The following is a 55,526-nucleotide window of genomic DNA, read 5'->3' on the forward strand; positions in this document are numbered from 1 at the left end:
TTTGTGTTTGCCAGCTTTTGAAACGTTAACGGCCGCCTGACGGCGGCCGCTGACGCGGACAGGGTTGGCCGCAAGCCTGCGGCCAACCTTGTGGGCAATGCTTAGCTGCGGTAGTCGGCGTTGATCTTCACGTACTCGTAGGAGAAGTCGCAGCTCCACACCGTGGCGTTGGCGAGGCCACGCCCCAGCACCACGCGCACGGTGATCTCGTCCTGCTTCATCACGCGCTGACCGTCTTCCTCTTTGTAGTCCGGATTGCGGCCGCCGTCCTTGGCCACCAGCACGTCGTCCAGGTACAGCTCCAGGCGATCGACATCCAGGTCGCCGATGCCGGCGTAGCCGATGGCGGCGAGCAGGCGGCCGAGATTGGGATCGGAGGCGAAGAAGGCGGTCTTCACCAGCGGCGAGCGGCCGATGGCGTAGCCGACGGCCTTGCACTCGGCGACGCTGCGGCCGCCTTCCACCTGGATGGTGATGAACTTGGTGGCGCCCTCGCCGTCGCGCACGATGGCCTGCGCCAGCTCGACGGAGACGTCCAGCAAGGCAGCCTTCAGCTGCTCGTAGGCCGGGTGGGTGACGGAGTCGATGCGCGGGGCGCCGCTCTGGCCGGTGGAGATCAGCATGAAGCTGTCGTTGGTGGAGGTGTCGCCGTCGATGGTGATGCTGTTGAAGCTGAGGTCGGCGACCTCCTTCACCAGCTGGTTCAGCACCGGACGGGTGATGGCGGCGTCGGTGGCGATGAAGCCGAGCATGGTGGCCATGTTCGGGTGGATCATGCCGGCGCCCTTGGCGATGCCGGTGATGTTCACCTGCTGGCCGTCGATGTCGAGTGTGCGGCTGGTCGCCTTCGGCGCGATGTCGGTGGTCATGATCGCCTCGGCGGCGTCGGCCCAGGTCGCGGTCTGCCGTGTCGGCAGGGCGGCGACGATCTTGTCGACCGGCAGCGGCTCGAGGATCACACCGGTGGAGAACGGCAGGATCTGTTCCGGCAGGCAGTCCAGTTCCTTGGCCAGCGCCTCGCACACCGCGCGCGCGTTCTGGCGGCCGGATTCGCCGGTACCGGCATTGGCGTTGCCGGTATTGATCACCAGCGCGCGGATCTGCACGCCGGCGTCGAGATTCTGTTTGCAGATCTGTACCGGGGCGGCACAGAAGCGGTTTTGCGTGAACACGCCAGCGACGGTATTGCCCTTGTCGATGCGGATGACCAGTACGTCCTTGCGGCCCGGCTTCTTGATACCGGCGCAGGCGTAGGACAGGTCCACACCGGCGATGGGCGCGAGCTGCGCGTTATCGATGGGCTTGAGATTCACTGGCATGACGTTTCTCCGTAATTTGGTGTCGCGTCATTGTAACTGAATCCGCGATCCCGGATCACGCCTCGCCGTCGCGCACCAGCGCCAGCAGCGCCGCGCCGTAACGGGCGACCTTCAGCTCGCCGAGACCGTAAATTTTCTTGAGTGCGGCCAACGTTTGCGGCCGCTGCAGCACCAGCTCCTGCAGGCTCTTGTCGGAGAACACCGCGTAGGCCGGCACGTTGTGCTCGTCGGCGGTGGCCTTGCGCCAGCGGCGCAGCGCCTGCCACAAGCGCTCCTCGCGCTCGGTGCGCAGCCAGCGCTCGGCGTGCACGCTCTGCCGCTTCTTGTCGTCGGCCAGCGGCCGCAGCGCGATGCTTTCCTGCCCTTTCAGCAAGGGCCGGCAGGCGTCGGTGAGCAAGAGCGACTGGCCGCGCGCGATGTCGACCACCAGCAGTTTGCGCGCCACCAGCTGGCGGATGATGGAGCGCCAGCCCTTCTGGTTCAGCTCGCGGCCGATGCCGAAGGTGGACAGCTTGTCGTGGCCGAAGTGGGTGACGCTCTGGTTGGCGCGCCCCAGCAGCACGTCGATGACATGGCTGGCCGCGAAGCGCTGCTGCACTCTATAGATGCAGGACAGCAGTTTCTGCACCGGCACGGTGGCATCGAAGGTGGCCGGCGGGCGCTGGCAGTTGTCGCACTGGCCACAAGGCGGCGACGACTCGCCGAAGTAGGCGAGGATCTGCTGGCGGCGGCAGCTGGCGGTCTCGCAATAGCCGAGCATGGCGTCGAGCTTGGTCAGTTCCACCTGCTTCTGCTGCTCCGCGCTGTCGCCGGCTTCGATCATCTGCGTCAGCTGCACCATGTCGTTGAGGCCGTAACACAGCCAGCTGGTGGCCGGCAAGCCGTCGCGCCCGGCGCGGCCCGATTCCTGATAGAAGTTTTCCGGGCTTTTCGGCAGGTCGATGTGGGCGACGAAGCGCACGTCCGGCTTGTCGATGCCCATGCCGAAGGCGATGGTCGCCACCATCACGATGCCGTCCTCGCGCAAAAAGGCGCGCTGGTTGGCGTCGCGCTCGGCGTGGCTCATGCCGGCGTGGTAGGGCAGCGCGCGGATGCCGTTCTCGCACAGCCAGGCCGCGGTGTCGTCCACCCGCTTGCGCGACAGGCAGTAGACGATGCCGGAGGCGCCGGGGTAGTCGTGTTCGATGAAGGCCAGCAGCTGCTTCTTGGCGCTGTCCTTTTCCACCACCTGGTAGAACAGGTTCGGGCGGTCGAAGCTGGTGACGAACTGGCGCGCGTCCTGCAATTGCAGGAAGTGCAGCATGTCGGCGCGGGTCTCGGCGTCGGCGGTGGCGGTCAGCGCGATGCGCGGCACCTGCGGCCAACGTTGGAACAGCACCGACAGCTGCTGGTACTCGGGGCGGAAGTCGTGCCCCCACTGGCTGACGCAGTGCGCCTCGTCGATGGCGAACAGCGCGATCCGCGGCAGGCTGGCCAGGAAATCGAGGAAGCGCGGGCTGAGCAGGCGCTCCGGCGCCACGTACAGCAGGTCCAGCTCGCCGCTGCGCGCCATGCGCGCGATGTCGCGGGCGTCGTCCGGCGCGGTGGCGGAGTTGAGGCAGGCGGCGGCGACGCCGGCCTCCTGCAGCGCGGCCACCTGGTCCTGCATCAGCGCGATCAGCGGCGACACCACCAGCGCCACGCCGTCGCGCAGCAGGGCCGGGATCTGGTAGCACAGGCTTTTGCCGCCACCGGTGGGCATCAGCACCAGCGCGTGGCCGCCGTCGGCGACATGCCCGATGATGTCGCCCTGCATGCCGCGGAACGCCGGGTAGCCGAAAGTGTTCTGAAGTATCGAGAGCGCGTGCTGCATCGGTGATTTCCATTGGGGGCGTCCATTGTACGCCAAAGCGGCGCGCCGCCCGCGACTCGCCACTTTGGCTTTGGCGCAGAGTGTGCGAGACTTTCCCCTGTCCTCCGAAAGTAGCCCGTCATCATGCGATTGATATTCCTTGCCGCCGCCAGCCTGCTGCTGGCCGCCTGCGCCACCCAGCCGCGTCCGGGCACCAAGCCGGTACGGCCCGGCCCCGCCAAACCGCTACCGGCACCGGTCACCGTGCCCAACGCCGAGTGGCAGATCATCGGCGTGTCGCCCAACGGCAATATCCTGCACGAGGTCGACGTGCTGAGCATCCGCCGCGAAGGCGCGCTGACGGTGTTCCGCGACCGCAAGACCATCTTCAATCCGCGCAAGGAAAACTTCCTCAACACGCCGCAGCACAAGTATTCGCTGAACCAGTGGGAGGTGAACTGCACCGCCAAGACCTTCCGCCTGCGCAGCATGGCGCTGCTCGACGACGGCGGCCGCCAGCTGCTCAGCCGCAGCTTCAGCGAGGCGGAGATCAAGCCGATGCCGGTGGTGAAGCAGTCCGCCGCCTTCCAGCAGGTGGAGTTCGTCTGCCAGCGCAGCCGCTGAGCGGCCTAACGATTTCGTGATCTGATCCAGGGAGCCAGCATGCGTCGTGTCGTATTCAATCAGAAGGGTGGCGTCGGCAAGTCGACCATCACCGTCAACCTCGCCGCCGCGGCCGCCGCCGCCGGGCGCCGCGTGCTGGTGGTCGATCTCGACCCGCAGGGCAACAGCAGCCACTACCTGAGCGGCAGCACCACGCCGCCCGAGGTGTCGGTGGCCGGGCTGTTCAACCAGATGCTCAACATCAGCATGTTCGAGAAGCCGGTGACCGACTTCGTCACCGCCACCGTCCACCCCAACCTCAGCCTGCTGGCCTCGCACCCGGAGCTGGCCGAGCTGATGGTGAAGCTGGAAGCGCGCTACAAGATGTTCAAGCTGCGCGACGCGCTGGAGCAGCTGGACGGCCACTTCGACGAGATCTGGATCGACACCCCGCCGGCGCTGAACTTCTACACCCGCTCGGCGCTGATTGCGGCCAACCGCTGCCTGATCCCGTTCGACTGCGACAGCTTCTCGCGCCACGCGCTGCTGGGCCTGATCGATAGCGTCGGCGAGATCCGCGCCGACCACAACAGCGGCCTCAGCGTGGAAGGCATCGTCGTCAACCAGTTCCAGCCGCGCGCCAGCCTGCCGCAACGGCTGGTGCAGGAATTGCGCGACGCCGGCCTGCCGGTGCTGGACCCGCCGCTGTCGGCGTCGGTGAAGATCCGCGAATCGCACGAGCGCAGCCTGCCGATGGTGTACCTCGACGCGCGCCACAAGCTGTCGCAGGAGTTCGCCGCGCTGTACCAGACCCTGCGCCAGTCGTAAGCCGGACAGGGCCGCCCGGTGCTGACCACCCGTTCGCCGCGCATCCTGTGGCTGCTGGGCACCAGCTGCGGCGTACTGCTGTGGCTGGGCGCCAGCTGGCTGCAGCAGGACAGCGAGCAGCAGCAGTTGCGCAACCAGCAGCTGCGCGAGGCGGAGCTGCTGGTCGACAACGCCGCCAACCAGCTCAACTACGCGCTGCTGGCCGGCCAGGCCGCCACCGAGCTGCTGCTGTCCGACGGCGGCCTCAACGGCCAGAGCGCGTTCCAGCGCTACGCGCCGTTCATCCTCTCCGACAACACGCTGTTCGACTTCGTCGCCACCGCGCGCCGCATCACTCCGCCGCAGCGGCTGCTGTACGAGCAGCAGCAGACGGTGATCCTGCGCGAATACCGCGACGGCCAGCTGGCCAACGCGCAGCCGCGGCCGCTGCACTTCCCGGTGGAGCAGCAATACCCGGAAAACAGCAAGGCGCTGCCGGCGCAGCTCGACCTCGCCTCGCAGGGCAATGTCGACGCCGCGCTGCAGCGGGTGAGCAAGACCGGGCGCCCGGCGATCGCGCTGATCCAGGCCGGCAACGCCAGCCGCCTGTCCGCCTTCTTCAGCGCCCGCGGCCGCCCCGGCGACCAGCTGCTGGTGATGGGCATCAATCCCGGCGGCCTGCTCAGCACGGTGCCGATGGCGGGCGACGTGTTCCGCCCGGCGCTGCCCTACCGCCTGCGCGTGCTGCTGAAGGACCGCGCGCAGACGGTGATCCTCGACAGTGATGGACTGGGTCACCCGCCGCCGCCGGCGCTGCCGGCGCTGTCCTCCACCCGCACCATCGGCGGCCAGCCGCTGATCTTCGAGCTGTACCCGACCGCCGAGCGCGACGACGGCCACCACTACGGCCAGGATGCGGCCATGCTGCTGGCGCTGGCGATCATGGCCACGCTGTCCGGCCTGATCGTGCGCCACAGCCGCCACAGCCAGCAGGCACAGCGCCAGCGGCTGCAGGCGCAGGGCACGCAGAACGCGCTGCTGCAACAGCAACTGCAGCAGCAGCGGCAACAGGAGGACGGCTACAAGCAGACCATCCTGCGCCTGCGCGCCATCGTCGAGGGCAGCGGCGACGCCATCCTGGTGATCGGCCGCGACGGCCTGATCCGCGACCTCAACCGCGCCGCCGAGGCGATGCTGGGCCAGACGCGCGAGGTGCTGCTGGCGCTGCCGGCCGGCGCGCTGCTCAGCGAGCTGCACCCGGCGGAGCCGGCGCTGGGCTTCGAGCACCACGTCGCGCCGCGCATCGGCCGCCCGTTCGAGGCGCTGATGATCTGCAGCGCGTCGCAGATGCTGCAGGTGGAGGTGTCGCTGACCCACGTGGTGATCGAGCAGGACGCGGTCTACATCGCGGTGTGCCGCGACATCTCGGCGCGCAAGGCGAGCGAGGCGGCGCTGATCCAGCTGAAGGACTCGCTGGCGGAACAGGTGGAAACGCAGAGCCGGCAGCTGTCGGCGCTGCTGGACGCCAGCCCGATGGCGATGGCCTACATCGTCGAGCTGGAGTTCAAGCAGGTCAACCACGCCTTCCTCGACCTGTTCCACCGCCGCGAGGACGAGATCATCGGCCAGTCGACGCGCATCCTGTACGACAGCGACGAGCACTTCGCCCGCACCGGGCGCCAGGTGTACCCGGTGCTGCACAGCGGCCAGGTGTCGCAGGGCGAGATCTGCCTGCAGCGCGGCGACGGCGCACCGCAGTGGGTGTACATGTACGGCAAGGCGGTCAGCGCCGACAAGCCGGCACTGGGCTCGATCTGGCTGTACCAGGACATCTCGGCGCAGCGCGCGGCGGAAGACAACCTGCGCCACGCCAAGGAGCTGGCCGAGGAAAACAGCCGCGCCAAGACCGAATTCCTCGCCAACATGTCGCACGAGCTGCGCACGCCGATGCACGCCATCCTCGGCTTTGCCGAGATGGGGCAGAGCCGCGTCGAGCGCGCCGCCGCCGACAGGCTGCGCCACTACTTCGAGCGCATCCACAGCAGCGGCACCCGCCTGCTGACCCTGCTCAACGACCTGCTCGACCTGTCGAAGATGGAAGTCGGCAAGATGATCTACACCATGGCGCCGTGCGACGTCGGCCAGGTGGCGCGCGAGGCGGTGGACGAGCTGCGCGGCATGGCGCAGCGCCACGACGTGCACCTGCAGCTGGTGGTGCACGGCAACGCGCCGCTGTACGCCGAGGTCGACGCCTTCCGCATCGGCCAACTGCTGCGCAACCTGCTCGGCAACGCCATCAAGTTCAGCCCCGCCGGCGCGCCGGTGCAGATCGACCTCGCCTGCGACCCTGCGGCCAACCTTTGCCTCAGCGTGCGCGACTTCGGCCCCGGCGTGCCGGCGGACGAGCAGGAGCGCATCTTCAACACCTTCATACAAAGTTCGCTGACCAAGACCGGCGCCGGCGGCACCGGCCTGGGGCTGGCGATCTGCCGCGAGATCGTGCACGCCCACCGCGGCCGCATCGAGATCGTGCCGGTTGCCGGCCGCGGCGCCCATTTCCGCGTCATCCTGCCGCGAGGCAGCGTTGGCGCCAGCGAGGAATCAGCCTGATGAATAAACGCCTGTTACTGGTCGACGACGAACCGTTCAACCTGGAACTGATGACCGACCTGCTGGAGGACGCCGGCTACGACACGCAGCAGGCGCTGAACGGCGAGGACGCGTGGCAGATCCTCCAGCGCGAGGGCGAACAGTTCTCCGCCATCCTGCTGGACAAGATGATGCCCGGCATCAGCGGCGTCGACCTGCTCAAGCGCATCAAGGCCACCGAACGGCTGGCCTTCCTGCCGGTGATCATGCAGACCGCGGTCGGCGCCGCCGCCAGCGTGCAGGAAAGCCTGGCCGGCGGCGCCTTCTACTACCTGACCAAGCCGTTCTCGCGCGACATGCTGCTGGCGGTGGTCGGCGCCGCCACCGAGCACTGGGACCGCCACCAGTACTTCGTCGAGCTGGCCAACCAGCAGCTGGACGCGCTGCAGCACCTGGAGCAGGCCAGCTTCCGCTTCCGCCAGCTGCACGAGGCGCGCAGCGTCACCGCACTGCTGGCGCGCACCAGCCACAGCCCGGAGAAGACCGCCACCGGCCTGTTCGAGCTGATCGTCAACGCCATCGAGCACGGCAACCTGGAGCTGGACTACCAGGAAAAAACCCAGCTGCAGCGCGAGGACCGCTGGCAGGAGACGCTGCAGCAGCGGCTGGCCGACCCGGTGCTGGGCGCGCGCGAGGTCCGCGTCGACATGCAGCGCCACGGCCGCGACCTGCACTTCACCATCAGCGACCAGGGTAACGGCTTCGACTGGGCGCGCTACCTGGTCGACGACCCGACGCAGCTGATCAGCAGCCACGGCCGCGGCATCCTGATCGCGCGCAAGCTGTCCTTCGACCAGCTGCACTACCAGGGCAACGGCAGCGAGGTGCTGGCCATCGTTCACGGCTGAGAACCGGTTCACGATCTGCCGTGACGGATATCCACGGGGCGATACGGCGTTAAAAACGGCTTCGGCATGCGGGTTTATCTCCCGCTAAACGCCACCTCCTCAGCCGTTTTTGCCTTGTCTCGCGTGAGCGTGCGAGATCGTGAGCACGTTTTAAGGCGGCGGCCGCCAGTAGCGCGCCGCCTGCGCCCGCCGCGCCTGCAGTTCGCCCTGCCCGGGCCCCAGCCGCAGCGCCAGCGCGCCGTCGTGATCACTGCGCCACAGCGTGACGCCGGCCGCGTCCAGCCGCGCCAGCACCTGCGGGTGCGGATGGCGGTAACGGTTGCGGTAGCCGGCGCTGAGCAGCGCCATCTGCGGCTGCACCTGCCGCAGCCAGTCGTCGCCGCTGGAGGTACGGCTGCCGTGATGGCCGAGCACCAGCCACTGGCTGCGCAGCGCGGCACCGTAACGCGCCACCAGCGCCTGCTCCACCGCCAGCGGCGCGTCGCCGGACAGCAGCAGCGCCTGGCCGGCGGTGGCGACCCGCAGCACGCAGCTGTGCGCGTTGTCCTCGCCCTGCCACGCCGGCGGCGGCCACAGCACGTCGAAACGCACGCCGTCCCACGCCCAGCTCTGCCCGCCGCGGCACGGCTGGGCGCCGGGATAGAACTGCGGCTGGCCGGCAAGGATGCGGCCAACCTCGATGCCCTCGCGCAGGCTGGCGGCGGCGCCGTCGTGGTCGCCGTCGTGGTGCGACAGCAGCAGCGTGTCCAGCCGCCGCACGTCCAGCGCGCGCAGCGCCGGCAGCAGCACCCGCGTCGCCTCGCCGGCGCCGGTGTCGTACAGCAGCGCATGCTGCCGCGTGCGCAGCAGCACCGCCAGCCCCTGGCCGACGTCGAGCAGCTCCACCGCCAGCGTGCCGCTGGCCGGCGGCGGCACCCGGTACAGCAACAGCGGCAGCAACAGGCAGGCACCCAGCGCGCGACCGCTCCCCGACCACGGCAACAGCGCCAGCAAGGTGCCGGCCAGTGCTGCCAGCAACAGCGGCCACGGCAGCTGCGGCACCGCGTACAGCGGTGCGCCGGCCAGTAGATCCACCCACCACCAGAACAGCTGCGCCACCCAGCCCGCTGCTTCAAACAGCCACGGCCACGGCAGCAGCGCCGCCAGCAGGGCCAGCGGCGTCAGCAGCAAGGACACCAGCGGCGTGCCCAGCGCATTGGCCAGCGGCGACAGCCCGCGCTGGCTGGCCAGCGCCACGGCCGCCACCACCAGCATCCACAGGCTGCGCTGCGTCGGCACCGAGAAACCGGTCAGCGCGGCATAGGCGCCGGCCGCCAGCACCGCGCCGCCCAGCCCCCACCACAACGGCCGCCGCAACGGCGGCCGGTAGCGCAGCGCGCGCCGCAACAGCCCCGCCACCAGCAACGCGATCATCGTGATGTGCAACCCGGAGACGCTGACCACGTGGGTCAGACCTGTGGCGGCCAGGCGCTGCCAGTCGTCGCGCGTCAGCGTCTGCTGCGCGCCCACCGCCAGCGCCGCCACCAGCCCCGCCGCGCGCGCCTCGTCACTGCCGGCCAGCAGCCGCTGCGCCACCCGCTCGCGCAGGCGGTCGATGCGCGCCGGCCAGTCCGTCGCCCTGCCCAGCGCCTGCCGTCCCTTGAGCACGCTGCCGGTGGCCAGCACGCCTTCCGACCAGTACCACGCCTCGGCGTCGAAGCCGGCAACGTTGGCCGCACCGCGCGGCGGGCGCAGGCGCGCGCTGAGGCGCCAGCGGCTGCCGGCCGGCCACGCCTGCTGCCGGTAGTCGCTCAATTCCAGCAACGGCGGCAGGCGGATGGCCGGGTTATCCACCGCCTCCACCTCGAAACGCAGGCGCACGCCGAATTCGCCGGGCTTGGCCAGGCCGCGCACCACGCCGCTGAACTGCACCACCTCGCCGGCCAGCGCCGCGTCCAGCCGCTGCGCCAGGCGCAGCTCCGCCCGCCACGCGGCGTAGCCCAGCCCCAGCGTGGCCGCCACCAGCGCCAGCAACCAGAGACGGCGCGTGCGCCACCACAGCGGCCACGACAACAGCAGCACGGTCAGCAACAAGGGCCAGCTCGGCAGCACCGGCAAAAACGCGCACAGCACCACCCCGGCACAGAAACAGGCAAGCGGCAACATGGCACCATTTATTCACATTGCATCAAGAAAGGCAAAGCGCTTGCTGCCGCCACAGCGATCCCGTATCTTCGCCGCGTCAACGAAGGAAGCCGCATGCACCCCACCCCCCTGTACTGCGCCGAGAGCGCGCGCCGCGACACCGCCGGGCAACTGGCCAGCCGCTTTGCCCTGCCGCTGGTCGCGCAGCGGCCGACGGACGGCTACTGGCTGGAGCTGGGGCCAGAGCGGCTGGAGCTGGTCACCAGCGGCAAGCACGGCGCGGTGTACGCGGAGTTCGTCGAGGGCGCCGCCCGCCACCGCCGCGAACAGGGCGGCGGCCGCGGCCAGCCGGTGGCCAAGGCGGTGGGGCTGAAAGGCGCCAAGGACCTGCCGCGGGTGGTGGACGCCACCGCCGGCCTCGGCGGCGACAGCTTCGTGCTGGCGACGCTGGGCTGCCACGTCACCATGCTGGAGCGCTCGCCGGTGGCCGCCGCGCTGCTGGCCGACGCGCTGGAACGCGCCGCGCGCGACCCGTCCACCACCGACATCGCCGCGCGCATGACGCTGGTGCACGCCAACGCCATCGACTGGCTGGCGCAACAGGCCGCGCTGCCGCGCGCACAGCGCCCGGACGTGGTGTTCGTCGATCCGATGTTCCCCGACACCGACAAGAAATCCGCCGCCGCCAAGAAAGGCATGCAGGCGTTCCAGCACGTGATCGGCGACGACCTCGACAGCGCCGAACTGCTGGCAGCCGCCATCGCCGCCGCCACCGGCCGCGTGGTGGTGAAACGGCCGCAACGCGGCGTGCCGATCGCGGGCGTGAAGCCGTCGGTGGTGCTGGACGGCAAATCCACCCGCTTCGACCTCTACATCATCAAGGCGCTGCGGCCGCAGGACTTCGCGGACGCGGACTGAGCGTGCGGCCAACGTTGGCCGCGCCGGCCCGCTGGCCATTCCGCGCGCGCCGCCCCTTGCGTTACACTGCCCGCCCCGGCGCGTGTGCGCCGTCCCCGTCCCCCTATCCGGAGCCATAGCGATGTCCGAGTTTGCCGTTGAATTCAAGGTGCGAGATTACGAGTGCGATATGCAGGGCATCGTCAATAACGGCGTGTACTTCAACTACCTGGAGCACGCGCGCCACGAGTTCCTGCTGCACAAGGGCATCGACTTTGCCGAGCTGGCGCGGCAGAAGGTGAACCTGGTGGTGGTGCGCTCGGAGCTGGACTACAAGGCGTCGCTGACCAGCGGCGACCAGTTCGTGGTCACCGTGGCGTTCGAGGCGGTGTCGCGCGTGCGCTTCGGCTTCCGCCAGCAGGTGATCCGCCTGTCCGACCAGAAGGTGGTGCTGGAGGGGCTGATCATCGGCACCGCCGTCAACGAGCGCGGCCGGCCGGCGATACCGGAGGCCTTCGCCGCGCAGCTGGCCGGCTGAACCGTCCGCCCCGCAACAACGCCCTGTCCCGCGACAGGGCGTTGTCGTTTGCGGCCGACCCTGGCCGCCGTTCGCTCCCCGCCCCCGCCGCCCGCCTCGACACCAGTCACCTCGACACCTGCCGCCGGACGCGCTACCCTTGCGCCCTTTTTTTCATTTCAAATCAGTACTTTGTATATACAAATGAACGCAATCCTGATCGCAGTCTCCCTGATGCTGGCGCTGACTCTCGCCCGCACCCACGTCGTCATCAGCCTGCTGCTGGGGGCGCTCGCCGGCGGCCTCAGCGGCGGGCTGGACCTGGCGCAGACCCTGGCCGCCTTCAACAAGGGCATCAGCAATGGCGCGTCGGTGGCGCTGTCCTACGCGCTGCTGGGCGCCTTCGCGGTGGCCATCGCCAAGTCCGGCCTGCCGCACGCGCTGGCCGATGCCGCGGTGGCGCGGCTGCAGCGTAGCGACGGCAAGACGCGGCTGAAGTGGCTGCTGCTGGGGCTGCTGGCGGTGGTCAGCGTGATGAGCCAGAACCTGGTGCCGATCCACATCGCCTTCATCCCGCTGCTGATCCCGCCGCTGCTGTACGTGATGGCACGGCTGCAGCTGGATCGCCGCGCGGTGGCCTGCGTGATCACCTTCGGCCTGGTGACGCCGTACATGCTGTTCCCGGTCGGTTTCGGCGACATCTTCCTGAACCAGATCCTGCTCGGCAATATCGCCAAGGCCGGCATGGACGTGTCCGGCGTCAACGTGATGCACGCGATGGCGATCCCGGCCGCCGGCATGGTGGCCGGCCTGCTGCTGGCGGTGTTCGCCAGCTACCGCAAGCCGCGCTCGTACTCGCTGGGCAAGATCGAGAACGCCGAGCGCACCGGCGCCCGCATCAGCCGCCGGGGCACCGTCACCGCGCTGCTGGCCATCGCCTGCGCCTTCGCGGTGCAGCTGTACAGCGACTCGATGCTGCTGGGCGCGCTGAGCGGCTTCCTGCTGTTCATCGCCAGCGGCGCGCTGAAATGGCGCGAGGCCGACGACGTGTTCGGCGACGGCATGAAGCTGATGGCGATGATCGGCTTCGTGATGATCACCGCGCAGGGCTTTGCCGAGGTACTGACCGCCACCGGCCAGATCGGCGAGCTGGTCAGCGCCTCCGCCAGCCTGTTCGGCGACAACCGCGGCATGGCCGCGTTCGCGATGCTGTTTGTCGGGCTGGTGGTGACCATGGGCATCGGCTCCTCGTTTTCCACCGTGCCCATCCTGACCGCGATCTACGTGCCGCTGTGCCTGCAGCTCGGCTTCTCGCCGCTGGCGACGGTGTCCATCATCGGCACCGCCGGCGCGCTGGGCGATGCCGGTTCGCCGGCGTCGGACTCCACGCTGGGGCCGACCTCCGGCCTGAACGTCGACGGCCAGCACGACCACATGCGCGATACGGTGATCCCCACCTTCCTGCACTACAACCTGCCGCTGCTGGCCGCCGGCTGGGTGGCGGCGCTGGTGCTGTAGCCAAATTAAAGTGGCGCGGGGACTTGCCAGATAAAAAATCTTCGGCAATAATGCACGCCTCTTCGCCGGTGTAGCTCAGATGGTAGAGCACCTGACTTGTAATCAGGGGGTCGCGAGTTCGATTCCTGCCGCCGGCACCAGGATTTACGGGGTTTCCAGAAATGGAAACCCCGTTTTCCGTTCTATGATCAGTAAAGCACCACCACCACACTTCAGCGGGTACCAATCATGGAATCACGCCTCATCGAACTGGAAATCAAGGTTGCGCTGCAGGAAGACCTGCTCGACGCGCTCAATCTCACCGTCACCCGCCAGCAGCAGCAGATCGACCTGCTGCAGGAACAGCTGCGCCACCTGTACCAGCTGCAACAGGGCGCCAGCCAGGATGACACCGTCGGCTCGCTGCGCGACGACATTCCGCCGCACTACTGAACCGCCACACTCACTGCGTCGCCCCGCTTGCGGCCAAGGTTGGCCGCAACGGCGCCGCGCTTGCCGGAAGCACCGCATGAGCACACCCCGCGCCTTCATCACCCCCCTCGCACCGCAGCTGGCCGGCCTGAGCTGGGCCATCGGCGGCAGCACCCTGCTGCAACAGCTGGGCCTCGTCGACGAGCCGCGCGACCTCGACCTCGTCACCCGCGCCGAGGACTTCGCCGCCGTCAAGACGCTGCTGCTGCAACACGCCAGCGACATCACCCCGCCGCCGCATCCGCTGTACGCCACCCGCCACTTCGCCCGCCTGCAGACCGCCGACGGCCTGGAGATCGACCTGATCGCCGGGCTGGCGATCCGCCTGGACAAGGGCCAGTTCCAGTGGCCGTTCGACGATAGCGCCGTGTGGCAGGCGGACGGCCTGAACTGGTGCATGGCCGAGGACTGGGCGCTGCTGTACCGGCTGATGGGCTACGCCGAACAGACCGAGGCACTGGACGAGTGGCTGGACGAGCACGGCGTGAGCCACCCGCAGCGCATCGCCGCCAACCTGTTCGCCGGCTACCCGGAAAAGTACCTGAAGCCGGCACCTCACTGGTGGCCGTGGGAAGAGTAAGCCCGCCCCGTTTCACGTGAAACCGTCCCCCGCCCCGCCTTTATCCATCTGACGAGCCCCCGCATGAGCCGCTACCGCGACGCCGAGATTGCCACCGTCTACCGCGTGATCCGCGAACGGCGCGACATGCGCCACTTCCGCCCCGGGCCGCTGGACCCGGCGCTGCTGCAACGATTGCTACAGGCGGCGCACCACGCACCCAGCGTCGGCTACATGCAGCCGTGGCGCTTCATCCGCATCAGCGATGGGGCGCTGCGAGAGCAGCTGCACGCGCTGGTGGAACAGGAACGGCAGCGCACCGCCGTCGCCCTCGGCCAGCGGCAGGAGGAATTCATGCGCCTGAAGGTGGAAGGCCTGCGCGAGTGCGCCGAGGTGCTGGTGGTGGCGCTGATGGACGGCCGCGAGCGCCACGTGTTCGGCCGCCGCACGCTGCCGGAGATGGATCTGGCGTCGGTGGCCTGCGCGATCCAGAACATGTGGCTGGCGGCGCGCGCCGAGGGCATCGGCCTGGGCTGGGTGTCGCTGTTCGATCCGGACGCGCTGGCTGCGCTGCTGCGGTTCCCGCCGGGCGCACGCGCGGTGGCGATCCTGTGTCTCGGCCACGTCGACGCCTTCTACGACCAGCCGATGCTGGAGCAGGAAAACTGGGCGCAGCGCCAGCCGCTGGCGGCGCTGCTCAGCGAGAACGGCTGGGGCGACGCCCCGCCGAGCGCCGGCTAGCCGGCATCGCCCAAAACACTGCGGCCAACCTTGATCCAAGGTTGGCCGCAGTGTTTCAAGACAGACGTGGCAAGGCTCAGCGCTTGCCGGCCGCCTCTTCGCGCCGGCGCTTGGCCTCGTCCAGCAGGTAGACCTGGTAGTCGTCCAGATCACCCGCGAAATCGCTGACCCCGCCGCGCGACACCATCCAGAATTCGTCGCACACCGCGCGCAGCAAGGCGCGGTCGTGGCTGACCAGCATCACCGAGCCTTCGAACTCGTTCAGCGCCACGCTCAGCGCCTCGCGGGTGGCGAGGTCCAGGTGGTTGGTCGGTTCATCCAGCAGCAGCAGGTTCGGGCGCTGCCACACGATCATGCACAGCACCAGCCGCGCCTTCTCGCCGCCGCTCATGCTGCCGACCGCCTGCTTCACCATGTCGCCGCTGAAGTTGAAGGTGCCGAGGAAATTGCGCAGCCCCTGCTCGCGGCAGTCGTTGGCCGGCGGCCGCAGCGCCGCCGGGGTGTCGCGCACCAAGCGCAGCATGTGCTGCAGCGGATCGTCCTCCGGCCGCAGCACGTCCAGCTCCTGCTGCGAGAAGTAGCCGATGTTCAGCCCCTTGCCGCGGATGATCTCGCCACCGACCGCCTGCAGCGCCTCGGCCACGGTTTTCACCAGCGTCGACTTGCCCTGGCCGTTGGCACCGAGAATGCCGATACGCTGCCCGGCCAGCACGGTGCGGTTCACGTTGCGCACGATCACCGTCGGCGGCGTGCCGTCCGCCGCGCCGTCCATGGCCGGATAGCCGAAGGCGGCGCCGGTCATAGCCAGCATCGAGTTCGGCAGGCTCATCGGTTCCTTGAATTCGAACTGGAACTCGGCGTCGGCCAGCACCGGCGCGATCTTCTCCATCCGCTCCAGCGCCTTGACGCGGCTCTGCGCCTGCTTGGCCTTGCTGGCCTTGGCCTTGAAGCGGTCGATGAACTTCTGCAGGTGCGCCATCTTTTCCTGCTGCTTGGCCTGTGCCGCCTGCTGCAGGACCAGCTGTTCGGCACGCATGTCCTCGAACTTGCTGTAATTGCCGCCGTAGCGCACCAGCTTGGCGTTGTCGACGTGCAGCGTCACGTTGGTGACGGCATCGAGGAATTCGCGGTCGTGGCTGATCACCACCATGGTGCCGGCGTACTGCTTCAACCACGCTTCCAGCCATACCAGCGCATCCAGATCCAGGTGGTTGGTCGGCTCGTCCAAGAGCAGCAGGTCGGACGGACACATCAGCGCACGCGCCAGTTGCAGCCGCATGCGCCAGCCGCCGGAAAAGCTGTTCACCGGCTGCTGCAGCTCGGCGACGCTGAAGCCCAGCCCCAGAATCAGCGCCTGTGCCCGTGCCGGCGCGTCGTGGGCACCGGCATCGTTGAGCGCGGTATAGGCGTGCGCCATGCGCATGTAGTCTTCGCCGGCCTCGGCCTCGGCCACCTCCCGCTGCGCGGCGAGCAGCGTGGTATCGCCTTCGACCACGAACTCGGTCGCGCTCTGCGCCGTCTCCGGCATGTCCTGCGCCACCTGTGACATACGCCACTGCGACGGGATGGACACATCGCCGCCGTCTTCGTGCAGCGTGCCGTTCAGCACAGCGAACAGCGAGGATTTGCCGGCGCCGTTGCGGCCGACGAGGCCGACTTTCTCGCCGGGATTGAGCGTCACCGACGCGTTGTCGAGCAGGACTTTGGTGCCGCGGCGCAAGGCCACGTTTTTCAGAATGATCATGGGAAGCGCCGTGCGGCGGCAGGAACAGGTTAGGCCGCGACCGGCGCCAGGGCGGGAAGACGACAGGCAATGCGGCCAACGTTGGCCGCATCGGAACAGGGCGCCGTCGCATGCTGCAAAGCAATAAAAACGGCGCGGCGCAGATGGTAACACGCCCCCTGCCCGCGCGCCGGCCCGGCCATGAAAAACAGGCGCTTATGACGGGAAACGGCCCCGCCGGCGCACCGCCTACAGCGGCACCGCGTGGGTCAGCTTCACCGTCTCCATCGGCACCTCGGTTTTCACGCTCTGCACGCTGGCGATGCGCGTCAGCTGCTCGGCGTGAAACCGGCGGTACGACGCCAGATCCCGCGTCACGATGCGCAGCAGCGCGTCGCACTCGCCGGCCATGATGTGGCACTCCACCACCTCCGCCATGTCGCGCACGCTGGCGATGAAGTGGTTGGTGGTGTCCGCGTCCTGCGCCTTGAACCACACCCGCGCGAACAGCGACAGCCCGGCGCCGACCTTGGCGCCGTCCAGCACCGCCACGTAGCGCTTGATCACGCCACGCTCCTCCAGCAGCTTCACCCGCCGCAGGCACGACGACGGCGACAAACCGGCCGCGCGCGCCAGCTCCACGTTCTGCAAACGGCCGTCGCGCTGCAGCGCGTGCAGGATACGGAGATCAATACTGTCCAGCTTTACGGCATCCACTGCGGCAATCTCCATGATTATTCGCAGCCGATTCTATTCCAACGCCGCCACCCGCGTCACAACACAACCCGATTTCAGCGCGAAAACCCTAGAATTTCCGGCAGTCACGCGCCCTTGCCCGCCCGGCAAGCGCCCCCGCCAATCTGCTAGAGAGAACGCCCCATGCCCAGCGATACCCTGCTGCTGTTCGCCCTCACCGTCTTCCCGCTGGTCTGCAGCCCCGGCCCCGACATCCTGTTCGTCGCCTCGCAAGGCCTGAGCGGCGGCCGCGCCGCCGTGCGCCGCGCCACGCTCGGCATCCTCGCCGGCTACAGCGTGCACGCGCTGCTGGCCGCCTTCGGCATCGCCGCCCTGCTCAGCGCCTGGCCGCCGCTGCTGCACGCCATCCGCTGGACCGGCCTTGCCTACCTGCTGTACCTGGCGTGGCAGATGTTCCGCGCCGCCAGCCGCCCCGGCAGCCTGCAGCTGGACAGCCGCCCGGTGCACGGCCTGTTGCGCAAGGGCCTGCTCACCAGCCTGCTCAACCCGAAAGGCCTGCTGATCTACCTGTCGATCCTGCCCAACTTCATCCGCCCCGGCAGCAGCGTGGCGACACAGGCGCTGCTGCTGTCGGGCATCTTCATCGTCTCCTGCGCGGTGGTGTACAGCGTGATCGGCTACAGCGTCGCCGGCATGGCCGGCAAGGGCCGCTTCAGCGACCGCAAACGGCGACTGGCGGAAGCCACGGCCGGGGGATTGCTGCTGCTGGCGGCGGGGAAGCTGGCGAGTTGAGGATGGGGGACAACTGGAGATCACGGGCCAGCTGCGGTCAAGGTTGGCCGCAGTCATCATCACGCTAGCAAAGCTGTTATGCTTTCTGGAAGAGCGTGCACTCTGCATCGTCAACGCCAAGGCCAAATCCCACCATGTCGAATAACTGGACACGCGAGCAGCTACTCATCGCCATCAATCTGTATTGCCAGCTACCGTTCGGGAAATTCCATCAAGGTAATCCCTTGATCATTGCCACCGCGGCCAAAATCGGACGCACGCCCAGTGCCTTAGCGATGAAACTGAGCAACCTTGCCAGTTTGGACCCGGACATCACCGGTAGTGGGCGCAAGGGATTGGCCGGCGCTTCACAGCTTGATCGGGCAATTTGGGCGGAATTCAGCGCCAATCCGGATCAAGTCGGCTACGACAGCCAAGTGCTGGTTGATCAATTGGCCCAGCAAGAAGCAAGCCTGACACCGTTGTCTAGTGACGAGGCCACCACAATCACCGCCGATTACTACGCCGACAACACCCTTAGCCAAACTAAAGTGCGAGTAAAGCAAGCCTTCTTCCGTAAAGCAGTACTCAGCAGTTACCAAGGGCGCTGCTGCATTACCGGCTTGGCCGAACCAAAACTACTCGTCGCCAGCCACATCGTGCCATGGCGTGAAAACGCGCAGCAGCGGCTGAATCCGGCAAACGGCCTGTGCTTATCGGTATTGCACGATAAAGCCTACGATCAGGGTCTGCTGACCGTGACGCCAGACTTCCTCATTCGCGTGTCACCACGCTTGTTTGCGGATCAGAGCGACTTGGCCAAGGACTATCTCTGGCAATTGGATGGCAAACCGATCACCCTGCCCCAGAAATTCATGCCGAATCCTAAGTTTTTGGCCTATCACGCAGACCATATTTTTAACTAAGCGTGCCCGCCACGGGGGTGGCACAGCACATAAAAAAAGCGGCCAAAAGGCCGCTTTTTCTTTTAAAAACAAACACTTATATCACACATCGATGTTCCGTGCAATCAAGGCGTGGCTTTCAATAAAAGCACGTCTTGGTTCCACGTTATCCCCCATCAGCGTGGTGAACACGTCGTCGGCGGCCATGGCGTCTTCGATGCGCACTTTCAGCAGGCGGCGTACGGTTGGGTCCATGGTGGTTTCCCACAGCTGGCCGGGGTTCATCTCGCCCAGACCCTTGTAGCGCTGGATGGACAGGCCCTTGCGGGTTTCGCCCAGCAGCCAGTCGAGGCCGTCGCCGAATTCGGTGATCGGCTTCACCGTGTCGCCGCGCTTGACGCTGGCGCCGTCGCGCAGCAGGCCGTGCAGCATGTCGCGGGTCTGGCACAGGATGTCGTAGTCGGCGGTGGCGAGGAAGTCCTGGTCCAGCGCGGTGACCAGCACGTTGCCGTGCAGCTGGCGGGTGATCTTCAGCATCCAGGCGTCGTTCTTGTCGTCGCGCAGCACATTGAGACGGATCAGTTCCGGCGGCAGTACCGCGGCCAGCTCGCTGACGGCGGCGTTGGCGGCGGCTTCGCTGTCCAGAGCGATGCGGCCAACCTTGAGCAGCGCGTGCAGCACCAGCGGATCGACGACGCGGCTTTCGCGCTCGATGGCGGCACGGGCGAGCAGGAACTGGCGCGCCACTTCGCCCAGCGTGTCGCCGGACAGCGCGGCTTCGCCGGCGGCCGGGATCAGCTCGGCCTTGTCCAGTGCCAGTTGCAGCAGGTACTGGTTCAGCTCGTAGTCGTCCTTCAGGTAGCGTTCCTGCTTGCCGTGCTTGGCCTTGTACAGCGGCGGTTGCGCGATGTAGATGTGGCCGCGCTCGACCAGCTCCGGCGTCTGGCGATAGAAGAAGGTCAGCAGCAGGGTGCGGATGTGGGCGCCGTCGACGTCGGCGTCGGTCATGATGATGATGCGGTGGTAGCGCAGCTTGTCCGGATTGTATTCGTCCTTGCCGATGCCGCAGCCCAGCGCGGTGATCAGGGTGGCCACTTCCTGGCTTTGCAGCATCTTGTCGAAGCGCGCGCGCTCGACGTTGAGGATCTTGCCCTTCAGCGGCAGGATGGCCTGGAACTTGCGGTCGCGGCCCTGCTTGGCGGAGCCGCCGGCGGAGTCACCCTCGACCAGGTACAGTTCGGACATCGCCGGGTCTTTTTCCTGGCAGTCGGCCAGTTTGCCGGGCAGGCCCAGGCCGTCCATCACGCCCTTGCGGCGGGTGATCTCGCGAGCCTTGCGCGCGGCTTCGCGGGCGCGGGCGGCGTCGACGATCTTGCCGATGATGATCTTGGCGTCGTTCGGGTTTTCCATCAGGAAGTCCTTCAGGGCTTCGCTGATCACTTCGTTGACCACGGGGCCGATCTCGCTGGAGACCAGCTTGTCCTTGGTCTGGCTGGAGAATTTCGGGTCCGGCAGTTTCACCGACAGCACGCAGGTCAGGCCTTCGCGCATGTCGTCGCCGCTGGTATCGACCTTGGCCTTCTTGGCGGCCTCGGATTCCTCGATGTAGCCGTTCAGCGTACGCGTCATCACCTGGCGCAGCGCGGTCAGGTGGCTGCCGCCGTCACGCTGCGGGATGTTGTTGGTGAAGCACTGCACGTTTTCCTGGTAGGAATCGTTCCACTGCATCGCCACTTCCACGGTCATGCCGTCCTTTTCGCCGGTGGCGTAGAAGGTCTTCGGGTGCAGCACCGACTTGTTGCGGTTCATGTACTGCACGAAGCCGGCGACGCCGCCGGAGAAGGCGAAGTTTTCTTCCTTGCCGGTACGCTTGTCGAGCAGGGTGATGGCCACGCCCTGGTTGAGGAAGGACAGTTCGCGGATGCGCTTGGCGAGGATGTCGAAGTGGAATTCGATCACACCGAAGGTTTCCTCGCTGGCGCGGAAGGTGACTTCGGTGCCGCGATGGGTGGTGTGGCCGGTCATGGTCAGCGGCGCCACGGCTTCGCCGCGGCGGAATTCCATCTCGTGCACCTGGCCGTTGCGCCAGATCTTCAGCTTCAGCCAGTCGGACAGCGCGTTCACCACCGAGACACCGACGCCGTGCAGGCCGCCGGAGATCTTGTAGCTGTTGCTGTCGAATTTGCCGCCTGCGTGCAGCACGGTCATGATCACCTCGGCGGCGGAGCGGCCTTCTTCCGGGTGGATGTCAGTGGGGATGCCGCGGCCGTTGTCTTCCACCGAGATCGAGTTGTCGGGGTGGATGGTGACTTTGATGGTGTCGGCGTGGCCGGCCAGCGCTTCGTCAATGGCGTTGTCCAGCACTTCGAACACCATGTGGTGCAGACCGGTGCCGTCCTGGGTGTCGCCAATGTACATGCCGGGGCGCTTGCGTACTGCATCCAGACCCTTCAGGACTTTAATACTGTCCGCGCCGTATTCCTGTTCGCTCATAAAACCACTCTTTTGTCAGCCAGTGCGTCCGGGGCGGTTGCCCCACTGTTGAAAACCGTTGCCGTGCCGGCCTAACCGGCGTGCGGCCAACGCTGGACAAAGGTTGGCCGCAGTGCGATGCCGCCCGCCGCCGTTGCCGGTGGCGGGTGGCCCGTCGTCAGATGCGCATCGGCATCACGACGTACTTGAAGTTGCTGTTGTCGGGGATGGTGACCAGCGTGGAGCGCACGCTGTCGCCAAACGCCATCTGCAGGGTGTCGGCCGACAGGTTGGTCAGCACGTCCAGCAGGTAGTTGATGTTGAAGCCGATCTCCAGCTCGCCGCCCTGGTAGGCGATTTCCAGTTCTTCCTGCGCCTCTTCCTGTTCGCTGTTGGTACACAGGATGGACATCGCGCCCGGCTTCAGCACCAGCCGCACGCCGCGGAATTTCTCGTTGGCGAGGATGGCGGCGCGCTGCAGCGCCTGCAGGAAGGTCACGCGCTCGATCAGGAAGATCTTGTCGTTATCCAGCGGCACCACGCGGTTGTAGTCGGGGAACTTGCCGTCGACCACCTTGCTGATGATCACGGTGTTGCCGAAGCTGAAACGCACCTGGTTGGACAGCAGCTCAATGTTGATGGTCTCGTCGCTGTCCTGCAGCAGCTTGTACAGCTCCAGGATGGTCTTGCGCGGCAGGATCACCTCGGCCTTGTCGAGGCTGGCCTCGATGTCGGCGCTGGCAAACGCCAGGCGGTGGCCGTCGGTGGAGATCAGGCGCACCTGGTTGCCTTCGGTCTGCAACAGCAGGCCGTTCAGGTAGTAACGGATGTCCTGCACCGCCATCGCGTACTGCACCTGCGAGATCAGGCGCTTCAGGTCGCGCTGGCTCAGCTGGAAGCTGGCCTGCGCGGCACTGCCGGCCGACAGCAGCGGGAAATCGTCCGCCGGCAGCGTCTGCAGGTTGAAGCGGCTCTTGCCGGCCTTCAGCATCAGGCGGCCGTCCTGCTGTTCCAGCGTCACCATGGTGTTGCCGGGAATGGCGCGCAGGATGTCCTGCAGCTTCTTCGCCGAGGTGGTCAGGCGGAACGCGTCGCCGGCGATGTCGTCCGGGCTGGCGGTGGTGATCTGGATCTCCAGGTCGGTCGCCAGGAAGCTGACGGCTCCTGCCTGTTTTTCGATCAGCACATTCGACAGAATGGGCAGGGTGTGGCGGCGCTCGACGATGCCGGTGACAGCCAGCAGGGGCTTGAGCAGGGCATCGCGTTCGGCTTGCAGAATCAGCATGTGCGGACTCCCGAAGGGTTACAGTGTCGTTATCAAATGAATCAGTTGCGCAACATCGCGAGCAACGTATCGTAATCGTGCGCGATTTCGCTGTCATTACCGCGCATTTCGGCAATGGTCTTGCAGGCGTGCAGCACGGTGGTGTGGTCGCGGCCGCCGAAGGCATCGCCGATGTTCGGCAGACTCAGCGAGGTCAGCTCCTTAGCCAGCGTCATCGCCACCTGCCGCGGCCGCGCGATGTCGCGCGAGCGCTTCTTGCTGTGCATGTCGGACAGCTTGATCTTGTAGTAGTCGGCCACCGTCTTCTGGATGGTCTCGATGGTGACCTGGCGGTTGCCGGCGGCGAGGATGTCCTTCAGCGCCTCCTTGACCAGCTCCATGGTGATGCTCTGGTTGCTGAAACGGGCGTAGGCCACCACGCGCTTGAGCGCGCCTTCCAGCTCGCGCACGTTGCTGCGCACGTTCTGGGCGATGAAGAAGGCGACGTTGTGGTCGAGCTTGGTGCTGTCGGCCTCGGCCTTCTTCATCAGGATGGCGACGCGCATTTCCAGCTCCGGCGGCTGGATCTCCACGGTCAGGCCCCAGCTGAAGCGCGAGATCAGGCGCTCTTCCATGCCCTCGATCTGCTTGGGGTAGCTGTCGCAGGTCATGATCACCTGCTTGCCGCCCTCGATCAGCGCGTTGAAGGCGTAGAAGAACTCTTCCTGGGTGCGGTTCTTGCCGGCGAAGAACTGGATGTCGTCGATCAGCAGCAGGTCCAGGCTATGGTAGTAGCGCTTGAACTCGTCGAAGGCCTTGTGCTGGTAGGCGCGCATGATGTCGGCGACGTAGCGCTCGGCGTGGATGTAGCGGATCTTGGCCTGCGGATTCTTCAGGTAGACGTGGTTGCCGATGGCCTGGATCAAGTGCGTCTTACCCAGGCCGACGCCGCCGTACACGAACAGCGGGTTGTAGGCCGGGTCGCCCGGGTTCTCGGCAATCTGCATCGCCGCCGCGCGCGCCAGCTGGTTGCCCTTACCGGTCACCAGCGTGTCGAAGGTGAAGCTCGGATTGAGGCGGGTGCTCTCGTGGCCGCCGCCGATGGCCTTGACCGCGGTCTGCTTCGCCGTCGGCGCGAACTGGCTGCTGCCGGTCGCGGCGCTGACCTTGGCCACCGCCGCCGCCACGTCAACGTTGGCCGCAGGCGGGTTGTCGTTGCCACGCGGCGCACTGCTGGCCGGCGCCGGGCGCGCCACCGTCACCGGCGCGCCGGCGGCGGCACCGATACGCAGCTCCACGGACACCTCGCCCAGCAGTTCGATCGCCAGCGCCTCGATGCGCGCCAGGAAACGATCCTTAATGAACTGCAGGATGAAGCGGTTTGGCGCGTACAGCACCACACCCTCGTCGCCGGCCTCGGCAGAGAGCGGGCGGATCCAGGTGTTGAATTGCTGTGAGGACAGTTCTTCCTCAAGACGCGTCAGGCACGCAGGCCAGAAGTTTTCCGGTTCAGTCATCAATGCTTCAAGTTAAAAACGAAATGCCGCCGCAGACTATAAACAGGTAGTTCGGGGGCGGCGGGGAGGCTGCGCGCGCGGCGGGTGCCGGGCGGCAGTCACGATGTTCGGTGTGGAATCGCCCTGTCTCTGGTGTCTGGCGGACGGCGATCCGGCGCTGCCGATGCCGTCCGGTGGACAGGGTCACAAGCGGTACATTCTACTGGCTTTGCCAAAAGTTATCCACAGCACCGGCGAAATATCGCTGCCGCCGGCCACGACGGGCCACAGAGGCCGACGGATCGCCGCGACTGTGGCCGCGCCGTCGACAAGCAGGGCCGCAAACTGTTAATTAGGTTGACAATTCCGGCATTTATCTATGTAATCACGCGTTTATTTCCGTTTCGAAACAGGAAAACCATCATGAAACGTACTTACCAGCCTTCCACTACCCGCCGCAAGCGTACCCACGGCTTCCTCGTTCGCTCCAAGACCCGTGGTGGTCGCGCCGTTCTGGCCGCCCGTCGCGCCAAAGGTCGCAAGCGTCTGGCTGTATAACGCTTGGACAACACATTTCGCCGTGCGCACCGGCTGTTAAAAACGGATGAGTATTCATCCGTTTTTCATTTGCGCAACGCGCGCAGCAACCAATTGTTCCAGGTGTACGCCCGCCCGAACGGTCTGACCCACGCCCGTCTCGGTCTGGTGGTCGGCAAGAAGGTGGCCAAACGCGCCAACCGCCGCAACTACATCAAGCGCACCGTGCGCGAGTGGTTCCGGCTGCACCGTCATGATCTGCCGCCGATGGACTTTGTGGTCAGATCACGCCAAGCCTACTATCGCGGCGAATATCACGAAGCGGTAAAGGCATTGGCTGCGCTCTTTGCTAAACTAGCCCGATGTCGCGACTCTTCGTCCTCTTGATCCGCTTTTACCAGCTGGCGATCAGCCCCTGGCTGCCGCCGCGTTGCCGGTATCAGCCAACCTGCTCCGCCTATGCCATCGAGGCATTGCAAAAGCACGGCGTGATCAAGGGCAGCTGGCTAGCGATACGACGGATTAGTCGTTGCCACCCGCTCGGTGGCAGCGGCCATGACCCGGTTCCCTGACTTTTCCGGTAAGTAAGATGGATTCCAAACGACTGATCATCTTTATCGCGCTGTCATTCAGCATCCTGTTGCTCTGGCAAGAATACTTCGCGCCGAAACCCGTCGCGAAGCCTGCCGTGACACAGCAAGCCAGCACAGCCGCGAGCAATAGCGATACCCCTGCCGCCGCCAACAACGTCGCCCAGCCTGCCGACAGCAGCAGCCTGAGCCGCGGCCAGCGCATCACCGTCACCACCGACCTGGTCAAGGCCGAAATCGACACCACCGGTGGCGATCTGCGCAGCCTGCAACTGCTCAAGCACAATGCGGCGGAAGACGCCAGCAAGCCGTTCGAGCTGTTCACCGACAAGGGCGCCCACCTGTACGTGGCGCAGACCGGCCTGGTCTCCGCCGGCAACGCCGCGCTGCCGACCCACAAGACCGTGTTCAGCGCCGAAAAGACCGCCTACACGCTGCAAGGCGACAAGGTCGAGATCAAGCTGACCGCGCCGGAAGCCAATGGCGTCAAGGTGAGCAAGGTGTACACCTTCCACAAGGGCAGCTACCTGATCGACGTGCGTTACGACATCGTCAACGCCGGCACCACGCCGCTGGCCAGCACCGCCTACTTCCGCCTGCTGCGTGACGGCAAGGCACCGGAAGGCGAAAGCCGCTTCGCGCAGACCTTCACCGGCCCGGCGGTGTACACCACCGAAGGCACCTTCCAGAAGGTCGCCTTCTCCGACCTGGACAAGGGCAAGGCCGAGTACGTGAAGAACGCCGACAACGGCTGGGTGGCGATGCTGCAGCACTACTTCATGAGCGCCTGGATCCTGAAGCCGCTGGACGGCAAGTCCGTGTGCGCCAATGCGCAGGCGTGTACCTTCCAGCTGGAGCCGAAGAGCGGCGCCTACTCCGCCGCCGCCATGGTCAACGTGGCCCCGATCGCCGCCGGCCAGAGCGCCAGCATCGCGGTCCCGCTGTACGCCGGTCCGGAAGAATACAACACCATCACCAAGGTGGCCGACGGCATGGAGTTCGCCAAGGACTTCGGCATGGTGCACATCTTCGCCTCGCCGCTGTTCTGGCTGCTGACCAAGCTGCACAGCATGGTGCAGAACTGGGGCTGGGCCATCATCCTGCTGACGCTGATCGTGAAGGCGGTGTTCTACCCGCTGACCGCCGCGTCCTACCGCTCGATGGCGAAGATGAAGGTGCTGGCACCGCGTCTGGAAAACCTGAAGCAGCAGTACGGCGACGACCGCATGAAGTTCCAGCAGGCGGTGATGGAGATGTACAAGACCGAGAAGGTCAACCCGCTGGGCGGCTGCCTGCCGATGCTGATCCAGATTCCGGTGTTCATCGGCCTGTACTGGGCGCTGCTGGCCTCGGTCGAGCTGCGCCAGGCCGACTGGCTGTACATCGCCGACCTGGCCCGTCCGGACCCGTACTACATCCTGCCGGCGCTGATGGCGATCACCATGTTCGCGCAGACCTTCCTCAACCCGCCGCCGGCCGATCCGATGCAGGCGAAGATGATGAAGATCATGCCGGTCGCGTTCTCGGTGATGTTCTTCTTCTTCCCGGCTGGCCTGGTGCTGTACTGGGTCGTCAACAACCTGCTGTCGATCGCGCAGCAGTGGTACGTGAACCAGAGCATCGAAAAAGCCCGCAAACTGGCACTGCAATCGTAAGCAGCCGCCAAGCTGGCGTAAAATCAAAGCCCGGCCGTCATGGCCGGGCTTTTTTCCTTGCCGAGGGTCTCCAGCCAAGCGCGCACCGCTTGCCTCGACACCTTCGCCTTGCGGCCAACGTTGGCCGCAAGCAACCGACCCGACGGACCCCGCGATGAACCTTGCCTACACCCCCAGCACCATCTGTGCCGTTGCCACCGCCCCCGGCCGCGGCGGCGTCGGCGTGGTACGCGTCTCCGGCCGGCAGCTGCTGCCGCTGGCCCAGGCCCTCAGCGGCGGCAAGACGCCCAGGCCGCGCTACGCCACCTATACCGACTTTGTCGCCGCCGACGGCACGCCGATCGACAACGGCCTGCTGCTGTACTTCCCCGGCCCGAACAGCTTTACCGGCGAGGACGTGATCGAGCTGCAGGGTCACGGCGGGCCGGTGGTGCTGAAGATGCTGCTGTCGCGCTGCGTCGAGCTGGGCGCGCGCCTCGCCGAACCCGGCGAATTCACCAAGCGCGCCTTCCTCAACGACAAGCTGGACCTCGCGCAGGCGGAGAGTGTCGCCGACCTGATCGACGCCGCCAGCGAGAGCGCGGCCAGGAGCGCGCTGAAATCGCTGAAGGGCGCCTTCTCCGGCGAGATCCACGTGCTGGTCGACGAGCTGATCAACCTGCGCATGCTGGTGGAGGCGACGCTGGACTTCCCCGAGGAAGACATCGACTTCCTGGAAAAGGCCGACGCCGTCGGCCGCCTGCGTCGCCTGCGCGGCCAGCTGGGCAAGGTGCAGGCCACCGCGCGCCAGGGCGCGCTGCTGCGCGAGGGCATGCACGTGGTGCTGGTCGGCCAGCCCAACGTCGGCAAGTCCAGCCTGATGAACGCGCTGGCCGGCGACGACATCGCCATCGTCACCGACATCGCCGGCACCACCCGCGACACCGTGCGCGAGGAGATCGTCATCGACGGCGTGCCGGTGCACATCATCGACACCGCCGGCCTGCGCGACACCGACGACGTGGTGGAAAAGATCGGCATCGCGCGCACCTGGCAGGCGGTGGAACGCGCCGACGTGGCGCTGGTGCTGGTCGACAGCCGCGAAGGCATCGTGCCGGAAGTCGAGGCCATCCTCGGCAAACTGCCGGCGAACCTGCCGCGCGTGCACGTGTTCAACAAGGTGGACCTGTCCGGCGACAAGGTTGGCCGCAGCGAGGAAGACGGTCACCCGGTGGTGCGGCTGTCGGCGCGCACCCACGCCGGCGTGGACGACCTGCGCGCGCTGCTGCTGGAGATGATCGGCTACCAGGGCGACAGCGAGGGCGTGTTCCTGGCCCGCGAACGCCACCTGGACGCCATCGCCCGCGCCGCCGGCCACCTCGACCTCGCCGAGCAGGACTGGCAGATGGTGGAAATCTTCGCCGAGGAGCTGCGCATGGCGCAGAACGCGCTGTCGGAAATCACCGGCCGCTTCACCCCCGACGACCTGCTGGGCGTCATCTTCTCGCGCTTCTGCATCGGCAAGTAGGCCACCTGCCGCACACACCGCCCGCAAGACCCGCCGCCGTGGCGGGTTTTTGCTGCGTGTGACCTCTGCCTCAGCCCGCCGCCTGCGCCGACGCGACGAAGGCCGCCACCAGCGGCGACGCCTCCGCGCCGGGCGCCTGCGCCAGCACCACCCGCTGCGCCGGCAGCGTTTCCGCCAGCGGACGGCAGGCGATGGCCGTGCCGTCGTAGCTGCAGTCGCCGGCCGGGCGGGTGCACGACAGCGCCACGCCATAACCGTGCGCCACCAGCCCGCGCTGCATCTCGAAACTCTGCACCGTCTGCGCGATGCGCGGCGTCAGCTGCTGCTGCCAGAACAGCGACAGCAGGTACTCGCGGGTGTGCGGGATGTCCTCCAGCACCAGCGGCTGGCTGGCCAGCTGCGCCAGCGACACCGTGTCCTGCGCCGCCAGCGGATGGTCGGCCGGCAGCAGCGCGTACGGCACCAGCTCCGCCAGCGTGCTGCGCGCAGTCTGCGCGTCGATGGCCAGCTCGTAGGTCAGCGCCAGCTCGGCCTTGCCGCTGCGCAGCGCGCGCTGCACCGTGGCCAGATCGCCTTCCAGCAGCGTGACCGCCACCTGCGGATGGCGCGCGTGAAAACCGGCCAGCAGCCGCGGCGCAAAGTAGGGGCCGAGGTCCTGGAAGCAGATCAGCGACAGCTGGCCGCGCAGCTCGCCGGACGCGCCGCCGGCGCCGAGGGCCGCCGCCTGGACTAGGATGTCGCGCGCCTGCGCCAGCACGCGCTGGCCGGCGGCGGTCAGTTCCACGCCGCGGCTGGCCTGGCGGCGGAACAGCGCGCTGCCGAGCGCCGTTTCCAGCTGCGCAATGGCCAGCGACACCGACGGTTGCGACACGTGGCAGGCGCGCGCGGCGGCGCTGACGCCGCCATGCTCGACGGTGGCGACGAAGTACTGCAGCTGGCGCAGCGAGAAATTGATCATCTTTTTTAATAATGAAAAATAGGAAGTATATATTTTTATTATGATAGCGCGTGAACCGATACTGAGGTGGCCAACCCGGCATTCCCCACCGCAAGCAAGGAGCAGCAGATGCAGGCAGTCACTATCGGTAATGAACAGATCGCGGCGTTCCGGCGCGACGGCGTCATCGTACTGCGCGGCGTGTTCCGCGACTGGATCGCCCCGCTGCGCGACGGTTTCGAGCAGGTACTGGCCGCCCCCGGCCCGTTCGCGATCGAGAACGTCGGCGGCAGCGAACGCGGCCGTTTCTTCGAGGATTACTGCAACTGGCAGCGTATCGAGCCGTTTTCCCGCTTCATCCACCAGTCGCCGGCGGCGGCGCTGGCCGGGCAGCTGATGGGCGCGCGCCAGGTGCAGATCTTCCACGAGCACATTCTGGTGAAGGAGCCGGGCACCGCCAAGGCCACGCCGTGGCACCAGGACATCCCCTACTACTGCGTCGACGGCGAACAGACCGCCAGCTACTGGATTCCGCTCGATCCGGTGACGCAGGACAACACGCTGCGCGTGGTGCTCGGCTCGCACCGCTGGCCCAAGCTGGTACGCCCCAAGCGCTGGTCCAGCAACGAGAATTTCTTCGCCGGCGACGACGACTACATGGAGATGCCGGACGTGGAGGACGGCAGCTACACCATCCTCGCGCCGGAGCTGGAGCCGGGCGACGCGGTGCTGTTCGATTTCCGCACCGTGCACGGCGCCGCCGGCAACCAGGGTGGCAATCGCCGCCGCGCCTTCTCCGCCCGCTTCCTTGGCGACGACGTGTGCTACGCCGAACGCCCGGGCCGCACCTCGCCGCCCTTCCCCGGCATCAACCAGCGCCACGGCGAGCGGCTGCGCGAGGACTGGTTCCCGGTGGTGTGGTCGGCCGGCTGAGGCGGTACGGCGGGCGCCTGCTGCCAACGTCAGCGCCAGGGTTGGCCGCAACCATGTCAGAGAGATAAGTTGCCGCCGGCAAGCAAACGCGTCGTGTTACGCTGTGCCACGGCGCGCCGCTCCCGCCACCGCGGGAGGCAACACGCCACGTTGCCAACCCTTGCCTGCCCGCTGCCCATGATCGTCCGCACTCTGCTGTTTGCCCTGCCCCTGCTGTGGCTGGCCCCGCCGGCCAGCGCCGCCGCCACATCCCCCCCCGCACCGACGCTGGTGTACGCCTTCAGCCGCTTCGAGCCGTACAAGACCGTGGACGCCGACGGCAAGCCGGCCGGCCCCTATACCGAGCTGCTGCAGGAGCTGGCGCGGCGCAGCGGCGTGCAGCTCGACATCGTGCACTGCCCGCTGCAGCGCTGCCTGGCGCTGCTGGAGCGCGGCCAGGCCGACCTCAGCATCGGCCTCCGCGGCAACGACGAGCGCGACCGTTATCTGGATTTTCTCGATCCGCCGTTCGCGCCGGCCACCGCCACCGTGGTGTTGCAGCGGCGCGATGACCCGCGCCCGATCCGGCGCTACGAAGACCTGTACGCGATGCGCGTCGGGGTGGTGGAAGGCGCCAGCTATTTCCAGCGTTTCGATGAAGACAGGCTGATGCGCCGCGATGCCGCGTCCAACGCCAGGCTGGCGCTGCGCAAGCTGGCGGCGAAGCGCTTCGACGTGCTGCTGATCAATGCACAACAGGGCAGCCAGCTGAGCCGGGAGCTGGGTGCCCGCCAGTACCGCCGCGCCGAGCTGCAGTTCCCCGGTGAGCTGCCGCGACGCATCGCGCTGTCACGGCTGTCGCCGGCGGTACAGGCCGCCAGACCGCGACTGAGCGCACAATTGCAGCAGATGCTGCGCGATGGCAGCGTCAGGCGCATTCTGGACGGCCATGCCGTTCAGGCCGCCCAGGCCGGGTCGAAGCGGTCGGGACGGTCGCTGCACAGCATGTCGACCCCCCACTGACGCAGGCGCTGCATCTCCTGCGGCTGGTTGACCGTCCACGCCATCACCGCGAGGCCAAGGCCGTGCAGCTGTGCCACCCACTCCGCGCTCAGCGCACGGTGGCAGACGTGCAGCGCGCGGCATCCCAGCGCCTGCGCCTGCGCCACCTGTGCCGGGGTCAGCTCTTCCACCAGCAGTGCCAGCGGCAGCTCCGGCGCCGCCTCGTGCACCCCGAGCAGCGCCTCGGCGCTGAATGAGGACACCAGCGGCAACAGCGCCGCGCCCTGCCAGTGCTGGCGGATCTGCGCCGCGCACAGCTGTCCCATCCGCCGCGCGTCGCCGTCCGGCTTCAGCTCCAGATTGACCGCCATCCCCAGCCGCCGCAGCGTGGCGGCCAGTTTCTGCAGGCTGGGCAGCGCTTCGCCGGCAAAGGCCGGATGGTGATGGCGGCCGGCGTCCAGCTGCAACAGTTCCGCCGCGGTGTGCGCCGCCAGCGCGCCGTTGCCGCTGGTGGTGCGCTCCAGCTCGGCGTCGTGGGCGATCACCGCCACCCGGTCGGCGCTGAGCTGCACGTCACACTCCACCGCGGTCACCCCCAGCCGGTGTGCCAGCAGCAGGCCGGCCAGCGTGTTTTCCGGCGCCAGCGCGCCGCCGAGGCGGTGGGCAAAGCCCACCGGGTAAGGCCAGTGCATGAGCGTCTCCTTGTCGTGAACGGGCGGCGCGCGCCGGCAGCAGCCGGCGGGCAAGTGTTATCCCTTAAGCGTAAGCCCTTGTTTACAGCATGGCAGGCAAAACGGTTTACTGAAACGGTTATTGCGGTGCAAAAAATACTTTTGACATGAAGAATGCGGCCAACCCTGGCTGCCGGGCGGCGGCAGGCGTCGCCCCGGCGCCCGGATGTTGCCCCGCAACAACGTACAAAAATGGCAACAGTTGTGTGCTATCAAGGCGTGATAGATGAAAATACATCGTCAAATCATTTGATTAAAAAACTGTCAGACAGTATTCCTATAGCCAATAGCAAGGTGCCCGGCGGCGATCGCCGGCAAGCGGATGTCGCTTTTATGTAAAAGCATTGCGCCAAATCACAAATTTGTGATTAATTACCAATTCAAACGCTCGTTCGAAATCAAGCCTCGCACGGGCGTTCGCTATCTCCGTCGTTTTTAAATTTGTCATTCAACCATTTGCAGAAAGGAAGACCATGCAAATCGCTATTGCCACCGAACGGCTGGCAGGTGAAACCCGCGTGGCCGCCACACCGGAAACGGTGAAGAAACTCGTCGCCATGGGTCACACCGTGGTGGTCGAGACCGGGGCCGGGCGGCATGCCGCGGTGCCGGATGCGGCCTATGTCGAGGCCGGGGCCACGTTGGCCGCCTCGCGCGCCGAGGCGCTGGCCCAGGGCGACATCGTGCTCACCGTGCGCCCGCCGGAAGCCGAGGCCATCGCCGAGCTGAAGGACGGCGCGGTGCTGATCGGCCAGCTGGCGCCGTACCAGAACACCACCTTCCCGGCGCTGGCCCAGAAGAAGGTCTCCGCCTTCGCCATGGAGCTGCTGCCGCGCACCACCCGTGCGCAGAGCATGGACGTGCTGTCCAGCCAGAACAACATCGCCGGCTACCGTGCGGTGCTGCTGGCCACCCACTACTACCCGCGCTTCATGCCGATGCTGATGACCGCCGCCGGCACGGTGAAGCCGGCGCGGGTGCTGATCATGGGCGTGGGCGTGGCCGGCCTGCAGGCCATCGCCACGGCGAAGCGCCTGGGCGCGGTGGTGGAAGCCACCGACGTGCGTCCGTCGACCAAGGAACAGGTGGAATCGCTGGGCGGTAAGTTCATCGAGGTGCCGATGAGCGAGGAAGAGAAGAAGGCCAACGACGGCGTCTACGCCAAGGAAATGTCCGACGACTACAAGCAGCGCCAGGCCGAGCTGGTGGCCAAGCACGCGCGCCAGGCCGACATCATCATCACCACCGCGCTGATTCCGGGCAAGAAGGCGCCCACGCTGATCGGCGCCGACATCGTGGCGGCGATGAAGCCGGGCAGCGTGATCATCGACCTCGCCGCCGAAGCCGGCGGCAACTGCGCGCTGACGGCGCCGGGCGAGGTGATCACCACCGACAACGGTGTCACCGTGGTCGGCAGCACCAACCTGCCGGGCATGGTGGCGGCTGACGCCTCCAGCCTGTACGCGAAGAACCTGCTCACCTTCCTGAGCCTGATGCTCAGCAAGGAAGGTTTCACCCTCAATCTGGAAGACGAGCTGCTGGCGGCCACCCTGGTCACCCACGCCGGCGAGGTGCGCTTCCCTGCGGCCAACGTGGCCAGTCCGGCCAAGAAGGAGACCACCCATGGTTGATCCGTTCATCACCAGCTTCACCATCTTCGTCCTCGCCGTGTTCGTCGGCTACCACGTGGTGTGGAACGTCACCCCGGCGCTGCACACGCCGCTGATGGCCGTCACCAACGCCATCTCCGGCATCATCATCGTCGGCGCCATGCTGCAGGTGGTGGACATCAATGGCAGCGAGCTGAGCATCACCTCGGTACTGGGCACCATCGGTATCTTCCTTGCCAGCATCAACATCTTCGGCGGCTTCCTGGTCACCCAGCGCATGCTCGACATGTTCAAGAAGAAGAAAAAATAAGGGACCTCACGATGGAAAATCTCTCGGCAATACTGTATCTGGTCGCGGCGGTGCTGTTCATCCTGGCACTGAAAGGGCTGTCGTCGCCCACCTCCGCCATCCAGGGTAACCGCTACGGCATGCTCGGCATGCTGATCGCGGTGGTGACCACCTTCCTGATCATGGACAAGCCGGTGCTGGCGCTGATCGCCGGCGCCATCGTCGCCGGCGGTGCCATCGGTGCCTGGAAAGCCAAGACCGTGGAAATGACCGGCATGCCGGAACTGGTAGCGGCGATGCACTCGCTGGTCGGCCTGTCCGCGGTGCTGATCGCGGTGGCGGCCATCTTCCACAGCGGTGTCGAGCACACCGGCGTGCAGAAGATCGAGCTGTTCATCGGTGCCTTCATCGGCGCCATCACCTTCACCGCTTCGGTGGTGGCCTACGGCAAGCTGTCGGGCAAGTTCGGCGCCAAGGCGGTGAACTTTGGCGGCCAGCATCTGCTGAACCTGGTGCTGGCGCTGGCGATGGTCGGCTTCGGCGTGCTGTACTTCCTCAGCGACAGCCACGCCGCGTTCCTGATGATGGTGGCCATCGCGCTGGTTCTGGGCGTGACGCTGATCATCCCGATCGGCGGTGCCGACATGCCGGTGGTGGTGTCGATGCTGAACAGCTACTCCGGCTGGGCGGCGGCGGGTATCGGCTTCACACTGAACAACCCGGTACTGATCATCGCTGGTGCCTGCGTCGGCTCCTCCGGTGCCATCCTGTCCTACATCATGTGCAAGGCGATGAACCGTTCCATCGTCAGCGTGCTGCTGGGCGGCTTCGGTGCCGAAGTGGCAAGCGGTGGCGCGGCGGCGTCCGGTCCGAAGAACTACAAGTCCGGCTCCGCCGAAGACGCGGCCTTCCTGATGGGCAATGCCGATTCCGTGATCATCGTGCCGGGCTATGGCCTGGCGGTATCGCGCGCCCAGCATGCGCTGCAGGAATTTGCCGAGCTGCTGCACGAGAAGGGCGTCAACGTGCGCTACGCCATCCACCCGGTGGCCGGCCGCATGCCGGGGCACATGAACGTGCTGCTGGCAGAAGCCGAGGTGCCATACGAGCGGGTGCAGGAGATGGAGGAGATCAACTCCGACTTCGCCAACACCGACGTGGTGCTGGTGATCGGTGCCAACGACGTGGTGAACCCGGCGGCGCAGAAGGACAAGTCCAGCCCGATCTACGGCATGCCGATCCTGGAAGCGCACAAGGCCCGTACCGTGATCGTGGTGAAACGCTCGATGAGCGTCGGCTACGCCGGCCTCGACAACGAGCTGTTCTACATGGACAAGACCATGATGGTGTTCGGCGACGCCAAGAAGGTGGTCGAGGATCTGGTGAAGGGCGGCGGCCACTGAGGCTGACCGCTGCGGCCAACGTTGGCCGCAAACCAAACCCCCGGCGCGTGCCACGCGGCGGGGGTTTTTTCTTGTTGTTGCGGCGGCAGATCAGTGCAACGCCACGCCGTACAGGAACGGCCCGCCCGGCTCGCTCGGCGCCGACAGCAGCCGCATGCCCAGCCGCGCACACAGCCGGTGTGCCGCCTGCTGGCTGTCGGCCACCGGCACGCGGATGTCGCGCACCTGGTAATGACCGAAGGCCAGCGCCAGCATGCGCTCCACTGCCTCGGAGAACAGCCCCTGCCCCTGCCAGTCGCTATGCCCCCAGAACTGCAGCAGCCACGGCCCGTCCGGCTGGTGTTGCAGGCGCAGCCAACCGATGACCTCGTCGCCCAGCCACAACAACGCCACCTTGCTGTCACCACGCTGCCAGTTGCGCTGCACTTCGTAGCAGTAGCGCTCCACCAGCGCCACATCCAGCACCGGCTGCGACCATGGCAAATCCTCGGCAAAACCCTGCAATTCGTGCTGCGAGGCGACGATGGCCTGGAACAGCGCGGCGCCGTCACCCGCCTGCGGCGCCACCAGTACCAGCCGTGGCGTGCGGATCCCGTCCAGCAACGGGTCAGACGGCGTCATTTCTGCCATGGCGGCCTCCTTGGGCTTATTGATCAAGCTGGCTGGCCAGCAGCGCGACGATGCGCGCGCTGGCGCCACGATGCTGCGCGGTAAAGGCAAGGCCGGCATCGCGCATCGCCGCGCGCTGCGGCGCATCGGCCAGCAATTGCAAGGCCAGCGCCACCAGTTCGCCGGCATCACTCACCTGCCGCGCGGCACCGGCGGCCAGCGCCAACTGGCTGGCCTCGGCAAAATTATAGGTCGACGGCCCCAATAGCACCGGCACGCCGATGCTGGCCGGCTCGATCAGGTTCTGCGCACCGAAATCCAGTAGCGAGCCGCCGACAAAGGCGACATCGGCGGCGGCGTAATAGGCGAACAGCTCACCCATGCTGTCGCCGAGCCAGACCTGCGTTTCACGTGAAACCGGCTGCTGGTCGCTGCGTTGCTGCACGCGCAAGCCCTGCTCCGCCGCCAGCGCGGCAACCGTGGCGAAGCGCTCCGGATGGCGCGGCACCAGCAGCAGCAAGGCGTCGCCCACGTTGGCCGCACGCCACGCCGCCAGGATCAGCGCTTCCTCGCCGTCGCGGGTGCTGGCGCACAGCCACACCGACCGGCTACCGATGCGCTCGCGAAATGCCGCCCCCAGCGCCAGCTGCGCCGGCGGCGGGGTGAAATCGTACTTGGTATTGCCGCAGACACGCAGATTGCCCGCCCCCAGTGCCGCCAGCCGGGTGGCGTCGGCCTCGCTCTGTGCGGCGACGGCGCGCAACTGGCGCAGCGCCGGACGGATCAGTGCAGCGATGCGGCGGTAGCCGCGCAGCGATTTTTCCGACAGCCGCGCATTGACCAGAAAGGCCGGCACGCCGGCCTGCGCGCAGGCGTGCAGCAGGTTGGGCCAGATCTCGGTTTCCATCAGGATCAGGCAGCGCGGCCGCAACGCGGCAACAAAACGTCGCATCACCCGCGCGTTGTCATACGGCAGGTAGCGCACCTCGGCATCGGGGTACAGCTGCTGTGCGGTGGCGCGCCCAGTCGGCGTCATCTGGGTGATGACGAAACGCGCCTGTGGATAACGCTGCTGCAACGCCCGCACCAGCGGCAGCGCCGCGCGCGTCTCGCCCACCGACACCGCGTGCAGCCAGATCACCTCGCCGCCCGCCTGCGGCAGCGCGTCGCCGAAGCGCTCGTCCCAGTGTTCGAGATAGGCCGGTGCCTGGCGCGCGCGTTTTCTCAGGTAACGCTTGATCAGCGGCGTCGCCAGCGGCCACAGCAGGCTGTACAGCGCGCGCGCGATCATGCGCCGCGCACCCGCGCCAGCAGCGCCAGCACCGCGTCCACCGCCGGGATCTCGCCGACGCGGCCGATGTTGGCCGCCCGCGCGGTCTCCACCACCCCGGTCAGCGCCGGGTCGGTATCGGTATAGATCGCCACCAGCGGCACATCCAGCGCGTTGGCGAGATGAGTCAGGCCGGTATCGACCCCGATCACCGCCGCCGCGTGGCCCAGCATGGCCGCCGCCTCGCGCAGGGTCATCCTGGGTGCCAGCAGCGCGCCGGGAATGACCGCGGCCAACCTTTGCGCGCGCTCCCGCTCCGCGGCGCTGCCCCACGGAATGACGATGGCCAGGCCCTGCCGCTGCAGCGCCTGTGCCAGCGCGATCCAGTGCGCCTCCGGCCACAGCTTGCTGTCGCGGCTGGTGGCGTGCAGCAGCACCGCGTAGTCGCCAGCCGGCAACCACGGCAGCCGCTCGCCGCAGCGGATGCCGAATACCGGCGCACCCTCGGGCCGGTAGCCGAAGGCGGCGCCGAACAGCTGGCGGTTGCGTTCGATCGCCGACAGCTTTCGGCTGACCGCATAGCGGCGCTCGTAAAAGCGGCTGGCCAGCGGCTCGCGGATGCTGGCGCGGTCGTAGCCGGCCAGCGGGCCGTTGGCCCAGCGTCCGGGAATGGCGCTCTTCAACAGCCCCTGCGCGTCCAGCACCAGCTCCCAGCGGGTGGCGGCCAGCGTGTGTCGCAATGCCGCGATTTCGCGCCAGGTGGCAGCCTTGAACAGGGCCTTGCGCCAGCGCCGCCAGGCGATGGGAATGGTGCGGCTCACCAGCGGATGCAAGCCGGGAATGTCGGCGAAGCCCTCTTCCGCCAGCCAGCTCACCGTCACATCCGGGCGGTGGTGTGCCAGATCGGTCAGTGCCGGCCAGGTGTGGATAAGGTCGCCCATCGACGATGTGCGCAGCAACAGGACGTTTTTCATGCGCCGGATTTTACGGGCAGCCCTGTGGTTAACCAAGTAAAATCAGGGCGACCGCTTTGTGGATAACTGGCAGTGGATAAATATCGTCAAAACTATCCACAAGCTGTCCTGCCCCTGGCAAGCCCTTCAAAGACCCAGCCCCCAACAAGCCAAACTGTTGAAAACATTGCCCAATAGCGGGTTATCCACAGAAAAGTGTCCACTACATCAGTATCCTCATATTTAAAATAGGCAAACAATGAAAAGAAGAGCTGCAGACCAAAACCATCTGCCGCGCGACTTACGTCATTGCCGGCAAGAGATTGTGGATAAGCACGAGGCACGGCAAGATGGCAAAATTGTCCACAACTGATGCACGCCATTCCAGTGCCGGCAACGACAAGCTAGCCGATAACGCAAGTCGTTGAAAAAACTGGTCTTTAGCGTGTTATCCACAGACTGGGACAGCCTTCTACTATCCTTATCCTTTATATAACTAGAAAGTACTAGAAAGAATGTCGCGCCAACTTAGCGTGGTTCTGATCACCAAAAATGCCGAAGCACTGCTGGAAAAATGTCTGCAAAGCTGTGCCTTTGCCGACGAGATCGTGGTGGTGGATTCGGGTAGCAGCGACAGGACATTGGCAATAGCCTCTGCCTATAAGACCAAAGTTATCCACCAGGAGTGGCTGGGATTCGGTCCGCAGAAGCAGTTCGCGGTACAGCAGGCCAGCCACGACTGGGTGCTGTGCCTGGATGCTGACGAGTGGCTGTCTGAAAAATTACACCATGAAATCAAGATATTGCTGAACAATCCGGCGCTGGGCGCCTACCGTTTCGCGCGCAGCAACAAGTTCATGGGGCGCTTCCTGAAATTCGGCGAGGGCTATCCGGATTACAGCCTGCGGCTGTTCGATCGCCGCCAGGCACGCTGGTCCGACGACGTGGTGCATGAGTACGTGATCGCCGGTGGCGAAGTCGGCACCGTGGCTGGCGACCTGATGCACGAATCCGGCGAAGACATCGCGCTGTATCTGGCCAAACAGAACCGCTACACCAGCCTGCAGGCAGAAACGCTGTATCAGCGCGGGAAAAAGGCGGGTATCGCCAAGCTGCTGCTCAGTCCGCTGCTGCGCTTCGTGAAGTTCTACCTGCTGCGGCAGGGTTTTCGCGATGGCCTGCCCGGACTTGTCCACATCAGCATTGGCTGCTTCAACAGTTACATCAAATACGCGAAGCTGATCGAGCTGCACCGGCTTCACCAACAGGAAAAATGACGATGAAAGTACTGGTCACCGGCGCCGCCGGTTTCATTGGCCGCGCGGTATGTGAAAAACTGCTGGATCGCGGCGATGTGCAAGTGATCGCTGTGGATAACCTCAACGACTACTACGCGGTGGCGCTGAAACACGCCCGCCTCGCCACCTTGCAGGGCCGTGACGGCTTTGATTTCCACAAGCTGGACATCGCCGACTGGGCTGCGCTGGATGCGCTGTTCGCCGCCGAGCGCCCGGACTACGTGATCCACCTCGCCGCCCAGGCCGGCGTGCGCTACAGCATCGAGAACCCGCACGTGTACGCGCAGAGCAACCTGGTCGGCCACACCAATATGCTGGAGGCCTGCCGCCGCCACCCGGTGCAGCACCTGGTGTTCGCCAGCTCCAGCAGCGTGTACGGCAAGAACGCCAAGGTGCCGTTCAGCGAGGACGACCGCGTCGACGAGCCGGTCAGCTTCTACGCCGCCACCAAGAAGGCCAACGAGGTGATGGCGCACAGCTACGCCCACCTGTACCAGTTCCCGATCACCGGCCTGCGCTTCTTCACCGTGTACGGCCCGTGGGGCCGCCCGGACATGGCGCCGTGGCTGTTTACCGAGGCCATCCTCAAGGGCGAGACCATCAAGGTGTTCAACCACGGCCAGATGCAGCGCGATTTCACCTACATCGACGACATCGTCGAGGGCGTGCTGCGGGTGATGGCGCATCCGGCCAGCGGCGCGGTGCCGTTCGCGGTGTTCAACATCGGCAACCACAACCCGGTGCCGCTGATGGAGTTCATCCAGGCTACCGAAACGGCTTGCGGCAAAGAGGCGGTCAAGCAGTACCTGCCGATGCAGGACGGCGACGTGCCGGTCACCTACGCCGACACCGCCCGGCTGCGCGCCGCGGTCGGCTTCTCGCCGGACACGCCGCTGCGCGACGGCATGCAGGCCTTCGTCGACTGGTATCGCGGCTACCACCAGGGCTGAGTTATCCACAAGCGGCGGCGCGGCCAACGTTGCAGCTCGCTGCCGCGCCGTAAACAGGCCGCCAGCGCCCGCTGCCGCGTTCACCTCCCGGTGCCGGCAACAGCGCCCGCCGCTCGCGTGGCGGGCGGCTGCTGTGTCATTGCGGCCGAGCCTGGCCGCGATGCGGCAATTTTCCCGCCACGGTCTAAGCTGAACAGAGGCATTTTCAGCACGGGAGGCGGCAACCATGGATACCGGACATCACGAACTGGCCGAGCTGTTCGCACAGCTGGGGCTGGACAACAGCGCAAAGGCGATCAACCAGTTTGTGCAGAGCCATCCGCTGCCGGTGGAGATGGCGCTGGCCGAGGCGCCGTTCTGGAGCGCAAGCCAGGCCGCCTTCCTGCGCCAGTCGCTGGACTGCGACGCGGAATGGTCGGACGCGGTCGATACCCTGGCGACGCTGCTGCAGCAACGCGGCTGACGCCGCCTCCGGCGCTGAGATCACCGGTGCCGCGCCGGCGATGAATGACAGCCAGATCAACGGCTTGCCGGCGCTTGCGGCCAACGTTTGGCGTTGCGGCGGCATGGTCTATGCTGGGTTATCACAGTCGTCGAGGAGCCCCGTCATGATGATCGCCCGCTGGAGTATCGAGGCCAAGTTTGGCCACAAACCGGAAGTCATCGCCGAGATGCAGCGCTGGCTGCGCGACATCGGCTCGCAGGTCGGCTGGACGCCGCAGCGCGTGCGCCTGCTGACCGGCTCGATCGGCGTCAAGGAATCCACCATCCAGTCCGAGATCGAGATCGCGGATCTCGCCGAGCTGGACGCCGCCTGGAGCAGGCTGGCCGCCCTGCCCGACCACGCGGCGTGGAGCAAGGCGCTGGAGCCGCACGTGGTGTCCGGCACCCAGCGCTGGGAAATCCTGCGCACCATCGGCTAGCCACCGCACCATGCCCGGGGATGACCTCGCGTCACCCCCGGCCGGCCTTGCGGCCAGGCTTGGCCGCAACATCGATCCCACCCAAGTGCCTGATTCTGCTATCATTCCGCGCCTTGCCCCCACCCACCGCAGGAAGTATTCATGAGTCTGTTGCCGCACCAGGTTGAGCTGTTGTCCCCCGCCAAGAACATCGACATCGGCCGCGAGGCGATTTTGCACGGTGCGGACGCCGTCTACATCGGCGGCCCCAGCTTCGGCGCGCGGCACAACGCCTGTAACAGCGTGGCCGAGATCGCCGAGCTGGTGCAGTTTGCCCACCGCTACCACGCGCGCATCTTCACCACGCTCAACACCATCCTGCACGACGCCGAGCTGGACGCCGCGCGCAAGCTGATCTGGCAACTGTACGACGCCGGTGTCGATGCGCTGATCGTGCAGGACATGGGCATCCTGCAGCTGGACCTGCCGCCGATCCAGCTGCACGCCTCCACCCAGTGCGACATCCGCGACGCCGCCAAGGCGCGTTTCCTGTCCGATGCCGGCTTCTCGCAGGTGGTGCTGGCGCGCGAGCTGACCATCCCGCAAATCCGCGCCATTGCCGACCACGTCGGCGCCGGTTCAAACGATCCCGCGGCCATCGAATACTTCATCCACGGCGCGCTGTGCGTGGCCTTCTCCGGCCAGTGCTACATCAGCCACGCCGACAACGGCCGCAGCGCCAACCGTGGCGACTGCTCGCAGGCCTGTCGCCTGCCGTACACCCTCACCGATGAAAAAGGCGGCGTGGTCGCCTTCGACAAGCACCTGCTGTCGATGAAGGACAACAACCAGAGCCGCAACCTCGAAGCGCTGCTCGACGCCGGTGTGCGCTCGCTGAAGATCGAAGGCCGTTACAAGGACGTCAGCTACGTCAAGAACATCACCGCCCACTACCGCCTGCTGCTCGACGAAATCATCGAGCGCCGCCCGGAACTGGCGCGTGCCTCCAGCGGCAGCAGCGAAATTTACTTCGCGCCCGATCCGGACAAGACCTTCCACCGCGGCGCCACCGACTACTTCGCCACCGGCCGCAAGATCGACATCGGCGCCTTCGACTCGCCGAAATTCGTCGGCGTCGAGCTGGGTACCGTGCACCAGGTCGGCGACGGCTGGCTGGAGATCGCCACCGAAGACGCCATGGCCAACGGCGATGGCATCAATTACATGAAGAAGCGCGAAGTCGTCGGCATGCAGCTCAACACCGTGAAGCAGGTCGGCCACGTGCCGGGCGGCGAGCGGCTGTGGCGCTGCGTGCCCAACGAGCCGACGGTGCTGGCCGGCCTCAAGCCCGGCACCCGCATCTGCCGCAACCGCGACCACGCGTGGGAGCTGTCGCTGCTGAAAAAATCGGCAGAACGCCGCATCGGCGTGTGGCTGAATCTGGACCAGACCGCCGACGGCCTGGCGCTGACCATCACCGACGAGGACGGCTGCAGCGCCACCGCCCACGCGCAGCTGGCACTGGAGCCGGCCAAGGACGCTGCCCGTGCCGAAGCCGGCCTGCGCGACGCCGTCGCCAAGCTCGGCAACACCCTGTTCGTGGCCAACGACGTGGCGCTGAACCTGGCGCAGCCGTGGTTCGTGCCGTCGTCGGTGATCAACGCGCTGCGCCGCGACGCAGTGGAAAAACTGGAAGCGGCAAGGTTGGCCGCATGGCCACGCCAGCCGCGCAAGGCGCCGGTGGAGCCGCCGGTGCCGTATCCGGAAAAAAACCTCAGCTACCTCGCTAACGTCTACAACGCCAAGGCCTGGGATTTCTACAAGAAACACGGCGTGGAAGTGATCGAGCCGGCCTACGAGGCGCATCAGGAAGAAGGCGAAGTCAGCCTGATGATCACCAAGCACTGCCTGCGCTTCTCCTACAACCTGTGTCCGAAGCAGGCCAAGGGCGTCAAGGGCGTGATGGGCCAGGTACGCGCCGACCCGATGGTGCTGAAATCCGGCGACGAGACCTACACCCTGAAATTCGAATGCCGCCCGTGCGAGATGCACGTGATGGGCAAGATGAAGAAACACATCCTGAAATCGCCGCCACCTTCCGAGATCCCGGCGACGGCGCCGATTACCTTCTTCAAGCAGCGGCCTGCGTCGTGAGCTAGTGGGGGATGCGGCCAAGGTTGGCCGCAATGCTTTGATGACACTGAACAAGGGCAAGCCGGATGGCTTGCCCTTTTGTCATTGTCTTGCCGTATGATGATGGGGTTTTTGATTGGCGCAGCGCGTATCCAGGATCAACGCTTGATGAGTATGGCGCGGTGTATTTTGGATTTTCAGGCTCAGCCTAACCGACTGACTATACTTTTTCTGTTGACAGTAATTTTGAGTAATTAGCGAATGTATTTTTGAGGGTTGTATGAGACACTATTTGTATTTGGTTTTTAATAGGATGTTAATGATTTTTGTGTTTTATTGTACTGCATGCTCATCGGATCATGAAACAATAAAGATACCTAAAAATAAATATGGTGTTTTTTATATAAATCATTGCCCTACAAGATTTTTTTCAGGCGCACCACTAATCGAGTTTAAATTTTATTCATCGGCAGGTGATCTTGAGAGAATTATGAATGAATTAGGCAGAGACTCTGCAAAGGGACGAGTGGTTTTTGAAAATTTTGAAACTAATCAACGTCAAGTATATGGCAAGAGCTCTATGTATGGTGGGTATGTCGCTAAGGATAGTGTACGTGTTAGTATGGAATTCATAAAATCAGCTAGTTGTCAAAAATATAAAGTGATAGTTGAAGAGGTATTTAATGAGGATGTGGAAATATATGTTGGTAATCGCTATCTTTAGCACTGTAATTTATGCTTCGTTTGCAAATTCCAATGTTGACCACGAATGAATGACCAAGGTTGGTCGCAAGCGATAACAGCTTTGCGGCCAACCTTTTTTGAAATATGGCATCCGCTGCGCGGATATTTTTTATCTGCAGCTTTCCGCGCGGCGGCGGGCTACTTTCTTTTGCTTCGCCAAAAGAAAGTAGCCAAAGAAAAGGCGACCCGGAGGCGTAAGAATTCCCGTGGAAACCGCCGCCATCCCGGCGCCGCCCATCCGCTGCACTCAAAAAAGGGCGGCTTGTTTCCGGGATGACGACAGTTTCCACGGCTTGCGCCAACGGGACGGGGCGCGTCGGTGCGGTGTTGGCTGTGGATATCACTTATCCACAGCGGGTGTCCGGCTAGGCTGTTGGTGTTTACAAGGTTGGCCGCAAGCTGGCATGGCTTTGCGGCCAACCTTTTTTACGACGCCGCGATGTAGCGATCCGGCCGGTGGTAGAAGCCGATCACCAGGCTCATCGCGGCGGCACCGATCAGCGAGCCGATCAGTTGCGGCAGGCTGCACAGCAGCACCGATGCCAGCAGGATCAACAGGTCGATGCCGAATTGCAGCTTGCCGGCGCGCAGGCCGTAGCGTTGCTGCACGTACAGCGCCAGGATGTTGATGCCGCCGACGCTGGCCTTGTGGCGGAACAGTGCGATCAGGCCCATGCCGAGCAGCAGCCCGCCCAAGAGACCGGTGGAATACGGGTTGAGTGGGCCGGCGAACGGGAACAGCTCGCGGCATTGCGTGGACAGCAGCGACACCAGCGCGACGCAGACAAAGGTACGTAGGGTGAAGGCGGCGCCCATGTTGCGCAGCGCCAGCCAGTAGAACGGCAGGTTGATCAGGAAAAACAGCCAACCGAATGGCGCCAGTCCCTGGTAGTGCAGCAAGAAGGCGATGCCGGCGGTGCCGCCGGTGAGCAGGCCGGCCTGCACGAACATGGCCATGCCGAAGCCGATGAAGGAAGTGCCGATCAGGATGGCGAGCAGGTCTTCTGCCCGGCTGTGTGCCAGCGGATTGTGTCCGCTTGTCAGGCGCGTGGTGTCGGTAGTCATGTGGATACCGTTTGGGCGAATTGTCAGAAACGGCGCGCCGGGTAAGGGCGCCGCACCGCTGTTGCTGCACGCAAGAAACCTGCCAGCAAAACGGTGGGCAATGGTGACAGCCGGGCGCGGGCGCGCCTTGTGGCGGGGCAAACAGCCGCGCCGGCCGTGGCGCTTGCACCGGCATGGTGCCGGCTGTTGCTTGCGGCCAACCTTGAGCGCTGTCTGGCCGGCGCTGGCGATAGCCGCCGGAAGGTCGCCGCATTTCGTGCTACAACGGCAGCATCCATCCCTTTCCGTCGCCGTGCCGCCCATGGATTTCCTGCGCCGCTTTTTCCTGCGTCATTACCGCGATCCCTACACCCGCTTTTCGCTGCTGATGTGCGGGCTGATGCTGGCCTTGCTGCTGCTGGTGTGGCTGTTCGACCTGGACACGCCGGCACAGCAACCGGCGCCGTTGCCGCCGCCGGCGAGCATCGGCGTGTCGGTGTAGTCAGTCTGGCCTTGCCAGCAGCGGTTGAGGGCGGGATTATCGGTGGCTTACTGCGGGGGAGATGGCGATGAATGGCTTGATGCTGGCGCTGGCGTTTGTGATGGGGGTGGTGGTGCCGCTGCAGGCGGCGATCAATCACCAGCTGAAGCTGCTGATCGGCGGCAGCCCGGTGTTGGCGGCGCTGGTGTCGTTTGCGGTGGGACTGGTGACGCTGAGCCTCGCCGCCCTGCTCAGCGGGCAGAAATGGGTCGGCCTCGCCGCCTTGCCGCGTGCCGAGTGGTGGATGCTGAGCGGTGGCGCGCTGGGCGCGCTGTTCGTGTTCGGCACCACGCTGCTGGCGCCGCGGCTGGGGGTGGCGGTGATGCTGTCGCTGATCATCGCCGGCCAGGTGTGCGCGTCGCTGCTGTTCGACCGTTACGGCTGGCTGGGCATGCCGCTGAAGGAAATCAACAGCTGGCGCCTGCTGGGCGCGCTGCTGGTGGTGGCCGGGGTGCTGCTGGTCAATCTCGGCGATCGTATCGGCAGGTAGCGGCCGGCAGGATGTTTCATGTGAAACGGCGGCGGCCGACAAACAGCACAATGGCAACAGCGGATTGCGTTACAATCCGCTGTTTTTCATTGCGGCGGCAGAAATGCTGCCGAATCAGGGTTTTAAGGAATCAGTGTGGCCGATATCGAGCGCCTCGATACGTGGGTAAAGTACAAGAACGGCCTGTGCAGCGACTGCATGGGCAGCTGTTGCAGCATGCCGGTGGAAGTGAAGCTGCCGGATCTGGTGCGCATCGGCGTGGTGGACGAGTTCGAGCTGGGCGAGCCGATCAAGAACATCGCCAAACGTCTGGAAAAACAGCGCATCATCCAGCATTTCAACTTCAAGAGCGGGATGTTCACGCTGACGCAGCGCGCCAACGGCGATTGCCTGTACCTGGACCAGAAGACCCGGCTGTGCAGCATCTACGCGCAGCGGCCGAATACCTGCCGCAACCACCCGCAGGTCGGCCCGCGGCCGGGGTTCTGTGCCTACACCCGTAACCCGCAGCATGGCCGCAAGGTGAGTACATGAGCGACAAACAGAGCAACAATCCGCTGCACGGCGTGACGCTGGAGGCGATGCTGACCGAGCTGCACGCCCACTACGGCTGGGATGGCCTGGCCAGTCGCATCAAGGTGCGCTGTTTCAGCCACGATCCGAGCATCAAGTCCAGCCTGGCCTTCCTGCGCCGCACGCCGTGGGCGCGCGACAAGGTGGAGGCGCTGTTCCTGCAGCTGAAGAAGCCGAAGCGCACCCTGGCGCCGAAGCCGAGCAGCGAGCGTACGCCGGCCGGCCAGAGCGCCACCAGGGCGCCGACCATCCTGTTCGCCCGCAAGACCCCGCCGACGGACGAGGCCTGAGCCGTCCGCCCCAGACCCCTCCGGCCGCGACGCATCGTCGCGGCCTTTTGACGCAAGGAGCCGCCGATGACCGCGCCCGCCGTATTGCTCGATGCCAGCGGCCTGATCGCCGCACAACGCCAGTTTGCCGCCGAGCGCGACTGGCAGCGTTTCCATACCCCGCGCAACCTGATGCTGGCGCTGACCGGCGAGGTCGGCGAGCTGGCGGAGCTGTTCCAGTGGCGCACGGACGCCGAGGCGGCGGCGATGGCGGACGAGCCGCAGGCCTTCGAGCGGCTGCAGGAGGAGATCGCCGACGTGATGATGTACCTGGTGCGGCTGGCGGACGTCTGCGGCGTCGATCTCGACCACGCGCTGCAGGACAAGCTGCACAAGAATGCGCTGAAATACCCGGCCGCCGGGCGGGAATAAATTGCCACAGTTTTGCCGCGGTTCACGGATGTTATTTATCGAAAGCCGCGTTAATTGATAACCCTATACTTTTCTATGCCGCGCAGCCGCGGCAAGCAAACATGCCGTTGGCTTAGCCTGTGCTAAGCTGCCCGATTGTGTTTGCCGCCAGATCCCGACCGATGAACCAAGCCGACACGCTGTCTTTCCACGCCGCCTCCTCGCCCGCCGCCCGCCTGCAGCAACTGTTCGCGGCGCTGCCCTACCCGGTGCTGCTGTTTGACGTGCACGGGCAGCTGGAGTTTGCCAATCACGCCGCGCAGGGCTGTCCCGATACGCGGCCGGCGCTGCAACAGCTGGCCGCCGGCGCGTCGCTGGCGACGGTGTCGCTGCCGGGGCTGAGCGCCGACAGCTTCGCCCGGGTGCTGGCCTCCGCCGCGCCGCAGAGCGTGGAGCTGAGTCTGCCGCAGGCCGACGGCAAGCCGGGCTACTACCAGATCACGCTGACGCCGCTGCTTGACGCCAGCGGCAAGGTGGACGGCGTGCTGCAGACCCGCCACGACGTCACCCGCCAGCGCCAGGAGGCGCAGCGCCTGCAGCTGCTGCAGGGCCACCTGCTGGAGATGGCGCACCGCGACGCGCTGACCAATCTCGCCAACCGCCGCTACCTGGAGCTGAAGCTGGAAAGGTTGGCCGCAGACAGCGCCGCCAGCTTGTGCGCGCTGCTGTTCATCGATCTCGACCGTTTCAAGCCGATCAACGACGTTCACGGGCACGACACCGGCGACGCGGTGCTGGCGGCGATTGCCGCGCGGCTGAAGCAGGCCTTGCGCGGCACCGACCTGCTGGCGCGCATCGGCGGCGACGAGTTCGCCATCCTGCTGGAAGGCGTCACCGAGAGCGGCGCGCGCGCGGTGGCCGGCAAGATCATCCAGGCGCTGGAGCAGCCGTTTGCCGAGCTGTCGCCGCCGAACCGGCTCGGCCTGTCGGTGGGCGTCTGCCTGTTCAAGAGCGGCGCGGCGATGCCGGCCGAGGTGCTGGTCGAGGCCGACCAGGCGATGTACCGCGCCAAGCGCCGTGGCGGCGGGCAGTTCGAGCTGCAGCAGCTGTAAGCGAGCCCACCATGACAAAACGGCCACCCGCGCCTGCCGGTGGCCGTTGTTGTTTCACATGAAACGCAAGGGGTTGATGCCCCACTTCTCCGGCGCCTCGTGGCGCACGATCCGGTCGCCGCCGCCAAAGCCCAGCGGCCGCGACAGGTCGATGATCTCCGGCTGCAGATAGGTATTGCTCCTGCTGCTGAACATCACCTTGATCTTCGGCGTCAGCAGGTTGCTGTCGTGCTGCTCGATCACCACCCCCAGCTTGCCCGATTCCAGCAACACCAGCGTGCCGACCGGGTAGATGCCGACACAGCGCATGAAGGCCTGCACCAGCTTGGGGTCGAAGTGGTACTTCGACCATTCGAAGATCTTGCGCAGCGCATCGGTCGGCGCCATGCCCTTGTGGTAGCAGCGATCGGCGGTGATGGCGTCGTAGACGTCGACGATGGCCGCCATCTTGGCCAGCGTGCTGATGGTGTCGCCCTTGAGATTGTGCGGGTAGCCGCTACCGTCGATCCGCTCGTGGTGATGCAGGGTGATGTCGAGTGGGATCTCGCTGATGCCCTCGGTACGGCTGAGGATGTCGAAGCCGTCGCGCGGGTGGCGGCGGATGATGTCGAACTCTTCCTCGGTCAGCCGCCCCGGCTTGTTGAGGATCTCGTCCGGCACCAGCGCCTTGCCGGTGTCGTGCAGGATGCCGCCCAGGCCGGCGAGGTGGATGGTTTCGCGGTCCAGCCCCACCGAGCGGCAGAAGGCGATCATCAGCGTGCCGACGCTGACCGAATGCAGGAAGGTATAGTCGTCCTTGTTCTTGATGCGCAGCAGCGTCAGCAGCGCGCCGCTGTTGCTGAGCACCGATTCGGTGATCGACTCGATCATCGGCTCGACCTGCTCCAGCTCCACCACCCGCCCCAGTCGCACGTCCTGCATCACGGTCTTGACCAGCGCGTGCGCCTGGTTCTTGATGCGGTTGGCACGCCCCAGCTCCTCGGCAAACGACAGCGTGATGACAGGTGCCGGCTTGCTGGTGACCGCCTCGATCATCTGCTGCTGCAAGCTGGCGTTGACCTCGTCCACGCTGCGCGCATGGCTGACGTCCAGACCTTTTTCGGTGTCGATATAAATCTCGTGGATGCCGGCCTCAATGATCTTGGCGATTTCGTCATCGCTCTTGATCTGGAAGCGCTTGCGGAAAAACGGATGAGAGGTCCAGTCGCAGTTCAGGTCATGCACATACATGCCGATCTTGACGTCGGCAATATCAATACACTTGATCATGGCGTGGTTTTCTTGGCGTCTGCTCAGGAAAATGTTTTAAAAACAGTGATTAAGCAGATGTTGGCAGTACGGCGGCCGGCGCGTGGTGATCCACGACAAGTTTGTGCCACAAAGCTTATCCGGCAATTATGGCGCTAATCGGAGATGCAAAAAGGATTTTAATTGTATTGATACTGGTTATCAGTATTTTATTCAAATAGATAGTTATTGATAATAATATTGGCCATACACGGTTTAATGATCGGTGCTTTTTTATTATGGTGCCTTGGTGATAGTCAATTTTCATGCGAGCGGATATTCTAGCCGGCAATACCCGGAATAAAAGAACCGGATTTCGTGAGCGACAGGAGTGCAAGGCATGACGCAGGACACACGTTGGGGACATCTGGGCAACCGCATCATCGGCGTGGCCGCGGTGGCGGTGGCGGTCGGTTTTGCGGTGATGATCGCCATCATCGCCAAGCAAAGCTACGACGCCGCTGTCGAGCAGGGCAACCAGCTGGCGTCGGAGCAGGCCGGTCGCGTGGCGGACAGTGTCGAGGCCAAGCTGGCCAACGGCTTTGCCATTCCGCGCAGCATGGCTGCCAGCGTGCAGGGGCTGCAGCGCGCGCAGGCGGTGGACCGCAAGGTGGTCGACAACATCCTGCTCAGCTCGCTGGACAACGCGCCGGGCATCATCGGTGCGTGGATGCTGTGGGAGCCGAACGCGCTGGATGGCCGCGACGACGAATTCCGCCGCGACTGGCCGAAGCACGATCCGACCGGGCGCTACACGCCCTACCTGACGCGCGGTGCCGACGGCAAGGCGGCGCTGGACGTGATGATGTCCAGCGACCGGGTGGCGAAATTCCCGGAGTGGCAGGACCGGCTCACCGAGTACGTGCCGGACTATGAAAAATCCGGCTGGGGCGATTTCTACTTCGTGCCGAAATCGCGCGGCCGCGACACCATCACCGAGCCGTTCTTCTACGACGTGCAGGGCAAGCAGGTGCTGGAAAGCTCACTGGCGGTGGTGATGAAGGACGCATCCGGCAAGCTGCTGGGGGTGTCCGCCGTCGATCTGGCGCTGGACGACCTGCAGAAGCAGTTCGGCAGCATCCGCCTGTATGAAACCGGCTATGTGCGCCTGGTGTCCGAAGGCGGCCTGTTCGTGGTCAACCCGCAGCCGGCGCTGGTCGGCAAGGCGGTGGCCAGCGGCGACCCGCTTGCGGCCAACCTCGACAAGCTGAGGAAGGGCGAGCGCTTCGTCTACGAGGACGGCGGCTTTACCCACTTCTTCTACCCGGTCAAGGTGGCGGACAGCGGCCAGTTCTGGGCCGCCGGCGTCAGCGTGCCGACCGCGGCAATTACCGCCTCCGCCAACAGCCAGCGCAATACCGCCATCGTGATCGGCGTCATCGCGCTGGGGCTGATCATCCTGGTGCTGACGCTGCTGATCCGCACCCTGACCCGGCCGCTGAACACGCTGGCGGAAACCATGGAGCAGTTCGCCAGCGGCAAGGGTGACCTGACGCTGCGCCTGCAGGTCAGCAACCGCGACGAGATCGGCCGCACCGCCGCCGCCTTCAACCGCTTCATCGAGAGCCTGCGCGAGATGTTCATCGAGGTACGCGAGCAGAGCCTGGCGGTGAGCCGTTCCGCCGGCCAGCTGGCCGACTCCGCGGTGCAGGTGGAGCAGTCGTCGGCGCAGCAGTCGGACGCCGCCAGCGCCACCGCCGCCGGCGTGGAGCAGGTCACCGTCAGCGTGCACCACATCGCCGATACCGCGATGCTGGCCGAGAACATGGCGCGCGAAAGCGGCGTGCTGACCGAGCAAAGCGTGGCGGCGGTGGACCGGGTCACCGGCGAGATCCAGCGCATGACCAGCAATATGCAGGCGCTGGCCGGGCGCATGGGGGCGCTGGGTGCCCGTTCGGCGGAGGTCAGCACCATCGTCAACGTGATCAAGGACATTGCCGAGCAGACCAACCTGCTGGCGCTGAACGCGGCCATCGAGGCGGCGCGCGCCGGCGAACAGGGGCGCGGTTTTGCGGTGGTGGCGGACGAGGTGCGCAACCTCGCCGGCCGCACCGCCGAGGCCACGGTACAGATCGGCCGCATCGTCTCCGCCATCGGCAGCGAGACCAGCGATGCGGTGGACGAGGTAAAGCGCAGCACCGAGCTGGTGTCGGTCAGCGTCGGCATCGCCGAGGAGGCCAACATGGCGATGAAGGGCATCTACGAGAAAAGCGTCGATCTGGTGGACAATATCGGCGATATCGCGTCGTCAACGCGGGAACAGTCGAACGCGACTTCGGAAATCGCGCAGAACGTGGAGCGCATCAGCAGCATGGCGCAGTCCAACAGCGAGGTGGTGCGCGAGGTGCGCGCCGCGGTGGAGCAGCTGCGCGAGCAGTCCGCCAGCCTGGAAGCGCTGGTCGGCCATTTCCGCCTCTGAGCACCGCCCGCCGTCCCCGCAACGCCGTCCGCCATGGGCGGCGTTTTTTTATTGCCCGCTTTGGCCTGACAGCGCGCGGCGATTTTCGTATAATCCGCCGGTTTGCTTTGCGAGACCCGCCATGTCGCCCTTACCCTGCCCGCTTCGTTTCCCCGCCGCGCCGTCCGCGCGTCGCCAGGCGTTGCCGGTACGGGGTCGACACGACGCCGGGCCGCTGCATTGAGATATAAAGAAGCTCCTGATCCGGCATCAGGGGCTTTTTTTTCAGCCATTGATTCTGTTATTGCCAAAGGTGACCGCCATGCCCAACCCGCTTTATCGCAAGCACATCATTTCGATACCGGATTTCACGCGCGAGGAACTGGAACTGGTCGTGCAGACGGCGGCACAACTGAAGGCGGCGCCGCGCAGTGACCTGCTGAAGGACCGCCTGCTGGCGACCTGCTTCTTCGAGCCGTCGACCCGTACCCGCCTGTCGTTCGAGACCGCGGTGCAGCGCCTGGGCGGCAACGTGATCGGATTTGCCGACGGCGCCAACACCTCGGCGAAGAAGGGCGAGACCCTGGCCGACACCGTGCGCATCATCAGCTCCTACACCGACGCCATCATCATGCGCCATCCGAAGGAAGGCGCCGCGCGCGTGGCCAGCGAGTTCTCCACCGTGCCCATCATCAACGGCGGCGACGGCGCCAACCAGCACCCGTCGCAGACCCTGCTCGACCTGTTCACGCTGCAGGAAACCCAGGGCCGCCTCGACAACCTGACCGTGGCCTTCGTCGGCGACCTGAAATACGGCCGCACCGTGCACTCGCTGGCGCAGGCGCTGTCGCTGTTCGGCGCCAGGTTCTACTTCGTCGGCCCCGAGGCGCTGGCGATGCCGGACTACCTGTGCGAGGAGCTGGACGAGCGCGGCATCAGCTACAGCATCGCCGCCACCATCGAGGAAGTGATCCCGCACATCGACATCCTGTACATGACCCGCGTGCAGCGCGAGCGCTTCGACGAGGCCGAGTACAAGAAGATCCAGGGCCAGTTCGTGCTGCGCGCCGACATGCTGCGCAGCGCCCGCCCCAACATGAAGATCCTGCACCCGCTGCCACGGGTGGACGAGATCACCACCGACGTCGACGCCACGCCGCACGCCTACTACTTCGAGCAGGCCAAGAACGGGGTCTACGCTCGCCAGGCGCTGCTGTCGCTGGTGCTCAACGAAACGGTGTGAAAGGAAAAACCATGACTGAAAAAGTGTATGCCCGCAATGTCGAGGCACTGAAATCCGGCACCGTGATCGACCACATCCCGGCCGGCCAGGGGTTGCGCATCCTGCGCCTGTTCCAGCTGGCGGAATACCGCGAGCGCGTCACCGTCGGCCTCAACCTGCCCAGCGGCCACATGGGCAGCAAGGACCTGATCAAGGTCGAGAACGTGGTGCTGAGCGAGGAGCAGGCTAACGAGCTGGCGCTGTTCGCGCCGCGCGGCACCGTCAGCGTGATCGAGGACTTTGCCGTGGTGCGCAAGCAGAAGCTGGCGATCCCGGACACGGTGGAAGGCATCTTTGCCTGCCCCAACTCCAACTGCGTGTCGCACGTGGAGCCGGTGCAGAGCCACTTCAGCGTGCGCGTCACCGAGCACGACACCAAGATGAAGTGCAAGTACTGCGAGAAGGTGTTCAGCAAGGACATCGTGGTCGACGTGCGCTAAGCCTGCCGACGTCGGCGTCGGCAGCGGGCGGTCGCGGGCAACCGCGGCCGCCTTTTTCATGCCTGCGGCCAACCTTGGCCACCCGTGGCGGGAACTCGCCGCCGCGGCGCGGTTTCCAAGGGCTTATTTTCCCGTGGAGAACATCATGTGGCGTCCCCTGCTGTTGGCCGCGTGCGGCCTGCCCCTGTTGCTGGCCTGTACCGAGGAACAGGTCGGCAAGCTGCAAAACGACGCGTCCGCCGCCATCGGCGTGGCCGGTGCCAAGCTGCAGCAGGCCAGCGCCCCGCTGGCCGAGATCAAACAACAGGCCGCGACCGCGCTGGACAAGGCCGGCACGCTGGCCGGGGAGCTGCAGCCCAAGGTGCAGCAGCAGGTGGAAGAGCTGAAACAGCAGGCCGGCGCGGTGCGCGAGGTGGTCAGCGCGTGGCAGGGCAAGGGCGACTGGACGGTGCTGGAAAAGCAGGTCGGCCAGTACCCGCGCGACAGCGGCCTGTTCGACAAGCCGCCACTGGCGGCACCGCTGGCGGCGCTGCTGGGCAGGGACCTGGCCAAGTTCAAGCGCTTCATGGATACCCAGGGGCCGTTGCAGCAGGACCGGCAGCAGGAGCGGCTGCTGTTCGTCACCGGCAACAAGCGCCACGCGGCGCAGGATGGCGCCGCCTACCTGCTGATCGACGTGTCGCAGCGCAAGCTGGAGGCGGGGCTGATCGAGAACGGCCTGCTGAAGGTCTACGCCAGCGAGGGCACGCCATTGCAGGCGCCGGCCGAGGTGCGCACCTTCATCGGCAATCTGCAGCGGCAGTAAGCGGCGCCGGCACAAGCCTGGCCGCAACGAAAAACGCCACGACCTTGGTCGTGGCGTTGTGCTGTCGGCGTGCGGCTCAGCGTTTGCGCTTCAGCGATTTCTTGCTGTAAGCGGCGTGGAAGGTCTTGCCGGCGGCCTTGCGGCGGGGACTGCTCTTCAGCTGGCGATCCAGTTCCGGCAACAGGCGGCCGGCGACGTTCATGCGCCGCGACAGCTCCTGCGCGCTGGCGATCTGCTCCGGCTTCATCTCGTGCTGCAGCTGGTTCAGCTTGCTGGCGGCCTGCGCATTGCCCTGCGCCCGTGCCAGGTTGTGCAGCGCGTAGGCCAGCACAGGGTTGTGCGGGATGCCCTGGTAGCTGTAGGCGGTGTAGGCGTGGCCGAGGCTGTTCAGCGCGTCGACCTGGTACCTGGCGGCGGCCTTGCGATACCAGCTCAGCGCCAGTTTCAGGTCGCGCGACACGCCCTGGCCGTTCTCGTACAGGCTGCCGAGCTGGAATTGCGCTTCGGCGTTGCCCTGCTTGGCGGCCTTGGTGTACCACTGCGCGGCGTCGAAGTAGTCCTGCTCCACGCCCTGGCCCTGGCGGAACAGGTTGCCGAGACTGGCCTGGGCGCCGGCGTGGCCCTGTTCGGC

Annotated in this window: 55 protein-coding genes and 1 tRNA gene (1 of these 56 running past the window's edge); 40 read left to right on the forward strand and 16 right to left on the reverse strand. The window is 65.7% G+C overall.

What is annotated here, in order from left to right; translation table 11 throughout:
• Positions 1-101 precede the first annotated feature (101 nt).
• The gene (argJ, locus tag IE100_RS12745) at positions 102-1,319 is read right to left on the reverse strand and encodes a bifunctional glutamate N-acetyltransferase/amino-acid acetyltransferase ArgJ (protein WP_189374731.1); all 1,218 of its coding nucleotides are present in this window, start codon (positions 1,317-1,319) and stop codon (positions 102-104) included.
• Between the two features lie 55 nt (positions 1,320-1,374).
• Positions 1,375-3,171: a DNA helicase RecQ gene (recQ, locus tag IE100_RS12750; protein WP_189374733.1), complete on the reverse strand. Its 1,797-nt coding sequence runs from the start codon at positions 3,169-3,171 to the stop codon at positions 1,375-1,377.
• Between the two features lie 123 nt (positions 3,172-3,294).
• Here recQ and IE100_RS12755 point away from each other — a divergent pair, with 123 nt between their 5' ends.
• From IE100_RS12755 to IE100_RS12770, 4 genes are read left to right on the forward strand one after another with little or no spacing between them, the layout of a single operon-like run.
• Positions 3,295-3,774 (forward strand): surface-adhesin E family protein, encoded by a 480-nt coding sequence (locus IE100_RS12755; protein WP_189374735.1) that lies wholly within the window; start codon positions 3,295-3,297, stop codon positions 3,772-3,774.
• A 39-nt stretch (positions 3,775-3,813) separates the two neighbouring features.
• The gene (locus IE100_RS12760) at positions 3,814-4,581 is read left to right on the forward strand and encodes a ParA family protein (protein ID WP_189374737.1); all 768 of its coding nucleotides are present in this window, start codon (positions 3,814-3,816) and stop codon (positions 4,579-4,581) included.
• Positions 4,582-4,599: 18 nt separating this feature from the next.
• Complete coding sequence (locus IE100_RS12765; RefSeq protein ID WP_189374739.1) at positions 4,600-7,170, forward strand: sensor histidine kinase; 2,571 nt, start codon at positions 4,600-4,602, stop codon at positions 7,168-7,170.
• Complete coding sequence (locus tag IE100_RS12770) at positions 7,170-8,057, forward strand: response regulator (protein WP_189374740.1); 888 nt, start codon at positions 7,170-7,172, stop codon at positions 8,055-8,057. The genes IE100_RS12765 and IE100_RS12770 overlap by 1 nt, the downstream gene beginning before the upstream one ends.
• Before the next feature lie 150 nt (positions 8,058-8,207).
• Here IE100_RS12770 and IE100_RS12775 read toward each other — a convergent pair whose 3' ends face one another.
• A complete protein-coding gene (locus IE100_RS12775) occupies positions 8,208-10,202 on the reverse strand; it encodes a ComEC/Rec2 family competence protein (RefSeq protein WP_189374742.1) in 1,995 nt (664 codons plus the stop codon).
• Positions 10,203-10,295: 93 nt separating this feature from the next.
• Here IE100_RS12775 and IE100_RS12780 point away from each other — a divergent pair, with 93 nt between their 5' ends.
• From IE100_RS12780 to bluB, 7 genes are all read left to right on the forward strand, one after another.
• Positions 10,296-11,099 carry a class I SAM-dependent methyltransferase gene (locus IE100_RS12780; RefSeq protein WP_189374744.1) on the forward strand — a complete coding sequence of 268 codons (804 nt, stop codon included), beginning with the start codon at positions 10,296-10,298 and terminating at the stop codon, positions 11,097-11,099.
• 121 nt (positions 11,100-11,220) lie between these two features.
• Positions 11,221-11,616 carry an acyl-CoA thioesterase gene (locus IE100_RS12785; RefSeq protein WP_189354622.1) on the forward strand — a complete coding sequence of 132 codons (396 nt, stop codon included), beginning with the start codon at positions 11,221-11,223 and terminating at the stop codon, positions 11,614-11,616.
• Between the two features lie 183 nt (positions 11,617-11,799).
• Positions 11,800-13,113 carry a Na+/H+ antiporter family protein gene (locus IE100_RS12790; RefSeq protein WP_189374746.1) on the forward strand — a complete coding sequence of 438 codons (1,314 nt, stop codon included), beginning with the start codon at positions 11,800-11,802 and terminating at the stop codon, positions 13,111-13,113.
• Positions 13,114-13,177: 64 nt separating this feature from the next.
• Positions 13,178-13,253 (forward strand) — tRNA-Thr (locus IE100_RS12795).
• A gap of 88 nt (positions 13,254-13,341) precedes the next feature.
• Complete coding sequence (locus IE100_RS12800; protein WP_189374747.1) at positions 13,342-13,545, forward strand: SlyX family protein; 204 nt, start codon at positions 13,342-13,344, stop codon at positions 13,543-13,545.
• Positions 13,546-13,621: 76 nt separating this feature from the next.
• On the forward strand, positions 13,622-14,164 hold the full coding sequence (locus tag IE100_RS12805) for a hypothetical protein (protein WP_189374748.1): 543 nt from the start codon (positions 13,622-13,624) through the stop codon (positions 14,162-14,164).
• 63 nt (positions 14,165-14,227) lie between these two features.
• Positions 14,228-14,884, forward strand: coding sequence for a 5,6-dimethylbenzimidazole synthase (bluB, locus tag IE100_RS12810; protein ID WP_189374749.1), 657 nt, complete (start codon positions 14,228-14,230; stop codon positions 14,882-14,884).
• 76 nt (positions 14,885-14,960) lie between these two features.
• Here bluB and IE100_RS12815 read toward each other — a convergent pair whose 3' ends face one another.
• Entirely contained in the window at positions 14,961-16,628 is a 1,668-nt protein-coding gene (locus IE100_RS12815; protein WP_189374750.1) for an ABC-F family ATP-binding cassette domain-containing protein, read from the reverse strand.
• 228 nt (positions 16,629-16,856) lie between these two features.
• Positions 16,857-17,339 carry an Lrp/AsnC family transcriptional regulator gene (locus IE100_RS12820; RefSeq protein ID WP_189374751.1) on the reverse strand — a complete coding sequence of 161 codons (483 nt, stop codon included), beginning with the start codon at positions 17,337-17,339 and terminating at the stop codon, positions 16,857-16,859.
• A gap of 147 nt (positions 17,340-17,486) precedes the next feature.
• Between IE100_RS12820 and IE100_RS12825 the strand changes: the two genes are divergently transcribed.
• Positions 17,487-18,095: a LysE family translocator gene (locus tag IE100_RS12825; protein WP_189374752.1), complete on the forward strand. Its 609-nt coding sequence runs from the start codon at positions 17,487-17,489 to the stop codon at positions 18,093-18,095.
• A 134-nt stretch (positions 18,096-18,229) separates the two neighbouring features.
• Positions 18,230-19,000, forward strand: coding sequence for an HNH endonuclease (locus IE100_RS12830; protein WP_189374753.1), 771 nt, complete (start codon positions 18,230-18,232; stop codon positions 18,998-19,000).
• A gap of 81 nt (positions 19,001-19,081) precedes the next feature.
• Here the strand turns inward: IE100_RS12830 and gyrB are convergent, their stop codons facing one another.
• From gyrB to dnaA, 3 genes are all read right to left on the reverse strand, one after another.
• Positions 19,082-21,472, reverse strand: coding sequence for a DNA topoisomerase (ATP-hydrolyzing) subunit B (gene gyrB / locus IE100_RS12835; RefSeq protein ID WP_189374754.1), 2,391 nt, complete (start codon positions 21,470-21,472; stop codon positions 19,082-19,084).
• 157 nt (positions 21,473-21,629) lie between these two features.
• A complete protein-coding gene (gene dnaN / locus IE100_RS12840; protein ID WP_189374755.1) occupies positions 21,630-22,736 on the reverse strand; it encodes a DNA polymerase III subunit beta in 1,107 nt (368 codons plus the stop codon).
• 41 nt (positions 22,737-22,777) lie between these two features.
• Entirely contained in the window at positions 22,778-24,232 is a 1,455-nt protein-coding gene (gene dnaA / locus IE100_RS12845) for a chromosomal replication initiator protein DnaA (protein WP_189374756.1), read from the reverse strand.
• Positions 24,233-24,634: 402 nt separating this feature from the next.
• Here dnaA and rpmH point away from each other — a divergent pair, with 402 nt between their 5' ends.
• From rpmH to mnmE, 5 genes are all read left to right on the forward strand, one after another.
• Complete coding sequence (gene rpmH, locus IE100_RS12850) at positions 24,635-24,769, forward strand: 50S ribosomal protein L34 (protein WP_008955801.1); 135 nt, start codon at positions 24,635-24,637, stop codon at positions 24,767-24,769.
• Positions 24,770-24,772: 3 nt separating this feature from the next.
• Positions 24,773-25,135 carry a ribonuclease P protein component gene (gene rnpA / locus IE100_RS12855; protein WP_189374757.1) on the forward strand — a complete coding sequence of 121 codons (363 nt, stop codon included), beginning with the start codon at positions 24,773-24,775 and terminating at the stop codon, positions 25,133-25,135.
• Complete coding sequence (gene yidD, locus IE100_RS12860; RefSeq protein WP_189374758.1) at positions 25,111-25,320, forward strand: membrane protein insertion efficiency factor YidD; 210 nt, start codon at positions 25,111-25,113, stop codon at positions 25,318-25,320. The genes rnpA and yidD overlap by 25 nt, the downstream gene beginning before the upstream one ends.
• Positions 25,321-25,337: 17 nt before the next feature.
• Entirely contained in the window at positions 25,338-26,993 is a 1,656-nt protein-coding gene (yidC, locus tag IE100_RS12865; RefSeq protein ID WP_189374759.1) for a membrane protein insertase YidC, read from the forward strand.
• Between the two features lie 154 nt (positions 26,994-27,147).
• Positions 27,148-28,500: a tRNA uridine-5-carboxymethylaminomethyl(34) synthesis GTPase MnmE gene (gene mnmE / locus IE100_RS12870; protein WP_189374760.1), complete on the forward strand. Its 1,353-nt coding sequence runs from the start codon at positions 27,148-27,150 to the stop codon at positions 28,498-28,500.
• Positions 28,501-28,570: 70 nt separating this feature from the next.
• Here the strand turns inward: mnmE and IE100_RS12875 are convergent, their stop codons facing one another.
• Complete coding sequence (locus tag IE100_RS12875) at positions 28,571-29,458, reverse strand: LysR family transcriptional regulator (protein WP_189374761.1); 888 nt, start codon at positions 29,456-29,458, stop codon at positions 28,571-28,573.
• 108 nt (positions 29,459-29,566) lie between these two features.
• Between IE100_RS12875 and IE100_RS12880 the strand changes: the two genes are divergently transcribed.
• Together IE100_RS12880 and IE100_RS12885 are read left to right on the forward strand one after the other, a co-directional pair.
• Positions 29,567-30,370, forward strand: coding sequence for a phytanoyl-CoA dioxygenase family protein (locus IE100_RS12880; protein ID WP_189374762.1), 804 nt, complete (start codon positions 29,567-29,569; stop codon positions 30,368-30,370).
• A gap of 177 nt (positions 30,371-30,547) precedes the next feature.
• Positions 30,548-31,372, forward strand: coding sequence for a substrate-binding periplasmic protein (locus tag IE100_RS12885; RefSeq protein WP_189374763.1), 825 nt, complete (start codon positions 30,548-30,550; stop codon positions 31,370-31,372).
• Here the strand turns inward: IE100_RS12885 and ugpQ are convergent.
• On the reverse strand, positions 31,306-32,043 hold the full coding sequence (ugpQ, locus tag IE100_RS12890; protein WP_189374764.1) for a glycerophosphodiester phosphodiesterase: 738 nt from the start codon (positions 32,041-32,043) through the stop codon (positions 31,306-31,308). The genes IE100_RS12885 and ugpQ overlap by 67 nt on opposite strands.
• A 512-nt stretch (positions 32,044-32,555) precedes the next feature.
• On the opposite strand from ugpQ, the gene IE100_RS12895 reads away from it, so the two are divergent.
• From IE100_RS12895 to IE100_RS12905, 3 genes are read left to right on the forward strand one after another with little or no spacing between them, the layout of a single operon-like run.
• On the forward strand, positions 32,556-33,713 hold the full coding sequence (locus tag IE100_RS12895) for a Re/Si-specific NAD(P)(+) transhydrogenase subunit alpha (RefSeq protein ID WP_189374765.1): 1,158 nt from the start codon (positions 32,556-32,558) through the stop codon (positions 33,711-33,713).
• A complete protein-coding gene (locus IE100_RS12900) occupies positions 33,706-34,002 on the forward strand; it encodes a proton-translocating transhydrogenase family protein (RefSeq protein WP_189354476.1) in 297 nt (98 codons plus the stop codon). Before IE100_RS12895 ends, IE100_RS12900 begins: the two co-directional genes overlap by 8 nt.
• Positions 34,003-34,013: 11 nt before the next feature.
• Complete coding sequence (locus tag IE100_RS12905; RefSeq protein WP_189374766.1) at positions 34,014-35,384, forward strand: NAD(P)(+) transhydrogenase (Re/Si-specific) subunit beta; 1,371 nt, start codon at positions 34,014-34,016, stop codon at positions 35,382-35,384.
• A 90-nt stretch (positions 35,385-35,474) separates the two neighbouring features.
• On the opposite strand, the gene IE100_RS12910 is transcribed toward IE100_RS12905, so the two are convergent.
• The 3 genes from IE100_RS12910 to waaC are packed head-to-tail and all read right to left on the reverse strand — an operon-like array spanning position 35,475 to position 38,237.
• Entirely contained in the window at positions 35,475-36,014 is a 540-nt protein-coding gene (locus IE100_RS12910; protein ID WP_189374767.1) for a GNAT family N-acetyltransferase, read from the reverse strand.
• A gap of 16 nt (positions 36,015-36,030) precedes the next feature.
• A complete protein-coding gene (waaA, locus tag IE100_RS12915; RefSeq protein WP_189374768.1) occupies positions 36,031-37,284 on the reverse strand; it encodes a lipid IV(A) 3-deoxy-D-manno-octulosonic acid transferase in 1,254 nt (417 codons plus the stop codon).
• A complete protein-coding gene (gene waaC, locus IE100_RS12920; protein ID WP_189374769.1) occupies positions 37,281-38,237 on the reverse strand; it encodes a lipopolysaccharide heptosyltransferase I in 957 nt (318 codons plus the stop codon). Before waaC ends, waaA begins: the two co-directional genes overlap by 4 nt.
• A 494-nt stretch (positions 38,238-38,731) precedes the next feature.
• On the opposite strand from waaC, the gene IE100_RS12925 reads away from it, so the two are divergent.
• From IE100_RS12925 to IE100_RS12955, 7 genes are all read left to right on the forward strand, one after another.
• Positions 38,732-39,493, forward strand: coding sequence for a glycosyltransferase family 2 protein (locus IE100_RS12925; protein ID WP_189374770.1), 762 nt, complete (start codon positions 38,732-38,734; stop codon positions 39,491-39,493).
• Between the two features lie 2 nt (positions 39,494-39,495).
• Positions 39,496-40,464 carry an NAD-dependent epimerase gene (locus IE100_RS12930; RefSeq protein ID WP_229800376.1) on the forward strand — a complete coding sequence of 323 codons (969 nt, stop codon included), beginning with the start codon at positions 39,496-39,498 and terminating at the stop codon, positions 40,462-40,464.
• A gap of 226 nt (positions 40,465-40,690) precedes the next feature.
• The gene (locus tag IE100_RS12935) at positions 40,691-40,927 is read left to right on the forward strand and encodes a DUF2789 domain-containing protein (RefSeq protein ID WP_189374772.1); all 237 of its coding nucleotides are present in this window, start codon (positions 40,691-40,693) and stop codon (positions 40,925-40,927) included.
• Between the two features lie 145 nt (positions 40,928-41,072).
• Positions 41,073-41,387 carry a hypothetical protein gene (locus tag IE100_RS12940; RefSeq protein WP_189374773.1) on the forward strand — a complete coding sequence of 105 codons (315 nt, stop codon included), beginning with the start codon at positions 41,073-41,075 and terminating at the stop codon, positions 41,385-41,387.
• 141 nt (positions 41,388-41,528) lie between these two features.
• A complete protein-coding gene (locus tag IE100_RS12945; protein ID WP_189374774.1) occupies positions 41,529-43,520 on the forward strand; it encodes a peptidase U32 family protein in 1,992 nt (663 codons plus the stop codon).
• Positions 43,521-43,818: 298 nt separating this feature from the next.
• Positions 43,819-44,223, forward strand: coding sequence for a hypothetical protein (locus IE100_RS12950; RefSeq protein WP_189374775.1), 405 nt, complete (start codon positions 43,819-43,821; stop codon positions 44,221-44,223).
• Positions 44,224-44,268: 45 nt separating this feature from the next.
• The gene (locus IE100_RS12955; RefSeq protein ID WP_189374776.1) at positions 44,269-44,520 is read left to right on the forward strand and encodes a hypothetical protein; all 252 of its coding nucleotides are present in this window, start codon (positions 44,269-44,271) and stop codon (positions 44,518-44,520) included.
• Between the two features lie 149 nt (positions 44,521-44,669).
• On the opposite strand, the gene IE100_RS12960 is transcribed toward IE100_RS12955, so the two are convergent.
• On the reverse strand, positions 44,670-45,308 hold the full coding sequence (locus IE100_RS12960) for a YitT family protein (protein ID WP_189374777.1): 639 nt from the start codon (positions 45,306-45,308) through the stop codon (positions 44,670-44,672).
• Between the two features lie 301 nt (positions 45,309-45,609).
• Here IE100_RS12960 and IE100_RS12965 point away from each other — a divergent pair, with 301 nt between their 5' ends.
• From IE100_RS12965 to IE100_RS12990, 6 genes are all read left to right on the forward strand, one after another.
• The gene (locus tag IE100_RS12965; RefSeq protein ID WP_189374778.1) at positions 45,610-45,789 is read left to right on the forward strand and encodes a hypothetical protein; all 180 of its coding nucleotides are present in this window, start codon (positions 45,610-45,612) and stop codon (positions 45,787-45,789) included.
• Positions 45,790-45,856: 67 nt separating this feature from the next.
• Positions 45,857-46,318 (forward strand): DMT family transporter, encoded by a 462-nt coding sequence (locus tag IE100_RS12970; RefSeq protein ID WP_189374779.1) that lies wholly within the window; start codon positions 45,857-45,859, stop codon positions 46,316-46,318.
• Positions 46,319-46,453: 135 nt separating this feature from the next.
• A complete protein-coding gene (locus IE100_RS12975) occupies positions 46,454-46,852 on the forward strand; it encodes a YkgJ family cysteine cluster protein (protein WP_189374780.1) in 399 nt (132 codons plus the stop codon).
• A complete protein-coding gene (locus IE100_RS12980; protein WP_189374781.1) occupies positions 46,849-47,181 on the forward strand; it encodes a VF530 family protein in 333 nt (110 codons plus the stop codon). The genes IE100_RS12975 and IE100_RS12980 overlap by 4 nt, the downstream gene beginning before the upstream one ends.
• A gap of 66 nt (positions 47,182-47,247) precedes the next feature.
• A complete protein-coding gene (locus tag IE100_RS12985) occupies positions 47,248-47,592 on the forward strand; it encodes a nucleotide pyrophosphohydrolase (protein ID WP_189374782.1) in 345 nt (114 codons plus the stop codon).
• Between the two features lie 161 nt (positions 47,593-47,753).
• On the forward strand, positions 47,754-48,683 hold the full coding sequence (locus tag IE100_RS12990) for a sensor domain-containing diguanylate cyclase (protein ID WP_189374783.1): 930 nt from the start codon (positions 47,754-47,756) through the stop codon (positions 48,681-48,683).
• Between the two features lie 54 nt (positions 48,684-48,737).
• Here the strand turns inward: IE100_RS12990 and IE100_RS12995 are convergent, their stop codons facing one another.
• Positions 48,738-49,952, reverse strand: coding sequence for a cyclic di-GMP phosphodiesterase (locus IE100_RS12995; protein ID WP_189374784.1), 1,215 nt, complete (start codon positions 49,950-49,952; stop codon positions 48,738-48,740).
• A gap of 358 nt (positions 49,953-50,310) precedes the next feature.
• Between IE100_RS12995 and IE100_RS13000 the strand changes: the two genes are divergently transcribed.
• From IE100_RS13000 to IE100_RS13015, 4 genes are all read left to right on the forward strand, one after another.
• On the forward strand, positions 50,311-52,389 hold the full coding sequence (locus tag IE100_RS13000; protein WP_189374785.1) for a methyl-accepting chemotaxis protein: 2,079 nt from the start codon (positions 50,311-50,313) through the stop codon (positions 52,387-52,389).
• A gap of 301 nt (positions 52,390-52,690) precedes the next feature.
• Positions 52,691-53,611 carry an aspartate carbamoyltransferase gene (gene pyrB, locus IE100_RS13005; RefSeq protein WP_189374786.1) on the forward strand — a complete coding sequence of 307 codons (921 nt, stop codon included), beginning with the start codon at positions 52,691-52,693 and terminating at the stop codon, positions 53,609-53,611.
• 11 nt (positions 53,612-53,622) lie between these two features.
• The gene (gene pyrI / locus IE100_RS13010; RefSeq protein ID WP_189374787.1) at positions 53,623-54,090 is read left to right on the forward strand and encodes an aspartate carbamoyltransferase regulatory subunit; all 468 of its coding nucleotides are present in this window, start codon (positions 53,623-53,625) and stop codon (positions 54,088-54,090) included.
• Between the two features lie 145 nt (positions 54,091-54,235).
• The gene (locus IE100_RS13015; protein WP_189374788.1) at positions 54,236-54,895 is read left to right on the forward strand and encodes an Ivy family c-type lysozyme inhibitor; all 660 of its coding nucleotides are present in this window, start codon (positions 54,236-54,238) and stop codon (positions 54,893-54,895) included.
• Between the two features lie 76 nt (positions 54,896-54,971).
• On the opposite strand, the gene IE100_RS13020 is transcribed toward IE100_RS13015, so the two are convergent.
• Positions 54,972-55,526, reverse strand: the 3' portion of a protein-coding gene (locus tag IE100_RS13020; RefSeq protein ID WP_189374789.1) for a tetratricopeptide repeat protein. Its footprint extends 1,362 nt past the window's final position; 555 of the gene's 1,917 nt are visible here — the last part of the coding sequence; its start codon lies beyond the right edge, outside the window; the stop codon is at positions 54,972-54,974.

Origin of the sequence: Vogesella alkaliphila (assembly GCF_014652475.1) — a bacterium.
Lineage (GTDB): Bacteria > Pseudomonadota > Gammaproteobacteria > Burkholderiales > Chromobacteriaceae > Vogesella > Vogesella alkaliphila.

Bases quoted from the DNA above. Each gene is read 5' to 3' on its own strand.
- rpmH (WP_008955801.1), top strand. From the start codon at position 24,635: ATGAAACGTACTTACCAGCCTTCCACTACCCGCCGCAAGCGTACCCAC.
- IE100_RS12985 (WP_189374782.1), top strand. From the start codon at position 47,248: ATGACCGCGCCCGCCGTATTGCTCGATGCCAGCGGCCTGATCGCCGCA.
- bluB (WP_189374749.1), top strand. From the start codon at position 14,228: ATGAGCCGCTACCGCGACGCCGAGATTGCCACCGTCTACCGCGTGATC.
- IE100_RS12970 (WP_189374779.1), top strand. From the start codon at position 45,857: ATGAATGGCTTGATGCTGGCGCTGGCGTTTGTGATGGGGGTGGTGGTG.
- IE100_RS12980 (WP_189374781.1), top strand. From the start codon at position 46,849: ATGAGCGACAAACAGAGCAACAATCCGCTGCACGGCGTGACGCTGGAG.
- pyrB (WP_189374786.1), top strand. From the start codon at position 52,691: ATGCCCAACCCGCTTTATCGCAAGCACATCATTTCGATACCGGATTTC.
- IE100_RS12930 (WP_229800376.1), top strand. From the start codon at position 39,496: ATGAAAGTACTGGTCACCGGCGCCGCCGGTTTCATTGGCCGCGCGGTA.
- IE100_RS12940 (WP_189374773.1), top strand. From the start codon at position 41,073: ATGATGATCGCCCGCTGGAGTATCGAGGCCAAGTTTGGCCACAAACCG.
- IE100_RS12790 (WP_189374746.1), top strand. From the start codon at position 11,800: ATGAACGCAATCCTGATCGCAGTCTCCCTGATGCTGGCGCTGACTCTC.
- ugpQ (WP_189374764.1), bottom strand. From the start codon at position 32,043: ATGCACTGGCCTTACCCGGTGGGCTTTGCCCACCGCCTCGGCGGCGCG.
- IE100_RS12965 (WP_189374778.1), top strand. From the start codon at position 45,610: ATGGATTTCCTGCGCCGCTTTTTCCTGCGTCATTACCGCGATCCCTAC.
- IE100_RS12785 (WP_189354622.1), top strand. From the start codon at position 11,221: ATGTCCGAGTTTGCCGTTGAATTCAAGGTGCGAGATTACGAGTGCGAT.
- IE100_RS13015 (WP_189374788.1), top strand. From the start codon at position 54,236: ATGTGGCGTCCCCTGCTGTTGGCCGCGTGCGGCCTGCCCCTGTTGCTG.
- IE100_RS12875 (WP_189374761.1), bottom strand. From the start codon at position 29,458: ATGATCAATTTCTCGCTGCGCCAGCTGCAGTACTTCGTCGCCACCGTC.
- IE100_RS12755 (WP_189374735.1), top strand. From the start codon at position 3,295: ATGCGATTGATATTCCTTGCCGCCGCCAGCCTGCTGCTGGCCGCCTGC.
- IE100_RS13000 (WP_189374785.1), top strand. From the start codon at position 50,311: ATGACGCAGGACACACGTTGGGGACATCTGGGCAACCGCATCATCGGC.
- IE100_RS12935 (WP_189374772.1), top strand. From the start codon at position 40,691: ATGGATACCGGACATCACGAACTGGCCGAGCTGTTCGCACAGCTGGGG.
- waaA (WP_189374768.1), bottom strand. From the start codon at position 37,284: ATGATCGCGCGCGCGCTGTACAGCCTGCTGTGGCCGCTGGCGACGCCG.
- IE100_RS12805 (WP_189374748.1), top strand. From the start codon at position 13,622: ATGAGCACACCCCGCGCCTTCATCACCCCCCTCGCACCGCAGCTGGCC.
- yidD (WP_189374758.1), top strand. From the start codon at position 25,111: ATGTCGCGACTCTTCGTCCTCTTGATCCGCTTTTACCAGCTGGCGATC.
- IE100_RS12880 (WP_189374762.1), top strand. From the start codon at position 29,567: ATGCAGGCAGTCACTATCGGTAATGAACAGATCGCGGCGTTCCGGCGC.
- dnaN (WP_189374755.1), bottom strand. From the start codon at position 22,736: ATGCTGATTCTGCAAGCCGAACGCGATGCCCTGCTCAAGCCCCTGCTG.
- IE100_RS12830 (WP_189374753.1), top strand. From the start codon at position 18,230: ATGTCGAATAACTGGACACGCGAGCAGCTACTCATCGCCATCAATCTG.
- gyrB (WP_189374754.1), bottom strand. From the start codon at position 21,472: ATGAGCGAACAGGAATACGGCGCGGACAGTATTAAAGTCCTGAAGGGT.
- IE100_RS12925 (WP_189374770.1), top strand. From the start codon at position 38,732: ATGTCGCGCCAACTTAGCGTGGTTCTGATCACCAAAAATGCCGAAGCA.
- IE100_RS12900 (WP_189354476.1), top strand. From the start codon at position 33,706: ATGGTTGATCCGTTCATCACCAGCTTCACCATCTTCGTCCTCGCCGTG.
- IE100_RS12770 (WP_189374740.1), top strand. From the start codon at position 7,170: ATGAATAAACGCCTGTTACTGGTCGACGACGAACCGTTCAACCTGGAA.
- IE100_RS12910 (WP_189374767.1), bottom strand. From the start codon at position 36,014: ATGGCAGAAATGACGCCGTCTGACCCGTTGCTGGACGGGATCCGCACG.
- IE100_RS12945 (WP_189374774.1), top strand. From the start codon at position 41,529: ATGAGTCTGTTGCCGCACCAGGTTGAGCTGTTGTCCCCCGCCAAGAAC.
- IE100_RS12950 (WP_189374775.1), top strand. From the start codon at position 43,819: ATGATTTTTGTGTTTTATTGTACTGCATGCTCATCGGATCATGAAACA.
- IE100_RS12760 (WP_189374737.1), top strand. From the start codon at position 3,814: ATGCGTCGTGTCGTATTCAATCAGAAGGGTGGCGTCGGCAAGTCGACC.
- IE100_RS12775 (WP_189374742.1), bottom strand. From the start codon at position 10,202: ATGTTGCCGCTTGCCTGTTTCTGTGCCGGGGTGGTGCTGTGCGCGTTT.
- pyrI (WP_189374787.1), top strand. From the start codon at position 53,623: ATGACTGAAAAAGTGTATGCCCGCAATGTCGAGGCACTGAAATCCGGC.
- IE100_RS12800 (WP_189374747.1), top strand. From the start codon at position 13,342: ATGGAATCACGCCTCATCGAACTGGAAATCAAGGTTGCGCTGCAGGAA.
- IE100_RS12885 (WP_189374763.1), top strand. From the start codon at position 30,548: ATGATCGTCCGCACTCTGCTGTTTGCCCTGCCCCTGCTGTGGCTGGCC.
- IE100_RS12955 (WP_189374776.1), top strand. From the start codon at position 44,269: ATGAATGACCAAGGTTGGTCGCAAGCGATAACAGCTTTGCGGCCAACC.
- IE100_RS12905 (WP_189374766.1), top strand. From the start codon at position 34,014: ATGGAAAATCTCTCGGCAATACTGTATCTGGTCGCGGCGGTGCTGTTC.
- waaC (WP_189374769.1), bottom strand. From the start codon at position 38,237: ATGAAAAACGTCCTGTTGCTGCGCACATCGTCGATGGGCGACCTTATC.
- IE100_RS12820 (WP_189374751.1), bottom strand. From the start codon at position 17,339: ATGGAGATTGCCGCAGTGGATGCCGTAAAGCTGGACAGTATTGATCTC.
- dnaA (WP_189374756.1), bottom strand. From the start codon at position 24,232: ATGACTGAACCGGAAAACTTCTGGCCTGCGTGCCTGACGCGTCTTGAG.
- argJ (WP_189374731.1), bottom strand. From the start codon at position 1,319: ATGCCAGTGAATCTCAAGCCCATCGATAACGCGCAGCTCGCGCCCATC.
- yidC (WP_189374759.1), top strand. From the start codon at position 25,338: ATGGATTCCAAACGACTGATCATCTTTATCGCGCTGTCATTCAGCATC.
- IE100_RS12990 (WP_189374783.1), top strand. From the start codon at position 47,754: ATGAACCAAGCCGACACGCTGTCTTTCCACGCCGCCTCCTCGCCCGCC.
- IE100_RS12895 (WP_189374765.1), top strand. From the start codon at position 32,556: ATGCAAATCGCTATTGCCACCGAACGGCTGGCAGGTGAAACCCGCGTG.
- IE100_RS12960 (WP_189374777.1), bottom strand. From the start codon at position 45,308: ATGACTACCGACACCACGCGCCTGACAAGCGGACACAATCCGCTGGCA.
- recQ (WP_189374733.1), bottom strand. From the start codon at position 3,171: ATGCAGCACGCGCTCTCGATACTTCAGAACACTTTCGGCTACCCGGCG.
- IE100_RS12815 (WP_189374750.1), bottom strand. From the start codon at position 16,628: ATGATCATTCTGAAAAACGTGGCCTTGCGCCGCGGCACCAAAGTCCTG.
- IE100_RS12995 (WP_189374784.1), bottom strand. From the start codon at position 49,952: ATGATCAAGTGTATTGATATTGCCGACGTCAAGATCGGCATGTATGTG.
- mnmE (WP_189374760.1), top strand. From the start codon at position 27,148: ATGAACCTTGCCTACACCCCCAGCACCATCTGTGCCGTTGCCACCGCC.
- IE100_RS12825 (WP_189374752.1), top strand. From the start codon at position 17,487: ATGCCCAGCGATACCCTGCTGCTGTTCGCCCTCACCGTCTTCCCGCTG.
- IE100_RS12780 (WP_189374744.1), top strand. From the start codon at position 10,296: ATGCACCCCACCCCCCTGTACTGCGCCGAGAGCGCGCGCCGCGACACC.